The following is a 57,671-nucleotide window of genomic DNA, read 5'->3' as shown; positions in this document are numbered from 1 at the left end:
CGCCTGGACCGACGAACCCACCGGCTGCATGTGCGGCGCCGGCATGCGGTGCGAGTGCAACAGCTCGGCCGATATCGATGCAGGAATTGAACAGCCGGATATGGGTGGGATGCTCAAGGAGACCCCGCCCAGCGAGAACTAGTATCGGCCGCGCTTAGCCGTCTTCTTCCGCCGATTGTAGGGCGAGCGGTTGATAGGCTTCAGTGAGATACCCTCACGCTGCGCCTTGCTCGCGATAGAACCAGGTGGGCGCTCCATCTTGACGCTGATGACACCCGTAGGGGTGTTTGCCTTCGCCAGCGAGCGAAGCTGCTTCACCTCCTTATCCGTCCAGGGCTGCCGAGAGCGGCGCTTGTACTTCGGGTTGGCTTTGCGCGGTCCCTTCTTGCCGATGGGCGAGCCGGGCCGCTTCCAGGATGCTTGTGCCATGTTCGGTCCTCCTGGTTATCAAGGCACGAATCGGCATCTTTGTTCCGGAACAAGCTCAACTGGCGGGCGTTACGCACGCGGTGGGAGAGATACGCAAGAGGAGTGTCGGCGACGACCTTGGCGCCGGGAAAGACGCTGAAAACCTTTCCAGTTAGCGGCGGCTGCTGAGAAAAATCCTCCTGTGGGACGGGCCGCGATGTCGGAACCAAGCCGGGTCGTTCGCGGTTCAGCTGGTTGAACGAGATCTTTTCGGATTCCGAGTGGCCGGACAGAGCGCGACGGACAGGTGACCGCTGCTTTAGCGCCAAGCTCCTTGTCAGTCGTCGCTGGAGTCGACGCGAGACGTATCAGCATCAGCCTTGTAGCCCTTGACGATGTCCTCGTTGTCGACCTCCTCGCTCGATTGTACGCTCGGCGCAAAATCCGGCGTGCTCAAGAAAAACTGCCGAGCTCTTCGGCACCGCCGGGAAGCTTTTCGACATTACAACTGGAAGGTTCGAGCGTCCAAGATGGTGGAGCAGCAGCAATACCGGTCGATAAGCAGAAGCATATGTCGATCCGACTTCGCCCCGATGGCGACACTCTCAGGATCGTCTACGCTCTCTACGACGTTGACGGCAATCTCATCGGACGGCGAGTCGTTACCGGGAATCTTGAAACGGGCACGCAGAAGTGGAGCCGTTGAGAAGCGTCAATCCACCCGGATTCACTCTAAGTCCTAAGCTCCCGCTGATAAACCCACCTTGTTGGCATCCAGGATCTTTCGGGAAATTACGAGCTATACGCGTGCGTTGCACCCATCGTGGCGTTCACCCAATAAATCGGGGCAATTGTTGTTTTCGAGCTGAAGTAGCGTCATCGGCAAAGTTGGCACTTTGGCGCTACCTTCATCGAGGTGACCAAGGAGGAGCTTGAGAACGTCGCGGATAGATCGGCCATCGGATCAAGTACGCGTCTCGAATCCGGTTATCAGTATCGGAGTTCCCCCGGTATCGCCCCCGCGCGGCATCTGGACTCGCAGCGGACGGCGCTCGCCGGGTTGTTCGCTGCGAACGAGAGCAAGGGCGCTTGCGGAGAAATGCCAGCACCATGATCTCGTCGGAAGTGAGCTTGGCGTACTGGCGCTTGAACTTCCGCGCGATCTTGGCTTCGATCATCTTCACGAGGTCGCCAGACATGTAGGCGTTCAGAACTTCCGGGTGCACGTAGCACTTGCGGCAGATCGCTGGTGTGTTGCCCAATTGCTTCGAGACCCTCTCGATCGCTGCGACGACGTTGCGCTTCGCCTCGGCCTGGCTGTCCTATTTCTTGAATTCGGCTAGGGCCAACGACGGCGACACGGTCGCGCAGCGCGGGCAGCGCGGCGGCGAACTGGATAATGTGCTCGTACTTGTTCTGGTCGCGCAGCTCGCGCCATTTCGCGTGGTAGCGGTACTGCTTGCGCCCTCGCGCATCGAGCCCGGTCGCCTGGATATGGCTTTTGGGCGAGGGGCAGATCCATACAGATTCGTAGGCGGGCGGGATGCCGATGGACTTGATGCGCCGGATGATGGCGGGATCAAGACACGGGTTGGTTCCTGTCTGGGTTTGGCGGACGCGATGTGTAAATTCGGTGACCGTGCACATCGGCCCTCTGACGGGAACTGGCCCGGTTCCTTTGACAAGGCATGCGCAGTCGATGAGGGCATGGGCTCAACTTCAGACAATCGCCACAAAGTTTCATCACACGCTACTCCACAGTCAGTCATCACGTAGGCCGCGATGTTCCAGTTCTCACTCGATGTATTGCGCCAGCGCTATGTCGTCGAGAAAAGGCCGCTCGAGGCCAGCGTCGAGCAGATCTTGCGGGCCGACACCCGCGCGGGAGCTCGCGCCATCCTGGCTTCAATCGATAAACGGCGTTTCGAAAACAGGTCCGAAGGGCAGCGCCTCCGCAAGATGCTCCGCTTCGAGACTTCTCTCTGGGAAAGCGGCCAACATGCTGTGGCAGGCGTGGACGAGGCCGGAATGAGCCCTCTCGCCGGACCGGTCTCCGCTGGCGCCGTGATTCTGAAGCCCGGCACGCGGATAGTCGGAATCGACGACTCGAAAAAACTCGACGCCGCGGCCCGCGAAGAACTCGCGAAGGAGATCAAGGAAAAGGCGGAGAGTTGGTGTGTGGCGTTCGTCGAAGTCGAGGAGATCGATGCGATTAACATCTATTGGGCAGGCATCCAGGCTATGCAGCGTGCCGTCCGGGGGCTCGGGTTAACGCCGCAGCACTTGCTGATCGATGCGAAGCGGTTGAAGGAAATCGACATCCCGCAGCAAGCTATCATCAAAGGCGACGCCAAGTCCGCCAGCATCGCCGCCGCCTCCATCCTCGCGAAAGTCGAGCGCGACACCGTCATGCGGGCGCTCGACGTGCGTCACCCCGGCTACGGATTTGCGGATCACAAGGGCTACCCGGTGCCGGCTCATTACGAGGCCCTTGCTCAGCTTGGTGCATGCGCAGCCCACCGGAAGTCGTTCGGACCTGTACGCAAGGCTCTCGGGTTGCCGCCGCTACCTCCATGGCCTTCAGCATCCGAACGCGAAGCCGGCTGAATTCCGGGTCGTACGCTCGGAGTTATTTCCGCGACCAACTCTTTTCGCGAACGACACCCTTGGCCTTCTTGTCCGACCGCAGGCCAAGATAGACCGGCTGACGCAGCTCGCCCTTGCTCGTCCACTCCGCAAACTTCACTTCCGCAACCAGCGAAGGGCGCACCCAGGTCGTGACTTGCTCATCCTTCACCTTGGCAGGAAAGGGCGACTTGGCTGCCTTGAGCCTCATGAGCTTGCCGTGAAGCTCTTCAAGGACCTGGTGGCTGAAACCGGTGCCGACGTGGCCGATGTACCGCCATGCATCATCTTCCCGTACCGCCAGCACGAGCGCGCCGAAAAAGGGCCGCGTTCGCCGCGGCGCCGTGAACCCGGCGATCGCGACCTCCTGCCGCCGCGCGGTCTTCACTTTCAGCCAGTCGGCGGTCCGGCGCCCAGACGCGTACGGGCTGTCGGCGCGCTTGGCCATAATGCCTTCGAGATGTCTCCGCTCGGCCTCGGCGAAGAATTGCGTTCCCTTGGCCTTGCGATGGTTGCTGAATGCGATCAGCTTGTGGCGCGGCAGGATGGCGTTTAGTCGCTTCTTGCGCTCGAGGAGCGGCAGCGCGCGCAGGTCCTCGCCATCCGCGAACATGAGGTCGAACGCGCAGTACAAGAGCTTGGCCTTGTGGCGCAGGGCGTTCTGAAGCAACTGGAAATGGGATACCCCGTCCTTCCCGATCGCGACGAGCTCGCCGTCGATTACGGCGTCGCCCTTCACGCCCTCCAGCGCTTTCGCGACCTCCAAATAGGAGTGGCTGATGATCTTCCCGTTGCGGCTGTAGAGCGCCACCCGACCGCGCCGGATTTCCGCGACCATCCGGAAGCCATCGAACTTGTCCTCGAAGACCCAATTGGGATCGTCGAACGGTGAATCGGTGAGCGTGGCCAGCATGGGCTGCAGGCGATGAGGCAGGGTCGATTTTCGGGCCATGGCCGGGTCTTTCTACAGAGCGGGCAAGGCTCGAAGCGAGGAGGACGGAAGCCGAATCCGCGCGACATCGCCCGCCGCGACCGGTCCGCCGGCCCGAACCAGGCCAAGCACCCCTGATTTGAATGGAGGGCCGGTTTCCGCCGACGAAAGCACCTGCCGTTTCAGGCCGGGCCGGAAGCGGTCAATGAGGATACAGGGCATCCGGAGACCGGTCAGCTCGACGATGGCCGTAGGCCCCAGTTCGATGAGGGTGCCGAGGGGCATCCGCTCCAAATCCAGGCCGACGGTGGTGATGTTCTCACCGAGATCTCCTGCTGCGACTGAGAAGCCAGCTTTGCCGAGGTTCGCGAACAGCTCGGACGGGATCAGGTGGACCTGCCGGAGATTGGGCAGGCGGGGTCTGCGGCGAGCCAGATAGCGATGCCGGACGAAAGGGCCGGCGTGGGCGTCGCCTTCGACGCCGTGGCCTGCCACCAAGACTATGCGCTCCTGGACCCGTTTGCTGAAGCGGTGCCCGCGATCGGCGGCGACCGCCACCACCTTTCCCTCGAGCGAGAGATGATTCGCCTGCGGCATCAGGCTGCCCGGGCGAGCGAGCGCCGCTTCTGGCGGAGGTAACGCGTGATCTCCGGCAGCGTCATCGCGTTCAGCACCCGGGCCGCGGGCACGCCGCCCTTGCGCGCCATCTCGACACCCCAGTGCATGTGGTCGAGTTCCGGAATCGAGTGCGCGTCCGGATTGATGCTCATCATGCAGCCGAACTCAAGGGCCGCCTGGTGCCAACGCCAATCGAGGTCGAGCCGCCACGGGTGTGCATTGATCTCGACGACAACGTCATGCTTGGCGCATGCTCGAAGCACCTTCTCGATGTCGATTTCGTAGCCTGGCCGGCGCTGGAGCTGCCGACCGGTCATGTGGCCGATGATCGTGGTGTGAGGATTGGCGATAGCGCGCAGCAGGCGCTGCGTCTGCGCCTTGCGGTCCAGTTTGAAGCGGCCGTGAATGCTCGCGACCACGAAGTCGAAGCGCTCCAGCACGTCGTCCGGATAGTCCAAGGAACCGTCGGCCAGAATGTCGGACTCGATGCCTTTCAGAATCCGGAAATCCTTGCCGAACCGCTTGTTCAACCGGTCGGCTTCTCGGTGCTGCTGCGCGATCTCCTCGACCGAGAGACCGCCCGCATAGTGCGCGGACTTTGAATGGTCCGCGACCCCGAAATACTCGAAACCGCGCTGGCGCGTGGCTTTGGCCATGGTCTCCAGGGTCTCGGTCCCGTCTGAGGCGTCGGTGTGGCAGTGAAGGATTCCACGAAGGTCCTGATCGGTGACGAGCTTCGGCAGCTTGCCCTTCAGGGCAAGCTCGATCTCGCCGCGCCCCTCCCGGAGTTCGGGATCGATGAAAGGCAGGCCGAGAGCACGATAGATTTCGGCCTCCTCCCCGGAGATCAGGGTGCGCTCCTTGTGCAAGCCGTCCGCTTCCAACATCATCTCTTTCTCGGCGGCCAGCGATTGAAGTTGCTCGATGTGAGCGGAAGAGCCGGTGGCGAACAGAAGGGAGGCGCCGAAGTGATTGCGGTCGGACACGTGAACCTGCAATCCGTCCGCCGCCAGCGCCTTTGAAGTCTTCGCCGCCTTTGCAACTTCTGCGACCATCGCGAAATCGCCGACGAGCTCGCAGCCACGACGGAAATCGCCGGCGATCGTCACGCGCTTGAGTTCGGGGCGAGACTTGCGGATCGATTCCTTCGCATGCGCCAGCAGGGCGGCGGCACGGTGCAGGTGGAGGCGGCCTTCTCCGCTTTTGGCGATGGCCAGGTTCTGCAGAATCTTGGCCTGCAGCGCGGCGCCGAGCCCTTTCGCCCTCTTGATTCGGTCGTCCTTAGCGGCGGCCTCCAGTTCGGCGAGGGAAGCGATGCCCAGATCTTTGTAGAGCCGCAACACCTTCTCCGGACGAAGGCCGGGCACGGCGAGCATCTCGAGCACACCAGCAGGTATCTCCTTCCGCAGCTTTTCGAGGCTCGGATGGCTGCCCGTCTTGTGGAGCTTGATGATGATGTCGGCGATCGCATCACCGACCCCGGGGATCTCCGTCAGCCGATCTTCGGCGATGAGCACGTCCAGAGGAACGGCAATTGCCGCCAGGCTATCGGCGGCTCTCGAATAGGCCTTCGACCGATAGGGGTTGCCGCCTCGCAGGGCGGTGCGCTGCGCGTACTCTCGCAGGAGACCTGCCACAGCGCGAGCGTCGAGCGAAGGCATTCAGCGAGCCTCCCGCTCCACGCTTTGCGGCGGCGCCGCAGCAAGGCGGTAGCCCGAGCGGTCACTTGGTCGCCCATCGAGAGAGCTCTCGAGCTTCCGAGCTGCGCGAAAGTCCTCGAGATGCTGGGTATTGGGGCCGTACGCGGCCTCCTTCTTGAGGAGATTGTAGATCCGCCCCGCGACCAGCTGCAGATGCTTCATCCTCCCCCGTGGCATCGATCTCGCCATGCAAAGAGCTCGGACAGCGTAGGCTCGGAAATAGTCGAATGCGTCTGACATGGTCCAGGTAAACGCCGGCTTTCGCCTTTAGTTCGGTCGGGATCGACGGGGTACAGACTGGGAACCCCGCGAATCCTAGCGGCGTTGCACTGGCATCATTCGCAAGAGGAGGAGCCAGTGGCAGCAGCGAAGAAGACGAAGACGGCGCGGGGACGCAAACAGGACCGAGCGCGGGTGGCCAAGGGCCAGGACTATGAAGTCAGGTACGAAGCGAAGAAGACCGGCCGCTCGGCATCCGCCGTGAAGAAGGCCGTCAAGAAAGTCGGCAACTCCCGGAAGCGCGTCGAGAAGCGTCTGGGCCGATAGCGCCGACAAGATCGCCGGCCGAGAAGCGAGTAAAGGCGGTCCGCCTCTGCACGCTGGGCTCGACCTCGCGGATGTAGATCTCGGCCCTGAGGAACGCGATCTCGTCGTCCAGGCCGGCCTCGTCGACATCGACTTCGGCCTACCGTCGCTGCCGTCGTTCCAACGATACCCGCGGCGCTTCAGGGAAAAAGCGGTCTGCTCCGCCCAAACGCGCATCGTCGGCTTGCGGGCGGTCTCGAGCAGCAGCGTGAGCAGGCGCGCCGGTGGTCGGCAGCGTGAAGTCCAGGACTTTCAGAAGAGCGTGGCAATCGGGTGAAGGTGTTTCGCGTCCCCCGAAGCCGCCGACAGACGGTTCGACGAGCACGATCCGGAAGGCGTCGCGTGCTCGATCCAGCGGTCAAATGCATCCGCCATGGACTTCGCGATTGCAGCAGCCTCGAGCATTCTGGCGACGATGTAGGGATGAGAGAGGGTTTGTCCTTCCGGGATCGGCACGGCACCGTCTTCATACGCGGCCTCCGCGAACCGCCGCTCAAGGAAGATTTCGCGCGGGATCTGCCGCATAGAGAGCAGGACCCGCTTGTTGCGAACGCCGCGGCTGGCAATCTGGACGTCGACCATCGCGTCGCGAAGGAAGCGGGACTTCTTGGACCGTCTGCTCTCCTTGGCCGCGCGCATGACCTCTTGGCTCCAGGCATGTTGATCGCCGTGACAGATACGGAAAACGCGGGTACCGACGGTTTGCTCCCTGGACCCCGGCAAAGCCGCGACGGGCTGGCTCTGTCGGCGAGGCGGCTGATCTCCGGAACAGCCTCCGATCCAGCGCCAAACTAGGGTCTGCAAGAGCGAGGCTGTATCTTTCCGCAATCCGTTTCCGCGCAGGACTTCGAGGCCGGGCGCCTTTCTAGGGCGGGCAGCGCGGCAGCCTCATCCGGTCCGGTGGCCGCGGCTAGGGCTTTTAGCCAGGAACAGTGAGATCATCCTGCGGTTGACTCCGGAGGACAACACCCCGGAGGTCAACATGGCCAGGGAAGAGCGCGAGACGTTCAGTCTCATCGGAAGCGACAAGGTCGAGGGCACGAACGTGTACGGAGCGAACGGAGAGAAGGTCGGCTACATCGAGCGCGTCATGATCGACAAGGTCAGCGGCAAGGTATCGTACGCGGTGCTCAGCTTCGGCGGTCTGCTCGGCATCGGTGACGATCACTATCCGCTGCCCTGGCAGGCGCTGAAATACGACACCAACCTCGGCGGCTACGTCACGGGCATCACTCAGGACCAGCTCCGCGGCGCCCCCAAATATGCCGACGAGAGCAGTTGGAATTGGAGCGACCCCGCGACCACGCGCTCCGTGAACGCCTACTACGGTGTGCCGGTGGCCTGAGGCCTGAAAGTGGGTGGTGCCGTACGTGTTCTGGTCGTGGAGGATGAAGCGCTGATCTGCAGCTTCATCGAGGACGCCTTGCTCGACGGCGGTTTTGAGGCCTGCCCGGTCCATTCGGGGGAAGCGGCCCTAACCACCTTTCGCGACGGCCGCGAGGGATGTCGGGCGCCGCTCACGGTCAACCTGGGTGACGGCATTAGCGGATGGGAGCTGGCGAGGCAGATCAGGGAAATCACGCCAGACTTCCCCGTGCTCTACATGACGAGCGCCAGCGCGACGGACTGGGAATCGCAAGGCGTCGACCGCAGCGTCCTGATCGAGAAGCCCTTTGCGCCAGCGCAATTGACGGCCGCCATCTCGCAGCTGCTCGCTGGCGCGACATCGCCGGGAGGATCCCCTGGACACCGCGGTTTGCAGGGCGAAAGCGGGTCCCGGTGTCAGGCTTCGCCGGAGCCGGAGAAGAGGACCGTCGGCGGGGTTGATCGCGGGGGCGGTGAGGGTCGTCCGTAGCTCGGTCCCGGTCTGCTCTTGAGCTCGTACCTTTGAGCCAGATCGAGAAGCCGCCGCTTGGTGAACGGGTCGGCCTTCTCCGCCAGATCGCGCGCCCGCTGCGCGAAGCCGCTGTAGAACTCTTCCATGACGCCACCCCACAACATCGCCGAACGCCGATCTTCGATGGTCGGTGAGGCTCAGGTCAAGAGATCGCTTGTCCCCGCCTGGCAAACGGCACTACGCTGATCGAGGCGGGAAAGCCAAATATCGCTGCTGCATCCAATCCCGAAGCCGTGCCCGCACTGTCGGCGGCCGATGAAGCTTGTGCGCGACGAGAGGGCCAGAGGCGGGGAGCGCTACGTCTGCCCCGATTGCGATGATGATCCGCTGCACGATCCCGCCGCCCGGAACTGGGTGGAAGGCCCGCTGCGGCCGCCGGCGAAATAGTGAGCCGGGAAAAATGGGCCCGACCCCGGTCCGGGCCTCGCAGGGCCGGGACTGGCAAGTTCGTCGTGGGCGCACCACCTCGTTTGTCGATGGCAAACGTGGGGAGGCGCGATGTCGACGGTCGCAAAGCTGCTCGCGCGGAAACAGGCGCTCCTGGAACGCCTGGAGAACGAACCAGGCCCCAACGAGCGCGAGGAAATCCAGGCGCTACTCGCCCAGATCGAGACGGCGCTGAATCTGCTCGAGCTGGGCGATGGGGCCGGTCCGAGCGACGAGTGAATGAATTCGCCGCCCGTCCACAAGTCGACCTGAAGCGGGCGAAGGGCGACGACCTCTTCGGTGAGCGCGACGTCCCGCGGAATACCTCGGCGTCGCAGTCCGCGCGAGTTGACGTGGCTCAAAGCGAATAGCCGGCCCGGGCGTACACTTGAATACGTACCGATCGGCATGAGCGCGCTCAGGTGCTGTTACCACGTTGTTTCGGATCAGAATCGACGCGGGTCCCGTGCTGTTGAAATAATGCCGCGCGGTTCGGAGTGGCACAATGCGACGCGTTCGAAATAGTTCGTTTCGACAGGTCGTTGAAGCCGACATTGCGCGGACGATCTGCTTCCTTCAATTGCTCTCCGCGGGAATTATTCCGGACATAATCGCAATTCCGCTGCTGAGGAGTTCAGTCGTCAGCAACAGCCTGGATCCGGCACAGCCCGGCTTTGGCGCTATGGTCGTCACCGTTGATAAGAGGTAGCGACGGGATCCAGAGCCCTCAAACGTTGTAATTGCATGGCGCGTGCGGCAATGCCGCACTAGGCTCTCGAGAACCGAGCCGCGTGGCGTCTCGGCCATCCGGCTTCGATCCTTCGCGCAAGTCGAGATAAATATAATGTGTCGCTCGCCGGAGGCACTCGCCCGCGGGCCCCGCCGTCATTGCGTGCCGGCGTCGTTATCACTGTCCCGCGTTCGGGTGCCTTGTTGACCGGTCGTTCGACTGCAGTCGCCTCAAGGCCCGCGGACATTGCATGCCCGCGTCGCTATCACTGCCCCATCGGCGGCTGCGTTTTTGATCTTGTCACCTGCGGCTTGATTTCAATTGTTCCGGGTTGCTCAGCGTTCTCATCATCGAGAGCTAAGGGACGCCGTCCCTCGCGCGCGCCAGGGTAAAGCGCCGGCCGATGCCGGCGCCAACCCGAGCGGTCTCCCCGGTCTTCCGCGCTCTGCTCATTTGCCGACTTTGGACAATGTAGGACGCGCTTGTGCAGACCCGCTTCTATCGAGCGGCCCCAATTGGGGCGGGCGATCCCCCTCCGCTCGGGTCGCCCTGGCGCTTGCTACCCCCGGTCTCGCCGACGGGCAGGGGCGCAGGCGCGGAGTGCGCCTTGCACCCATCAAGCCAAAAAGGAGATCGATCATGTCGGCCAAGTCAATCGGAATACCTGATGGAACGGAGGTTCGCATTCCGCTCAGCAAGCTCAAGAAGTCGCCGAAGAATGCCCGCAAGACGCCGCACAGCGCGGCGACGATCGAGGCCTTGGCGGCAAGCATTGCGGCCAAGGGCATCCTGCAGAATCTGGTCGTCGAGCCGGAGGTCGATGGCGACGGGGCACCGACGGGCTTCTTCTGCGTGACCATCGGCGAGGGCAGGCGGCTCGCCCAGCTGTTGCGGGTCCAGCGCAAGGAGATCAGGAAGAGCGAGCCGATCCGCTGCATTGTCGATACCGCGAACGATGCCCACGAGATCAGCCTGGACGAGAATGTCACCCGGGAGAAGATGCATCCGGCCGACGAGTTCGAGGCGTTCCGGAAGCTTTCGGACGAGCGCGGGCTCGGTGCGGAGGAGATCGCGGCGCGCTTCGGGGTGACGGCGCATGTGGTGCGGCAGCGCTTGCGGCTGGGGGCGGTGTCGCCCAAATTGATGCAGCTCTATCGCGATGGCGATCTGGCTCTTGAACAGCTGATGGCGTTTGCCATCACGGATGATCATGCCCGGCAGGAAGCGGTCTATGAGCGCCTGCCCTTTACCCCTGATGCCTCGGCCATCCGCCGTCTGCTCACCGAAACCCACGTTCCGGCCACTGATCGCCGAGCGCGTTTTGTTGGCCTCGAGGCCTATACGGAGGCGGGCGGCACGGTCCTGCGCGACCTCTTCACCGAGGATCGCGGCGGCTATCTGGAGGACGTCGCGCTGCTCGATCTCTTGGTGACGGCAAGGCTCAATCGTGAAGCGGATGCTCTGCGGGCGGCCGAGGGATGGAAGTGGACGGAGGCCCATCTCGACTTCCCGCATGCCCATGGCATGCGCCGCGTCTATCCGTATCCGGTCGAGTTGTTGGCGGAGGATCAGGCCGCCCTTTTGGCGGTCCAGAGCGAGTTCGACCGGCTCACCGAGCAGCACCAGACCGCTGAGGAGCTGCCTGACGAGGTTGACGCGCGGTTCGGTGAACTGGAGGCCGAGATCGAGCGGTTGGAGGCCAAACGGCTGGCCTATGATGCGGCCGACGTCGCGCGCGGCGGCGCGTTTGTGACGCTCAATCACGATGGCACGGTGCGGATCGAGCGCGGCTTTATCCGTCCCGGAGACGAGAAGTCCGAGGCTGAAGCCGGACCGGAAGGCGATGCCGAGGCGCGGGATGAGGACGACCAGGACGGCGAGGAGGGAACGCCGGATGGCGAAGATGACGAGGGCGCAAACGATGAGGAGGACGAGGACCAGAAGCTGTCCGACGCTCTGGTTCGCGACCTGACCGCGCACCGGACCTTGGGGCTGCGGCTCAATTTGAGTGAGCAGCCGGATGTCGCCATCGTGGCGGTCACCCATGCGCTCGCCGCCCAAATCTTCTATCTCGGGGCGGCCGCGCACGTGGTCGGCATCCAGCCGGTGAAGACCGATCTGGCTGCGCACGCGGATGGGATCGAGGACACGCCGGCCGGCAAAGCATGGTCGGATCGCCATGCCGATTGGGCACGGCAGATGCCTAAAGACGTCGGCGCATTGTGGGACTTCGTGGCCGAGCTCGACCACGACAGCCGCATGGCGCTGTTCGCGCACTGCGTCGCACTTACCGTCAATGCGGTCAAATTGCCGCTTGACCGCAGGCCGCGCGCCTTGGCGGCGGCCCGCCGTTTGGCCGAGGCCGTGGCCCTCGACATGACGGCCTACTGGCGGCCGACGGTGCGGACTTATCTCGGCCGCGTCACCAAGGCTGGCATACTGGGAGCGGTCCGCGAAGCCATCGGCGAGGAGGCGGCCGGGCGCCTGACGGACATGAAGAAGGCCGATATGGCGCAGGCTGCTGAACAGCTTTTGGCCTCAACTGCCTGGCTGCCGTCGCTGCTGCGGACGGCCGTGCCGCATGGGCAAGCTGGTCTGCAAAGCGAGGTGCAGGACAGCGGACCCCAAGCGGAAGCTGCGGAGTGAAACCAGCGCCGGGCCGCGCGGGCGGCCCCCGCGCGCTGCAAAATCGCGGCCGCGCACCTGACGGTGCGCGGCCGATTTCGTGGACGGAAAGCGGCGGTTGCCCGCCTAAGTGCCCCCTCCGATCCGGGGACGACTAGGCAGATCAACGGCTGCTTGCGGTCGCCAGGACGGTTGAATCGAGGCTCCTTCGATCCTGAGCAGCGGGGCGTAGATCAGGGCGGGGAAGCTCGAATCTTGCTCTTAATCGCGCCCGTCGAGACGCGTTTCGGGACGGACAATTCCAGCGGTGCGATCGGTTCCTTGCATGCAAATGTGGGCGGGTTCGCTTGCGTTGATCCGGCTGCGTCGTCACCGCGATTGATGCGCGGAGATCGGCTTCTCTTCGACCGATCCAGCCGTCGTCTGATGCTGTGAACGGCCGATGGTCGCCATGAAGATCTCCGTCAATTCGGTCATCGGCTCGCGTCCAATGCAGCCACGATTGGGCTGATCAAGCCCGGGGGACGGCAAGAGCCTCGATCGCCTTCCCGCAACGGCTGCGCCTGCTTTTTTCCCCTGCCGCGAAGGGGCGGCATTCCTCGCGGGAAGACAAAAAAGCAGGCTTGTCGCCGTCCTGCGCTGGCGCTGCGGGCCATACGGCTGCGGGCCGATCGCTCCCCGGGCAAGGGATCGCCATCGAGGCTGCGATGGACGCGGCCCGAGCAAAACAGACGGAGATCATCATGGCGACCATCGGCATGTTCACCGCTTCCGAAGCCGGCTACACCGGCTCGATCAAGACGCTGACGCTCAACATCAAGGCCAAGCTCGTCGCAGCCGAAAAGGACAACGACAAGGCTCCCGAATACCGCATCTTTGCGGGCGCGACCGAGTTCGGCGCTGCCTGGAAGAAGACCGCCCGCGACAGCGAGCGCGAATATCTCTCGGTCAAGCTCGACGATCCGAGCTTCCCGGCCCCGATCTACGCCTCGCTGGTCAAGGTCGAAGGTGACGAGGGCTTCAGCCTGATCTGGTCGCGCCGCAGCGGCGATTGATCGTCCGGAACCAACGGCCCCGCCTCCTCGGAGGCGGGGCTTTTGGCGTTGCTGCGCCGCTTCGGGAAGCGGGCGAAGCATTATGCCTTTGGAAAAGGGCTTCCCTGTCCGCCAAAAACGCGATCGATCCGACAGATTTTGGACGAAGTTTTGGCTCAGCGAACGGGATTTCGCGTTGGATTTGCCTTCGGATTTCGGTTTGGGATGGGGCAATTTCGCGTGTCTCACGAGGCGCAATGGCGTGTTGGCCTGTGTATCGAGAGCTTAGATTGCCTTCGTTTCTCGAGCGAAAGTGTTCATATTCATGCCGCTGAGATCAAACGCGCGGTGAATTGACGTGGCGATTTGAGCAAAGCTAGGCCAACCAGACATGCGTATGGAGCAGGGTAGGATGTAGGGCAAGATAAAAGCACTGGCGCTACAGAGCGCCTAAGCCGTTGTCTGCACATCCACGATTTGACGCTTCTCGGATCTTCATTGTCGACAGGTTCGCCCCAACGCTATGGCTCTCTTGCGCAATTGCGTCTGCGACTTGGCGAGCGCTCGTCGGCTTCACATATCGGCAGCTTTCCCAACTGCGGACGCATGCCATGCGAGAGAATGACGACGAGTTCGACGTGAAGCTCGGGCGGATTGGCAACCGCAAAGCCGGAAGGGCGGCCAGCTATCTTCGGCGCGTGCGCCAGGAAGCGTCGAAGGCTGGCGCAAGCGCTCGGGCAGGTTCGTCGTTTACTGGCGGCCGCATCGGTCGCGGCCAAGCGCAAGGTGCGGTGCTGGCCGGGCGCGGACGAAGCAAAGGCCAGCGCCGTGTCGTAATCAAGGCGCGGATCGTGCGGATCAAGTCAGGTGACCTAGGTGCCGTGCGGGCCCACCTCCGTTACGTTCAACGCGATGGTGTCACGCGCGAGGGCGAACCAGGGGAGCTTTACGACGCCAGCAGTGACCGGGCCGATGGCAAGAGCTTTACGGAACGCAGCGCGGGCGACCGCCACCAGTTCCGGTTTATCGTGGCGCCGGAAGACAGCGCCGAGCTGGCGGACCTGAAACCCTTCGTCCGCGACCTCATGGGGCAGATGGAGCAGGACCTCGGCACCAGGCTCGACTGGGTTGCTGCTGATCATTTCAACACCGGCCACCCCCATACGCACATCGTCTTGCGCGGCAATGACGGCAATGGACACGACCTCGTCATCGCCCGCGACTACATCGCTCATGGCTTTCGAGCGCGGGCAGCTGAGCTCATTACACGAGAGCTAGGCCCTGAAACGGAGATCGAGGTCGCGCGCAAGCTTCAGCAGGAGATCACGGCCGAACGGTTCACTCGGCTTGACCGGAGCATCCTGCGAGATGCTCCGAACGGAGTTCTTGAGCTGGGTGCGCTCTCTGGACGGGAACCGGCTTGGCAAACGGCGCGGATCGGACGACTGCGAACCCTGGAGCGCACGGGCTTGGCAGAGGAGAGTGAGCCCGGCCGCTGGCGGATCGATGCCGAACTCGAAGCAAAGCTCAGGCGCATGGGTGAGCGCGGCGATATCATCAAGACCATGCATCGCGAACTTGCTGCGGCCGGAGTTGCGCGGGCCAGCGGCAACTATGCGATCTTCGACTCGGAGCAGACGGAAAATCGCATCGTCGGTCGCGTCATTGGCGAAGGCTTCTCGGACGAGCTCAGCGAGCGCCGTTATGTGGTGATCGATGGCATCGATGGGCGATCCCATTACGCCGAGATCGGGATTCTCGCCGTCAATGAGGAGCCCCCGATGCGAAACAGCATCGTCGAGCTCAGGTCCCGCCCGGCAGAGCCGCGGGACGTCGATCGCACGATTGCCGGGATCGCGGCCGGACAGCAAGGTGTCTACAGCGACCACCTGCACCATCGCTTCGATCCGCAAGCCTCGGTCGAGTATGTCGCTTCCCATGCGCGCCGGCTGGAGGCGCTGCGCGGCGAGAGGCTGGTGGATCGACTGCCAGACGGCACTTGGAAGGTTGGCGAGGACTATCTTGATAAAGTGCTCCGCTACGAGACGCTCAACCGTTCACGCAATCCGGTCCGGGTCAGCGTCCTCTCATGGCAGAGACTAGACGACCTGCCGCAGGCGTTGGGGGCAACGTGGCTCGATCGCCAGCTTCTCGCCAGAACGCCCGAGACGCTCGGACCGGTCGGGATGGGCGCGGAGGTCGAGACGGCGCTGCGGACGAGGCGACAATGGTTGCTCGAGCAGGGGCTCGCCCGCGATGAGGACGGGCAGGTGCGCTATGCGCGCGATTTGGTGCGGACGCTGGAACGACGGGAGCTCGCCAAGGTGGCCTTGGATATCTCCGCCCGCACCGGGCTCGAGCGTGCAGAGGTCAAAAGCGGTGACAGCATCAGTGGCGTCTACCGGCGCATGCTGACGCTGAACAGCGGCCGCTTCGCTCTCATCGAGCGCTCCCACGATTTCGCACTGGTACCCTGGAGACCAGTGCTGGAGAGGGCGCGCGGACAACTGGTCACCGGCAGTGTGGGCGGAGAGGGCATCTCCTGGTCGATCGGGATCAAGCGTGGGCTCGGACGCTGAAGGGCGCAGGGCTACGCGGGAGCGAATTGGAGTTTCTCTCCGAAGCCGTTCGCGCTAAATCTCTCGAGTTTCATGCAAGATGCTGACATCATTGCTGGTTACTTGCGAAAATAGTATAACCAGCCGGTGCGTGCGAAGCGGCTGTCGTCCAGTGATGCGGGGGCATCGCGCCGTCTTGCCCGGGCCAACATCGGCTCGTCTATGTTCGCCTGTCCTCAAGATCTGACGAGGGAGTAGCTCGTGCTGCGGCCTCCACCCTGGTCCTTCGTGAGAATGCCCTGATCGACGAGGCCCTGAATGTCGCGTAGCGCAGTATCGGGCGAGCATTTTTCGATCTTCGCCCATTTGCTGGACGTCAGCTTGCCCTCGAAACCGTCCAACAGATGGTTGAGCATGTCGCGCTGCCGATCGTTGATTTGGGCCGCGGCATGCCGTTTCCAGAAGTCTGCCTTTTCGAGAACGGCTGCGAGAATGGTCTCTGCTCCGGTGAAGGCACGGTCGAGACAGTCCAGGAACCACTCGAGCCACCGCGTGACGTTGAGATCACCCTTTTGCGTGCTCTCCAGCATGTCATAGTAGGTCTTACGCTCCAGGCGTATCTGGGCAGACATGCTATAGAAGCGCTGCGGAATTCCTTCGGAGCGCGCAAGCGACATATCGGCGATGGCGCGCGCGATGCGTCCATTGCCGTCCTCGAAAGGGTGGATAGTCACGAACCAGAGATGCGCGATCGCGGCCTTGATTACGGGATCGATCTTCTCTTCGGAGTTGTACCAATCGAGAAACGCGATCATCTCGGCTTCGAGTTTGTCAGCGGCTGGCGCCTCGTAGTGCACGCGCTCGCGTCCATAATCGCCGGAGACAACCTGCATTGGTCCCGCCGACGCGTCGCGCCAGGTTCCCACAGCAATCTTCTTCATGTTGCTGCGGCCGGTTGGAAAGAGCGAGGCGTGCCATCCGAACAACCTCTCCGCCGTGAGCTCGCCTTTGAATTTTTGAGTGGCGTCGAGCATCATCTCGACAACACCCTCGACATTGCGGTCTGCCGAGGGCAAGGCACCCGCATCCATGCCGAGGCGCCGCGCGAGCGAAGAGCGCACCGCGTGCTTGTCGAGCTGTTCCCCCTCGATTTCGCTGGACTTGAGGACTTCCTCCGTCAGGGTGGTAAGAACAGCTTCCTCCTGCTGGGGGAAGCCCAGGGCCTGCATCCGGCCGATGAGCCGCCCCTGGCGCAGGCGAACGGCCGCAAGCTGCTTTGCGAGGGCATCCGTATCCCAGGAAAAGTGAGGCCAATCAGGCAGTTGGTGGATATATTGCGACATTCTCCGCATCCTTTGCGGTGAATATGGCGGCTTTTCCCCGCATTCGCAAGGTTAATTACCGCAAAATATGCGGAGAATAGGGGGCTTAATCTCCGCATCGGACCGGACCAACCATCTCAAGCTGAATTGGTTGGAGCGCTGCCTGACGTCCTGCCCTTGCGCTTCGATCGAGGCCAAGCTCGCGGCGGATGAAAGCTGTGCTGCCTGCAGACCTCGCCCGATGGCTGCACGCGAGCTCGTGCGCGCTTATACTCATTTCATGAAGTGAGTATAACGCGCCGCTCTCCTGACATTCCGTCGATGCGCGCCGCCGAACATTGCGCTCGAGAGAAGCCGCCGATTCGCTCTCTCAAGCGGGACGGGCTTGGCGCTGAGTAGATCGCAGTCGGCTGGATAATTGAATCAGCTTGATCAAGCCGCTCACGGTCTATTGAGCCATTTCCTCAACCACGCCGAGATTGGCGCATCAACGATCTTGCACTGACGGGCTGGATCGACACGGATCTCGTTGCCGCGACCGCTTTTTATTCAGGTTGAATGCGAAGGCGTCTCCCGCTTTTCATCTCGCCGCGCTCGTTCGCGAGAGCTCAAGTGGGAGCAGAAAATGTTTCCGGCGAAAATCTATGTCGGCCAAATCACCGCCGTCCTCGGCATCGTTGTCGTCTCGACCTGGGGCGCGACACAATGGACTGCCGCAGCTCTCGGCTATCAGCAGCGCCTCGGTGAGCCTTGGTTCTTGATCGTCGGCTATCCCGTCTATCTGCCTTGGCGATTGTTCGAATGGTGGTTCGCTTATGAGGTCTACGCGCCCGAGATATTCGAGGAAGGCGGAGCGATCGCCGCCGCCGGCGGCATCGCGGGCGCGCTGTTTGCGATCGTCAATTCGGTGTGGCGCGCGCGCCAAAGCCAATTGGTGACGACTTACGGTTCGGCGCGGTGGGCGACCCCAAAGGAAATCAAGACCGCTGGCCTGTTCGCGTCCAAGGGCGTGTTCCTGGGGCGACTTGAGAACAACTATCTGCGCCACGACGGACCGGAACACGTCATGTGCTTTGCGCCCACCCGGTCGGGCAAGGGCGTGGGGCTGGTGTTGCCCACATTGCTGTCCTGGACCTCGTCTGCTGTGGTGCACGACATCAAGGGCGAAAACTGGGAATTGACTTCCGGCTGGCGTTCGACCTTCTCGCATTGCCTCCTGTTCAATCCGACCGATTCCAGAAGCGCGCGCTACAATCCGCTGCTTGAGGTGCGCAAAGGGGCCGCCGAGGTCCGCGACGTCCAGAACATCGCCGACATCCTGGTCGATCCCGAAGGGGCGCTCGAACGCCGAACCCATTGGGAAAAGACCAGCCATTCGCTGCTGGTCGGCGTCATCCTTCACGTCCTTTATGCGGAAGAGAAGAAGACGCTCACCCGTGTTACCGAGATCCTGGCCGACCCTGCGCAGTCGTTCGAGAAGACGCTCAGGATCATGCTGGCGACCAATCATCTCGGCACCGAGGCCGAGCCGAAGGTGCACCCGGTCGTCGCCGCGACCGCGCGAGAGCTGCTCAACAAGTCCGAAAACGAACGCTCGGGCGTCCTGTCGACCGCCGTGAGCTTCCTCGGCCTCTATCGCGATCCCATCGTTAGCCGAAACACCGAGCACTGTGATTGGCGCATCGCAGATCTCGTGAGTGCCGACAAGCCGGTCACGCTCTACCTTGTCGTTCCGCCGTCGGACATCAGCCGCACCAAGCCGCTGATCCGGCTGATCCTCAACCAGATCGGACGCCGGCTGACCGAGACGCTGAACACCAAGGCGGGCGATCTCAAGCACCGCCAGCTCCTGATGATGCTGGACGAGTTTCCTGCTCTCGGCCGGCTCGACTTCTTTGAGAGCGCGCTTGCGTTCATGGCCGGGTATGGCATCCGCGCCTACCTGATCGCCCAGTCGCTCAACCAGATCGCCAAGGCTTACGGCGAGAACAACGCGATCCTGGACAATTGTCACGTCCGCATTGCCTTCGCCGCCAATGACGAGCGCACGGCGAAACGGATCTCGGACGCGCTCGGCACCGCGACCGAGCTACGCGCACAGCGCAACTATGCCGGCCACCGGCTGGCTCCATGGCTCGGCCACGTCATGGTCAGCCGTCAGGAGACCGCGCGTCCATTGCTGACGCCAGGCGAAGTGATGCAGTTGCCGCCCGACCAGGCGATCGTGCTGGTTTCAGGCCTTGCGCCAGTCCGGGCGATCAAGCTGCGGCACTATGAGGACGCAAACTTCGTCAGTCGATTGCGCAGGCCGCCATCCTTGGCGGGCGATCAGTATGCCGACCGGCCGCCAGCCCGCACTGACGATTGGCGCGGCGAGGTTCGCACCACCGACCTTCGCCTAGCGACCCTGCCGTATCGCGAACTGATGCAGACGGGCGGCGAGGAGGGCGGTCTCAAGCAGCAATTGCCGTTGTTCGACGAGGCTGCACCGGCTGCGACCGATGTTCGCTCCATCGAGGAGCGATTGCTCGACGACGAGTCGGACGTCGCCGCCGATCGCAGCCAGATGCAGCAGGCATCAAACGCATCCAGCACCGTCCGCCGCGCCCACGCCGTCACTCGTGACGATGACGATCTTCTTCCCTCGTTCTGAAAGAGCATCCCGATGAAACCCAAACTATCGGCCTATGTCTCCGACAGCGTCGCGCAGCGGCTTGAGCTCGCGGCCAAGCGCCCCGGAGCCAACAAATCAGCCATTGTCGATGCTGCGCTGGATCGTTTCCTCAACCCCGAGCGGGACACGAGCGGCGATGCGGCGCTGATCCGAAGGCTCGACCGGATGAGCCGGCAACTCGAGCGAGCCGACCGCGATGTGAGCGTCCTCGCGGAGACCATCGCGCTGTTCATCCGCTACTACCTGACCATCACCCCGCCGCTGCCTTCGCAGGATCAGGACGCAGCGCGCGCGCTCGGACGCGAGCGGTTCGAGATGTTTGTCGCCCAGGTCGGCAAACGCGTCGCCTCCGGTGGCCGTCTGGTCGCTGACGTCATGGACCGCGTCAGCGCCTCGAAGCCGGATCTCTTCATGCGGAACCTCGAGGAGGGCGCCTCTCCGGGCGCTGCCCAAGCTAACGAGACTGGATCCCGCGCGCCGAACGCGGCGGGTGAGCCGCCGGAGCGTTCTCCGGCAGGGCGAGAGGAGGTCGGCAATGTCTGATCTCCTCTCGCCAGAGACCCGCGAACGACGCCGCGGCATGCTGCGGACCGCGATGGGACCAGCAATCGCGCTTGCGCTGGAAGAGCCTGATGTCGTCGAGGTCATGGTCAATCCCGATGGGAGGCTCTGGCTTGACCGGCACGGGACGGGACGCGCCGACACCGGCGTCGTGCTGACGCCGCAGGAATCGGAACGGATCATTCGGCTTGTAGCGAGTCACGTGCGGGCGGAAGCGAGCGGCTCGTCTCCCATCGTCTCGGCGGAACTCCCCGAAACCGGTGAACGCTTCGAAGGCGTCTTGCCACCCGTCTCGCTCGCGCCATGCTTTGCGATCCGCAAACCCGCAACCACCACGTTCCGCCTGTCCGACTACGTCAAGGCGCAGATCGCCTCGCCTTTGATGGCAAAAGTGCTGACTTCAGCGGTGACCGAGGCGCGCAGCATCCTGATCGCCGGCGGCACCGGCTCGGGCAAGACGACGCTCGCCAATGCGCTTCTTGCGGAGATCGCTGGCCTCCAAGAGCGGGTGGTCATCATTGAGGATACCCGCGAGCTGCGCTGCGGTGCCAGGGATGCCGTGACGCTCCGGACCAAGCCGGGCGTGGCAAGCCTGGCCGATCTGGTTCGCTCCACGCTGCGCTTGCGGCCCGACCGCATCATCGTCGGCGAGGTCAGAGGGGCCGAAGCCCTCGACATGCTGAAAGCTTGGAATACTGGCCACCCCGGCGGGATCGCCACCGTCCACGCCAACTCGGCACGAGCAGCGCTCTACCGGATCGAACAACTCATTCAGGAAGCGGTCGCAACCGTGCCGCGCCGGCTCATCGCCGAGGCGATCGACTTGATCGTCTTCATCAAGGGGCGGGGCCCCGCGCGGCGCGTCGAGACCGTCGCCGAGCTCAAGGGCCTCGATCCGTCAGGTGACTACCTGCTCGAGACCCCGCCCGGACTTCCAAACACCTCCCATCGCCCCTGACCTTAAGGAGACTGCAATATGCCCATTTGTCTGGGTCTAAACGTGCGTTCGCGCCTTCGTGGCTTCTGTTCGGTCAGCGGTTTGCCTTTGACCACACTCGGTGCGGCTTCGGCCTGCATGCTCCTCAGTGTCACGGCGGCACACGCCGCCGGTTCAGGCATGCCGTGGGAAGCGCCGCTCGAGCGCGTCCTGGAATCCGTCCAAGGGCCCGTCGCCAAGATTGTTGCCGTCATCATCATTACGGTAACAGGCATTTCTCTGGCCTTCGGCGACACCTCCGGTGGATTCCGCAAGATGGTCCAGGTCGTGTTCGGCCTGTCGATCGCCTTCGCCGCAAGCTCCTTCTTCTTGTCGTTCTTCTCGTTCGGTGGCGGAGCACTGATCTAATGCGCCCCGATGGTTTTGAACTCGTGCTCCACCGCTCATTGACGGAGCCCATCCTGATCGGCGGCGCCCCGCGTGCCGCGGCGATCCTGATCGGGACACTCTCAGCCGTGCTGGCGCTCGGCTTGCGGCTTTGGCTCGCCGGCCTCGTGCTCTGGGTCATCGGCCACAGCGCGGCCGTTTGGCTAGCCAAACGCGACCCGGCTTTCGTCGAGGTCGCGATCCGTCACACCAAGCACAAAGGGCGGCTCGCATGCTGAACTTGAGAGAATTCCGCGGCAATGCCTATCGGCTGGCCGATTGGCTGCCATGGGCGTGCCTGGTCGCTCCCGGCGTCATCCTCAACAAGGACGGCAGCTTTCAGCGGACGATACGCTACCGCGGACCGGACCTCGACAGTGCGACCGAGGCCGAGCTGATGAGCGTGGCGTCGCGCGTCAACAATGTCCTGAAGCGCTTCAGTTCCGGCTGGGCTCTGTTCTTTGATGCCACGCGCATCCCGGCCTCCGAATACCCGCGATCCGAGTTTCCGGACCCGGTGTCCTGGCTGATCGATGAGGAACGGCGCGCCGGTTTCGAAGGGCCCGCTGGTGTCGCATGGAAGGATCCATCACGGCCCGGCGGGCAGCATTTTGAAAGCGTGCTGCATCTGACCTTGGTGTACCTGCCGCCGGCGGAAAGGGTTTCGCGCCTCGAAGGTTTATTCCTCGAACGTCCCAAGACGAAGGGGCGCGTGACCAGAAAAGGGCAACGCATTCGGCCCGGGCAATCGATTAAAGCGGCTGCGGAAGGTGACACCGACGACAGCGAGATCGACACCCAACAGAGATATGATAGCGACGAGAAAGGCTATCGCGATCATCTCCAGAGGTTCATCCAGGAAACCGACCGGACGATCGATCTGCTCTCGTCGGTCTTGCCCGAGATCTGGCCCCTCGATGATGCGGAGACGCTCACCTATCTCCATAGCTGCGTCTCGACCAAGCGCCACCCGGTGCGCGTTCCCAAGACCCCGGCCTATCTCGATTGTTTCCTGAGCGATGAGCCGCTTACCGGCGGATTATCTCCGGCAATCGGGCGCAGCCATCTGCGCATGTTGACCGTCCTCGGGTTTCCGCACGTCACCTTTCCCGGCCTGCTTGACGAGCTGAACCGGCTTGGCGTTGCCTACCGCTGGGCCACCCGGTTCATTCCGCTCGATCGCACGCAGGCAAACGCGACGCTGTCACGTTACCGGCGGCAATGGTTTGCCAAGCGGAAGTCCCTCGCAGCGATCCTCAAAGAGGTCATGTTCAATGAGCAGGCGGCACTGCTCGACAACGACGCCAGCAACAAGGCTCTCGACGCCGATGCTGCGCTCTCCGAGCTTGGCGACGACCTGGTTGCTTTTGGTTACATCACGACGACGGTTACCGTCAGCGACGAGGACTCGCATCAAGCGGACGAAAAGATCCGCGCGGTTGAGCGGGTGATCAATAGCCGGGGCTTCACGGCGATCCGCGAGAGCGTCAATGCGGTTGAGGCCTGGCTGGGTGGTCTGCCGGGGCAGGCTTATGCCAACATCCGCCAACCCATCGTTCATACGCTGAACCTGGCCCACATGTGCCCATTGTCGGCGGTATGGGCCGGACCCGAACGGTGCGAACACCTCGACGGTCCGCCACTTCTGATCGCCAAGACCAAGGGCGCGACCCCGTTCCGGCTGTCGCTCCACGCCGGCGACGTCGGCCATACGATCATCGTCGGTCCCACGGGCGCGGGCAAGTCGGTCCTGCTGTCGATGCTCGCCCTTCAATTCCGGCGCTATCCGAACGCCCAATTGATCACCTTTGACAAGGGGCGGTCGGCTCGGGCGACCACACTCGCGTTATCAGGAGCCTGGTACGAGCTGGGCGCCAAGGGTGGCATTGCCTTCCAGCCGCTGAAGGATGTTGCGGAGGAGGGATCGCGGCTCTGGGCACTTGACTGGCTTTGCGGCGTGCTCGCCCATGAGCGCGTGACCGTAACGCCCGACGTCAAGGAGACGTTGTGGTCGGCGCTGAGAAGCCTCGGCTCTGCGCCCGTTTCCCAGAGGACAATGACCGGGCTCGTCGCGTTGCTTGCCCGCGACGCCCTGCGGCAGGCGCTGCAGCCTTACACGCTCGAAGGACCGTACGGCCGCTTCCTGGACGCAGACGCCGACCGCCTTTCCGGCGCAGACGTGCTGACGTTCGAGATGGAAGAGCTGATGGCGTTGCCAGGCCTGGTGGCGCCGGTCCTGACCTATCTCTTCCACACCCTGGAAGACCGCTTCGACGGCCGGCCCACCTTGCTGGTGCTGGACGAAGCCTGGGTGTTTCTGGACGATCCGCTGTTCGCAAGCCGTATCCGCGAATGGCTGAAGACGCTGCGCAAAAAGAACGTGGCCGTCATTTTCGCAACCCAGTCGCTCGCCGATATCGCCGACAGCCAGATTGCGCCTGCGATCATCGAGTCCTGTCCAAGCAGGATTTTCCTGCCGAATCCCCGTGCATTGGAGCCGACCCAGACCGAACCCTATCGCCGGTTCGGCTTGAACGACACACAAATTCGCCTGATCGCGGAAGCATTCCCCAAACGTGACTACTATTTGCAGTCCCGTGCCGGAAATCGCCTGTTTGAGCTCGGCTTAGGACCAGTCGCGCTCGCGTTCGTCGGAGCCTCCGCACCAGAAGATCAGCGCGCCATTGACGCCGTCCTTGCCCGCACCGGGCCTCACCATTTCGCCGAGCGCTACCTCGCCGAACGCGGTCTGAACTGGGCCGCCAATCTCATCAGCACCTTCGCACAGGCCCATAAGGCCTGACCTCAACCTCAATCCCTGGAGTCTTCCATGCTCGAAAGTACAGGTCGCATGTTCATGGGAACAACCTCAAGAGTTATTCTGACAACGCTACTATCGTTCGTGATTGCGGTGAATGGATCGCGGCGGCTCGGCGCGTTCGATATCGTCTTCGATCCAACGAATTACGGTCAGAATCTTCTGACGGCCGCGCGCGCGCTCGAGCAGATCAACAACCAGATCAGGAGCCTCGAAAACCAGGCGCAGTCGCTGCTGAATCAGTCCAAACATCTTGCGAGCCTGCCTACAAGCGTAGCTGGCCAGCTCACATCGACGATCGCTCAGATGAACGGCCTGATTGCTCAGGCGAAGAACCTCTCGTTTGATGTTCAGAAGACCCAGCAGGATTTTGAACGGCTTTATCCTCGCCAATACGCGGCAGCCGTTTCCTCTGACAAGCTGGTCTTGGATGCGACGTCGCGATGGGACAATAGCTACGATGGTCTGAAGCAGTCGCTCACCATCCAGTCGGCTATCGTCAGTTCTTTGGATCAGGACGGCCAAACGCTTCGAACGCTGATGGCGAATTCGTCTGCTGCGGTTGGCTCACTGCAGGCCCAACAGTCCGGCAACGAGCTGCTTGGCCTCCAGATCAAGCAGTCTTTGCAGACCCAGGCGCTCATGGCAACGCAGGCGCGCGCTGAGACGTTGCGCGCCGCCGAGCAGCAAGCGTCGTCAACCGCCGCGAAGGAGCGATTCAATCGCTTCATAGGCGATGGCCATGCCTACACCGCCGGCAAGTAGGTGAGGGCGCCATGGCTGATCTCTCCGTCATTGACCGCTTTACCGAGGCCTTCTCGCGCTACATCGACTCTGGATTTGGTCTCCTGTCCGGCGATGTCTCATTCCTGAGTTCAACATTGATCGGCATCGACCTGACGCTTGCCGGGCTTGCCTGGAGCATGCGCGCGGACGACCACATCATGGTCACGCTTGCCAAGAAGGTGCTTTATGTCGGCGCGTTCGCATTCATCATCGGCAACTTCAAGAACCTTGCCGATATCGTTTTCGCGTCGTTCTCGACCATCGGCTTAAAGGCAGCCGGCGGGAGCTTAAGCGCGGCCGACCTGGCCCGACCAGGTTTTGTTGCCTCCGCCGGATTTACAGCCGCTCATCCTCTCCTGGAGGAGACCGGGCAATTCTCGGGCTTTGATGTCCTGACTAACCTGCCAACGATCCTGATCCTGCTGTTTTGCTGGATCCTGATCGTGCTCGCGTTCTTCGTCCTCTCGGTGCAGCTCTTCGTCACCCTGATCGAATTCAAGCTGACGACGCTTGCAAGCTTCATTCTCGTGCCGTTCGCCCTGTGGGGAAAAACCGCATTCCTGGCGGAAAAGACGCTCGGCAACGTGGTGGCCTCGGGGGTGAAGGTGATGGTGCTCGCGATCATCATCGGCATCGGCTCGACCATCTTCGGCCAGCTCGCGAGCACGCTGACCCGGCCGGTCGACATCGCGTCGGCCATGAGCTTGTTGCTGGCGGCCCTTTCGCTGTTTGGGCTTGGCATCTTCGGGCCAGGAATCGCATCGGGATTGGTCTCCGGCGCGCCTCAGCTCGGCGCCGGCGCGGCTGCAGGAACGGTGGCGGGTGCGGCAGCTGTCGTGATCGGCGGCGGAGCGGTGGCCGCGGGTGGTCTTCGGGTTGCGGCAGGCGGTTCAATGACTGCGGTTCGATCCGCAGCGTCGCTCACGGGAGTATCTTCGGCTGCGGGCACGTCAGCCCGAGCCGCAACCGCGGATCAGCTCTCGAGTGCGGGCACTGGCAGCGCAACGAACGGAGCGGCTGCTACAGGCGCAGGTCGTGGGGCCGCTTCGTCAGGACGGGGATACGCGAGGGAAGCAGCGCAAGTCGCCGCTCACACCCTGAAGGAGGGTGACAAAGGTGGGCATTCTTCGGGTCCGAAGCTGGGGGAAGAATAGGATATGGCAAGTCATCCCTTTCAGCGCGTGTCGGTTCGCTATGGCGAGACGCCAGAGCCGGTCACGCCCTACCAGAAAGCGGCCCAGGTCTGGGACGAGCGGCTAGGCTCCGCCCGCGTGCAGGCGAGCAACTGGCGGCTCGCAGCGCTGGCGGCGATCGGCCTGTCCAGTGTCCTTGGGTTGACGATCTTTACCCAGATCGCCCGCTCGGGCGTCGTTCCCTACGTGGTCGAGGTCGATCGGCTCGGCGAAGTCCGCGCAGTCGGGCCGGCGCTCGAAGCCTATCAGCCGTCAGACGCGCAGATCGCGCATTTCCTTGCGCGGTTCGTCGAGAACGTCCGCTCCCTGTCGATCGATCCGATCATTGTCCGGGCGAACTGGCTGCGCGCCTACGACTTCGTCACCGACCGAGGCGCGCAAGCGCTGAACGACTACGCGCGAGAGGCCGACCCCTTCACAAAAATTGGGTCCAAGACGGTGACGACCGAAGTCACCTCGGTGGTGCGTGCGTCCGGCGACAGCTTCGAGATCCGCTGGAAGGAGAACACCTACGAGAACGGGGCGATCGCAAAGACAGAGCGCTTTACCGGTCTCGTCACCACCGTTCTCAAACCGCCCACAGATGCCGAAACGCTGCGAAAGAACCCTCTCGGCCTCTACGTCCATTCCCTCAACTGGTCGCGCGACCTCATTGGAGACGCCAAATGAATTCCAAAGCTCTCACCCAGCTCGCGTCGGCCAGCGTCCTTGCATTATCTCTTGGGCTTGCCGGATGCGCCACCAAACTCAATGTCGAAGCGCCCTATGATGAGATGACCTTTGAGAAGGCGCTTTCAGACGCCGATCCTCCGGCGCCGGTACAGGTCGTCGAGACGCCCAAGATCCTGCCATTGCCGGGCCAGTTGAAGCCGTTTCCGACAAAGAGCGCCAAGGAGGAAAAGCTGCCGCCGGAGCAGGCGATCGCCAAGGCCAACAAGGCGGCACGGATGGAGCCGACACGCGCAGGCTATATCAACGCCATCCAAGTCTACCCGTGGACGGAAGGTGCGCTCTACCGGCTTTATGCCAGCCCGGAGAAGGTCTCGACCATCGCGCTGCAACCGGGCGAGGAGCTGATCGACGTCTCCACCGGCGATACGGTTCGCTGGGTGGTCGGAGATACCTCGAGCGGGCAGGGAAGCGCTCGGCGGGTGCACATCCTGGTCAAGCCAACGCTTCCAGATATCCAGACCAACCTCGTGGTCCTAACTGACCGTCGTGCCTATCACCTCGAGCTCGTCTCGACCAAACAGACCTACATGGCCTCGATCTCATGGACCTATCCGACGGATACGCTGGTCGCCCTCCACAAGCAGAACGTCGTCGCCCAGGAAAGCGAGGAACGCATCGCCGATCGCGGGGTGCGGCTCGACAGCCTGAACTTCCGCTATCGGATCGAGGGAGACGATCCGCCGTGGCGGCCGCTACGCGCCTTCGACGACGGCCGCAAGGTCTACATCCAGATGCCCTCCGGCCTGTCGCAAGGGGAGGCGCCGCCCTTGTTCGTTGCCGGCGCTGATGGCCGGCCAAACCTCGTCAACTATCGGGTCCGCGGTTCCTACTACATCGTCGATCGTATGTTCGGTGCCGCCGAGCTTCGTCTTGGTGAGAGTCCGCAGCGCATCGTCAGGATCATCCGTATCGACGCGCGCCCCGTGTCGCAGGCCTTCAGCACCGGGAGCGCCTCATGACGACAGGATTGGATCAGGAGCCGGAGCCGCTTGAACTGCGGGCGCGGCCGCGGCCCGTTCGGCGCCTCAACCGGCGGGCCCTCATGATCGGCTGCGCCGTCGCGGCGCTGTTCGTTGGCGGGGCGATACTCATTGCGCTCCGTCCGCACTCGTTCAAGCAGGTGGAGCGGACCGAGCTTTACAACACGGACCGCAAGCAGACCGCCGAGGGCTTGAGCAAGCTGCCGAAATCCTATGAGGAACTGCCGCCGTCGACCCCGCGGCTTGGGCCACCATCTCCGGGAGACATCGGTCGGGCTTTTGCCGAAAACGAGAAGAAGGCCGGCGCGACATCGGACACGGGCTTCCGCACCAACCCAGAGGAGGACGCCGAGCGAGCTGAGCGGATCCGCCAGACACGGGTCGCTCAACAGGCAAAGGAGTCCGGCTTGTTCGTCCGGCTGTCCGAGAAACAGGAAAAGCGCAGGCAGACAAGCACTACCGAGGCAACGGCTGCTGCCCCATCAGCATTCCGGCCTCCAACATCCGATACAGGGCCATCTGCTGCGGAGCTCGCAAAGACGGCGCAGGCAATGATCGACCGCTCCAGTGAGATTATTCCCTCGTCGCAAGCGCGCAAGCTTGCCTTCGTGGGAGCGAAAGCCGACACCGAGACCACCAATCCCCATGCGCTCAAGCCGGCGCCATCGACCTACGCCGTGATGGCCGGATCGATCATTCCGGCGAGCCTCGTCACGGGACTGAATTCGGATTTGCCCGGGGCTACCATCGGCCAGGTTACCGAGAACGTCTACGACACGGTAACGGGCGAGCATCTCTTGATCCCGCAGGGGACAAGGATCGTGGGCAAGTACGATAGCGTCGTCGCATTCGGCCAAAAGCGTGCGCTGGTCATATGGAGCCGGCTCATCCTGCCGAATGGCAATTCGATCGTGATCGAGAACCTTCCGGCCACGGACGTCGCTGGCTATGCTGGCCTTGAGGACGAGGTGGACTTCCACACCTGGCAGTTGCTCAAGGGCGTGGCCCTGGCGACCCTGATCGGGGTGGGGACTCAACTATCGATTGGCAATGACGAAAGCGATCTCGTGAAGGCCCTGCGGGAGAGCACGCAGCAGACGACAAACCGGGCTGGGCAGCGCCTGGTGGAGCGTGAGCTCGACGTGCAGCCGACGATCACGGTGCGACCGGGATGGCCGCTGCGGGTGATTGTTTCGAAGGATCTGGTGCTGAAGCCGTACCAGGACGTTCAGACCTCGGCGAAGGACAGGTAAGCGATGAAGCTTGCGAAGCTGCCTGATCGGACACCGGTCAAGATGACCATTGTGCTCACCCCGGGTTTGGCGCAGCGGTTGCGCGAATATGCTGTTTTCTATGCGGAAATCTACGGCAACAAGGAAGAAGTAACTGAGCTGATACCGTTTATGCTGGAAGCGTTTTTAGATGGCGATGCGGATTTCAAGCGAACCAGCCGGGGAGGCGGCGCGAAGGACCCGACGCTTGGTCCGTCCCGACGTCTCAATGCTCCATCTGCCCAGAAAGAGCCGTCGGAAGGCTCCAGCAAGAGCAAGGAATCATCCTACGTGCCCGCAAATGCGGTGGAAGCGAACCAGAGATTTCCGTCATCTAGACCGGAGTAATTGGTTCGCTTGACATCTGGCTGATGGCTTCCTTGACCAGACTGATACAACACTCGAGTCTCTGCAGGAGTGTACTGAGGTCTGAAAGGGTTGCTTCCTCCATCCGAAGGTTTTCGATAGTTACGGCTCGTCGAACTAGAGCGTCGAGTGCCTCGAGGTCGGTCGATTGATCTGGGATGCTGCCTGAAGCATGTGACCATAGCAAACGCGCAATTACCGTTCCGTCCGGACTGATTCCTACGGTTGATGAAGCTCTGGTCAGCACCGTTTGCTCTACGAGCTGGACAGGCATTTCGACCGTGGAAACGTATTCGCTCGCTCCGATCGCGCGGTAGCCAAATCGATAAGCGTCCTCTGCAACTTCCACGAACGGAAATAGCTGTATTGTTTCACGATCATTCATATGGATTATCGCCTCTGCAATCTCCTCTGCAATCTCTTTGTTGAGTATACTCAATTGATGAGTATCCTCAACAAGAAGCATGCCGTCTTTCATGGACGGAATGCGAGACATTGTTGCGAAGAACCTTCGCCGGCTTCGGCACGAAAAGGGATGGAGTCAGGAAGAGCTCTCATTTCGAGCGAAGGTAGATCGAAGTTATATCAGCCAGCTGGAGACCAGCACCTACAGCGCTTCGGTTACCATGCTTGGCAAGCTTGCAAAGGCCCTGGGCGTGGACGCGGGCGACCTACTGAAGCGATAATATTGAGCCGCATAGCCGAACCTGCGGCGCTGAAGCGGTTCCACAGAGCTGGAACGCGTCAAGAAGTCTCCGAACTTGCCCGGAAATACTCCCGTTTTGCGCAAACAGTTTCCGGAGACGACTTCGATCACAACCGCCGCCGATGAAGGGGGACTGACAAAGTTTTGAGAGAAAGCTTGGCAGTAGAGGCGGAGTTGATGCTCTGGCCTGGAGCGACCGGCCATTCTGTCGCCAACCGGGCGATTTCGCTCCTGCTGTCACCCAATTTTTTCTAAGCGGCTTTTCCCTCAATCATCGGCGGGTCTTCTATTGCCTCGATCTCCGGCATAGCCTGACCCATGATGCCGTGAAGGTCCCCGACCATGCCGACAGTTGACTCGATCATCGCGCTGACCTGGGCCTCTCGTTTGGCCCAGGCCTTCACCATGAACTTTCGCTCCTTATCGATATCCTCTCGCATGTCTTTGAAGCGCTCGACGATGGCCTCGATGCGCTGCTTGAACCGGGAACCGGTCAAATACTGATATACTTGATCAGCCTTGGACTGCTGGCCGGCTTGTGTTGTGCGTGCGCTGGCGACCTCTAAGAGACCTTGGCGCAGAGTCATGGCAACCGGCACTGCGCAGCGCGGATGGGCCACGTAGACCCCGTCGATCAGGTCGAAGGATTCCACGCCTTTGGGCAGCGCGGTGGAGATAATGAGCGCCACGTCGGCTTTGGCCGCGCGCTTGTTATCGCGGAGCTTTGGTAACCAAGCATCCGACCAGTTTTTCGTGTTTTTAAGCTCCCAAAGGATCACGCCCGCGGACGCACCGACTTGCCCGTTGACGGTGTGGACTATGTCGCCGCCTGTCTCGCCTTTGGCAACCGGTTCGATCAGGTCGAGGGGGAACTTGCCGCGCAAAAGATTTTCGAGTTCAAGCTCGAAAGCCTCACCCTGCGTCTGTTGTGAGCCTTGTTCGAGCTTGCGTTTCAGTTCTTCAACGGTGCGCCCTAGCGAGTCGATCTGCGCGTCCTTTTGTGAGACCTGCGACCTTAACTCATCAGTCACGTCTTGGCGTGCTTTCGCGATAAGCTCAGCTTGGCTCGCTTGCACGCGCTTCTCAATGGTGACCTCAAGCTCGCGCGCTTTTTCGTCTAATTCTCGCTGTTTGCGAAGAGCTTCGGCCTGGGCTCGCTGAGCCTCGACCAGCTTAGCGTTGCGTGCTTCAAGGAGCTGCTCGCTTTCCGCGAGCCGCTGCTTCATGGCGGCGAGGTCACCTGCGACTTGCTCCCGAGCCTTCTTGGCCTCGGCCGCAACAACCTGCTTGCGCTCGACCTCAAGACGCTGATTAATACGCTCGTCAAGGCTTTCTCTTGCCTTGGCTAGTTCATCCTGCTGCTGTCGGAGTTCGTCAGCCTTGCGGGCAAACTCGGCTTCCCGCGCAACGAGTTTCTCCTGAAATCCGCGTCGCTGAGCCTCAAGCAGAGGGGCAGCAATCGACTCCGTTAGCGCAATTTGATGGCTGCACCTGGGGCAAATGATGCGAGGCTCGTGGACGTGCCCGGTCATGTAGATTCCTGTTCACTGTCTGTTCTATTCTGCGCCATCCGCCCACTGAGGTCAACCTGACATCCAATGAATCCCCAGAAAGCCAAGGCTGAGTGGTCGTACAAGCTTAAGTAGTGTGGACTGCTACAAGGCACGCAGGATAGGAAGTAGGCGATTCGTGATTAAAAATGAAAACCCAGCAATAGAATTGCATCGCCCTTGTGGGGGAACGTTCCGTGGAATGGAAGAAGCATTGTTATCGCGTCGGAGCCCAAGAGTTCGAAGCCGATGCGGTACCGACGCCCGGGCCTGATTACGACCAGTTTGTTGCAGACGCTCGAAAGGCGATCGAGCCTTGGCTGTCGGCAGTATTTCAGGCCGAACATCTTAACCTTCTGATCGGCAGCGGATTTACGACCGCAATCGCCTATGCCGCTGGCGGTAGCGCCACTGGGATGTCCAAGGTGACGTTGGGCAGCGCTTACGATGCAAAAATTGACGAGCATGCGGCAGCAGCGGCCAAGAAAATGGGCCGAGGCTCGGCGAATATCGAAGATCAGTTTCGAAGCGCACTTGCAGTCTATGAGGGCTTGTTGGTCACCGACGAAGGCGCTGCAACGACGTTGAAGAAGCAGCTGGACAGTCAACTTTTGACATTCCTAAAATCGTTACTTGAGAGTGAGCGACAGATTGCTGCCGCGACGATTCCCGAAAAGTTGTGGCTTGCGGAGACGCTTCTGCAATCGTTTCTGTTGAGCTGCGCCAGCAGAACGGCATCCCGAGAGCGCCTCCATGTTTTCACGACAAATTATGATCGTGTCATAGAGCACGGCTGCGACCTCGCTGGCCTGCGGATCATTGACCGTTTTGTCGGCGCTCTGAATCCGCTATTCCGTTCGTCACGGGTTGAAGTCGACATTCATTACAATCCTCCCGGCATCCGAGGTGAACCCCGATTTATGGAGGGCGTCGTTCGACTCACAAAGCTCCACGGCTCTCTAGATTGGAGCTACGATTCCGATCTAGGCACAATCCGGCGTCTGGGAATTCCTTTTGCTGCTCCCAGCGACCACACCGATCTGCCGAAGGAGCCGATTGATACCGTGATGATCTACCCGAACCCAGCGAAGGATGTGGAGACGACAGCGTACCCTTATGCTGAACTCTTTCGCGACATGGCGGCGGCGACCTGTCGACCAAATTCGGTCATTGTTACTTATGGCTATGGTTTTGGCGACGATCACGTGAACCGCATCCTGTTCGATATGCTGACTATTCCTTCAACACACATTGTCATCATCGCTTTCGGCATCGACGACCGCCTCAAAGCGTTCTGTGCGCGAGCGCGGGAAGCACAAGTATCGCTTCTGCTGGGTCCACACTTTGCGTCTCTTGAAGTATTGGTTCAGAATTATTTTCCGAAGCCGGCGCTCGACTACATAACGGGACGGCTCACAGACGTTCTTCGACATCGTCCGGCCGCACCGACAAGTCCAGGGACAGCGATGCCGCCTCCTGCGGGAGCGGCGTAACCATGACAACTACGCCAGTTCAACGCTTAGCGGAGCTCGTGGTCGGCACGGTCGAATCGGTCGCGCCGAATGAAGTCCATGTACTGCTCGACCTTGAAGCGCCACATGCTACTGCGCTGAACACCGGGACACCTCAGCCGTTCCCAAGGCTAAACGGGTATGTCCTATTGCCGAACGAGGCCGGCGCTACGGTCGGTTATGTTTCTTGGATGGGTATCGAACGGTCGCCCTATCCAAAAAGGTCGGGTCTTAGGGATTTTGGACTGATCGACTTGCCATTTCCACTCCGAAAGATGTGCGTCACGCCAATAGGCACGCTTACGTCGAAGAGAGATGCCAAATCGGGCAACGTAGGATTTGAATTGCGAAGAGGCGTTGTGTCATTTCCCTCTGTTGGCGATCAGGTCTTGGTTCCAACCGCTGAACAGATTGCGGCAATCGTCGGTGCTGGCGACAAGGACCGGCGAGTACGAATCGGTGTGTCGCCCTTAGCATCGAACGCGGCCATTGTGGTCGATCCCGACAAACTATTCGGTCGCCACCTCGCGGTTCTTGGTAACACAGGAAGTGGAAAGTCCTGCAGTGTGGCGGGACTTATCCGATGGTCATTGGACGCAAGCCAAAACGCCATAGCCACGGCAGGAAAGTCGAGCAAACCCAATACGCGATTCATTGTTCTTGATCCCAACGGAGAGTACTCGCGCGCATTTTCGGATCTTGGCGACGGGGTCCGCCTATTCAAGGTTCCGCCCGTGTCGAATGGCGAGCGGCCGCTAGACGTTCCGGCGTGGATGTGGAACGGGCATGAATGGACGGCTGTCGCTCAGGCGCAGCCTGGCGCGCAACGACCACTCTTGCTTCAAGGCTTGCGCGAATTGAAGAGCGGGCGGACGGAAGGGATTCCGAGGGAAGCAGTTATTCGCCGTTACTTAGTCTCGTACATGCATCGCGTTAATCGTTTCCTCGGTGCGGGAACATCCGCTTTCGCGGAAACGGCAAAGGCGAGGTTCGATTGCGCTCGAGCGATTCAAGCGATCTACCAGGATTTAGTCGTTCTTTCAGATTCTGTCGGGGAGCCGCTTAAGGCCCAAATGTTGGAGGTAGTTCGAGTTGCAAAGAGCGTCGTCACTGCGCGAAAGGATGGCAACTATTTCAACGATTTTCTGGCCTCAGATTTAGAAAGTATCAGAGATGCGTTGCAGAACGCAGCAGCGGATCTGCCTGACATAACTACCGTCGCTCCCATCAGTGAGGATGCTCCGCTGCATTTTGATGTCACCTTACTTGCGGATCACCTTGAGCGCATTGCTAGCGATCAGGGAGGCGCACTTGCAGGATTTATATCGACATTAGGCATTCGCATCCGTGGCATGCTCGCAGACCAACGACTCGGAGCTGTTATTGGGCGCGACCCACCAACGATGTTCGAGTCATGGCTCAATGATTATATTGGCGCTAACGAGGGCGCAAACGGTCCAGTCGCAATCATCGATCTATCTTTAGTGCCAGCTGAAATCGTGCACGTCATTGTCGCGGTCTTGGCTCGCCTTGTATTCGAATCGCTTCAGCGTTACCGGCGGTTGAACTCGGACGGGAAGGCCCTACCGACCGTACTTGTTCTGGAAGAGGCCCACACCTTCATTAAGAAAGGTAGCGAAGGACCTGTTGCGAGCTCAGATCATCTTTGCCGTGAAACGTTCGAGCGCATTGCCCGCGAGGGCCGCAAGTTCGGACTTGGGATGGTGCTTTCATCGCAACGGCCGTCCGAGCTATCGGCTACTGTGTTGGCCCAATGTAATACGTTCCTTTTGCATCGGCTTGTCAACGATAGCGATCAAAATCTTGTTTCGCGGCTCGTGCCGGATAATGTTGGGGGTCTCCTAAGAGAGTTGCCAAGTTTGGCATCGCGCCAAGCGATCCTGTTGGGATGGGCCACTCCTATTCCAGTTCTAGTCGAGATCGACGAGCTACCTGAAGAGCATCGGCCGCATTCCGCCGACCCCGACTTTTGGGATGTCTGGACTCTCGCAAAGCCCAGAGCAATCGATTGGAGTTCTGTCATTGATCAATGGACGCGTTCGCCGGAGCCGCCTGGAGCCTTTGATCAGGAGACCGAGGGGGGCGCTGCATGAGCTCACCGTCTAGCGCGGGGCATTCCGGCTGCCGGTTCCATAGACTCTCGACAGTTTTCGATGCCTAATCGGCCATGTTTTTCGAGCCGATGAGCGATGCGGTTCGACGGCCAGCCCTTCCTTCGTTATCGTCCGGACAAATGTTGAGCGGACGACGCCTTTGGACCCTGATTTCCGCTCACCAGACTCTGTCGAATCATCGCGGCTTCGAGGACCGGTGAGGGTTGACGACAGCCTCGTCCTTTAGCCCGCGAGAACAGTGGTGAGGGGAGCTCCACCATGTGCGCGAGCATGGGGCGCGTCGGTGAGGTTCCAGCTGAGAACGCCTTAATCGTCCAATCCATTGATCCTTCTTTGGTCTATAGCATTGTGATATTGAGTTCTCTCGCAAAAGTTGTAGTTCTAAGCTGTGGGGGGAACAGGCGGCAATCACTTTCGCGACCCCGAAGCTCGGAGAAGCTGGGGGGATCGTGGGAGATCGGGAGGAGCTCAGGACTGCGTTTTGCGGTTTGCTTGAGGCGAAAGGTCTAACCCGTCCTGACGCTCGACCACTCTATGCTTATCGGTTTGCACGTACTGACTACGATCACGTTTGCAGCGTCCTGAAGCGGTTTGGTCCGTCGGCAGTTTTCGACCGGCATGGCGCCGCGCTCGTGGTTGCCTATGTGGCTGAATGGTTCCGGCGTGAGCGGAGCGGAGGCCATTGGGATTGGATTCGGCCGCTAAGGAGCATCGGCTACGAGTATGGACCCCATGCTCGCATTCAATATCGGGACATTGAAAACCTGGTGAGTTCTGGTTTGGCCGCGTGGCGTCGACCAGAACCGAGGGGCAGCGAACGGCTCCTCGCCATTGTTAGAGAGGCTGGTTTTCCGGTGGCCTCTGTTCGAGAAGATCCGCGAATTGCGTCGTGGCTCAAGAACGCGGTGAGGTGCGCGGAAAAAGGTTTCTCGGTTCGGGATTCAGTCGGTACGGAAGCGTGGCGCGTGTCAGATCGGTTGGCGCAAGCGCTTTTCGAGCCGGCCACTGAACTGTGCGACAAGATCATAGAGCTGCGCGCTTGCCTGCCCGGGCAGCAGGAGCGGGGGAGCGACCCAGTCGACTACCTCGATCAGACGAGACCGAACTGGCGCGACGAGCTTCCCTTCGACGTGGAATGCGAAGACATCCGCACAATGGTGGAGGAAATCGTGCGGCTGCGCGAAGATCCCGGAGCCGCCCTCGATGTAGTTCGCACTCTCGTTCTATCCGACGATGGATGGCGTCCCCGCGCGTCACTTGGATTGTCCGGCAATGTTGACCTGAAGCGACTACCTCCCAGCGTTAGTGAAGCCGTGCGAAATGGTCGTCGAGTTCGAATCTTTCCGCGGCCACCGTTCTGCGACGAGCTCGTCGCCGTAGCGGCCATCGAAACGGTCGAGGCTGATGACGAACCGGTGCACGAACTTCGGCGGTTCGTCGCGACATTTGAAGCTCCGCTTGCTTTGGCGAACGAAGCGCGACTTCTCGTGCAATCCGGGAATAGTACGATCGGCGAGTTCATTGCGCCTGGCGGAGACTCGCTGCTCCAGCCGATCATTGCCCTTCAGATCGAGCAAGTGAACGAGGACGGCGCTCCCAAGAGCCTGCGAGTCTTGGGAGGTTCGCCGGCCCAAACGGGCCGGCCTGTGCTCGCTCTTGCAATCCAAGAAGAATATTTCCATTCGGTTTCATTTTCTGATGGCTTTACAGATCTTGGACGCTGCGTTGAATCAGACCATCGCGTGGTCAGTTTCCAGGGAACCGCTAGCGCCGTACTTGGAGGAACGCGTTGGACATGGCGGACCGCCGCCGAGCGCGAAGTCGACGGTCGCTTGGTTCTCGTCGGAGGTCTCGTGCCGAGCGTGCGAGAGCCGGTCTTTCTTGGCGTTCCGCAAGTGTGGATCGAGCGCGAAAACCATTTGGCGACGCCGCGCCGCAAGTCGCTTCATTGGCGCCCGCGCGGAAGAGGGATTTGGCATCCGATCGACAAGGGCAAACCTTGGGGCGATGTCGACCTGGCTGTAATAGAAGACGACGAGCTGCGCTACGCGATAGGCGCATCTATCGTTCCGCCAAATTTCCAAATCGAAGTGGACCGCCGAAAGCGCGAGCTCCGTATTGCAGATGTGCAGACTCGAATCGTTGCGGCTCACGCCGAGGATAAGCTGAACATTCGATTGGACGGCGAGCGCGCCGTCATCGCTCTCGGAGTCCCCACAAAGGCAGCAACAATAACACTTAACCTCAGGTGGGATGCCGAACTCCAATTGACGTTTGCAGACCCGAGCTATGACCTGCGAATAGTCGATGAGAACGATCTCCTCATACGGTCAAGGACGACATTATCAGTCGATGCTCTAAAGGGGCTTCGGCTGATAGCAGCCCGGGAGGTTTCTCTGTGCATGGAATTGCGCGCAAACAATATTCAGCGGATTTCAGTCTGCAGGACCGTCTCGGGAGAAGTGCCGCTTTCAGCATTTGCCGACACCATCACTCAGTTGCTCGGTAGTTCGGAAAGCCTGGATGCTAGAGTCCGTCTGTCCGCGCTGGGCGCGAGCGATCACATAGTAGATGTTCGGTGGTATGATGACGAGATCGATCCCTTCAATGCGCCACCCGCAAATGCATTCGCCGCGCTCGGTGTCCTGCACCGGCTTGATGTCCGTGCATTTTGTCTAACGCGCCCCGCGGCCGGCATAGTTGACGTCGTGGCTCCCGCGAGCCAGGCGGTCATGCGATCGGAGCTCGCCAGCAAACTGCCGCCCGGGCCCTGGTTGATATTTGGACGGCGGCGACAAGGAGCCAAGATTAGGCCGAGGATCGTCCCATCGCTAGGAACAGGGGCCAAGGCAGAGGCGGAGAGTACGGCCTTGGAACGAGCGATCGAAATCGAGGCATCAGATGTGCGCCTGATTGAGCTTCTGCAAGCCTATTTGAAGCCCGATCAGCTTTCCCAGCGTGAGCGTCGAACGATCATGGACCTTCTTGTGCTCTCAAGGAAGGAGGGGCTCCCGATTTCCTCCGTAGACGCATTGAGGTTGCTCGGGCGTTGCCCCAAGCTCGCCGTCTCGCTGCTCGCGTCTTGCGAGTCGTTGGCAGAACGCGCCGCTTTGCTCGATCTTCAGCGTGAGTTACCATTTTTGTGGTGCTCCACTTCCGTTGCGGATTGGCTCGAAGCGTTTTCGCTCCGCCTAAAGCAGATAGGTGAAAAGCTTGCTGCTATCGGAATCGAAAGTGCAGCGGCGATCAGAAGCGTAGGTAGTGCCCTTGACGATATCGTCAATCTGAGGCCCGAGTTGTCGGGACATGCAAAATTTGTCTTTCTCGCTTGCGTCGCTACGGAAATGGCCAAGCTGAGAAGGACGATCGATGGAACAACGATCCATTTCCGTCAGTCCCCTCGTCGCGACGGAATTCGGCGCGAAGTGGATCGGCTGATCGGCCGGCACGATGACGATACATCGCCCCCGCAAAACATGTTCACTCCAAAAAGCCTGCTCTCAAGGCGACCGTACTTTGAGCCTTACAATTCGAATTTTGCCGAGGTTATCGCGGCGCCGCTGCTTGTCGCCGATCATGCAAGCGGAAAGACGACGCTAGAGCGAGACGAATTGCGGCGTAGTCGCGACGCGTGGCTATACGATCCGGAGTATTTCGAAGCCGTTTTTCCAATGGGGTTGGATGAAGTGCTTCATGATTCTGTGAGTGCTGGGAAGAAGGTGCGGGCATGATTGATCTCGATCGCATGATGACGCGGTTGCCGGAGCAGGCAGCTGACGCCATCATCGGAATGTTGCGTCCACGCTCTCGCACCCTAGCGAGTTACTTGCGTAGTGTCTGGGGGGCGCCGGCCGGAAGCCCCGGTTCCCTGATTGCCGAGCCGTTCGTGGAAGGTGCTTTCCCTTGGCTGCCATTGAAGGGAGGATGGTCAGGACTCGACCAAGGGATATTCGATCGCCGAACGATCGACGTGCTCAATTCCGTATCATATCCGCCATATGCTCACCAGGCGGAGGCTTGGAAGCGTCTGACGTCCGCCGATCCAAGCTCAGTGATTGTGTCCAGCGGCACGGGTTCGGGTAAGACCGAATGCTTTCTCGCGCCGATTCTCGATCGGCTCATTAGGCTGTCCGATCGGGGGCAAAGGCAGCTGGAAGGCGTGCGCGCTCTGTTGCTTTATCCGCTCAACGCGTTGATCAGCAGCCAAGAGGAGCGGCTGGAACGCTGGTTCGCACCCTTTGGAGGCAGCCTGCGATATTGCCTCTACAACGGCGAAACGCCTGAAACGGCCCGAGCCTCGGTGAGAGCCGAACGGCCGTGGCGAGTAGGCGACCGCACCGCCCTGCGCGCCTCGCCGCCACCAGTGCTCGTGACAAATGCCACGATGCTGGAATACATGCTGATCCGTCAAGTTGATGTGCCGATCCTTGCGCTGTCTCGTGGCACGCTGGACTTCATCGTGCTCGACGAGGCTCACTCGTACATGGGAGCCCAGGCCGCGGAGATTGCGCTTCTTCTGCGCCGCGTTGCGCTCGCATTTGGCCGTACGCCAGATCAGATTCGCTATGTGGCAACCTCCGCTACCATAGGCGGAGCCAATGCGAGGGCGGAGCTCCATGATTTCCTCTGCAATCTCTCTGGTGCACCACGTGACGCGGTGGGTGTTGTTGAAGGTTATCGCGCGCCCCTTCCGTCGATGCCGGCCGCTCAAGATGGTGGTCATCTTCCGATAAGCGACCTCTCCGACCTTGATCCGCTGGAGAGCGGCCGAATACTGGCCAAATCGAAGAGATTGCGAGCTGTGCGAGAAGAACTTCGGTCCGGCCAAATCTATTCCTGGCGTGGTTGGGCTCGCGAAGCGGCGGCGCTCGGTGTTGGACAGGGCGATGCGACAAAATTTCTCGTGGAAGCGGCCAGGGCGAGGGATCCCCAGGCCGAGCCGGCGATGGCTGCCATCGGCGGGGATTCCATTCTTCCAAACCGAGTTCACCTGTTTCATCGAACGGTGAATGGGCTCTGGACGTGCATAAATCCCAACTGCTCCAAGAGTCCTGCACAGGGAGCGGACGGCTCCGATTGGAACTATGGAGCGATTTTCTCGGAGGCTCGCGAACATTGTCCGTATTGCGAGTCAATCGTGTTGGAGTGGGTCTGTTGCCAGCTGTGTGGCGACGGAGCGTTGCGAGCCGAGGAGCTTGATGGTGGTTCCCGAATTGCAGCATGGAGCGAAGGTGACGACGAGGATGACTTCGAGCAGACGCTTGAGCGAGAAGACCCAAGCGAAGACGCAGAGGACGATGAAGCGGCGACGATAGATGCACCGACGCTTGTCTCACGCCGCTATCTGACCTATCCGCCGAAACCCGGGTCACGTCGACTGGACCTGGATTTGAAAACGGGAAGATTGGACGAGCATGCAAATGTAGCCTTCGCGGCAAGTCGGGACATCCTGGAATGCCCGTGTTGCACGCGCGCGCCAAATCGGTTTGATCCGAACCGCGGTGCATTGCGGCCAGTCGCTGCTGGCGCGCCGTTCCTGATGGCTCAGATCACTCCAGGCTTTCTTGCGGACTTGTCGCCGGAGCTTGATGCGTCAGATCCGCTTCCGTTCAATGGGCGCCGCCTGATCACCTTTACGGATGCCCGCCAAGGTACCGCGAGGCATGCGGCCAACGTGCAGGTCGCGTCTGAGCGGATGTTTGTACGATCATTCATTTACCAGTTCGTCCAGGAAGCTCCTCCGATTGACCAACAAGAGCTTGAGGCCCTGAATACAAGGATCGCGAGGCTCAGGGAGTTTCCAGACGATCCCGAATTCACCCGACTGGCAGAGGAGTCCGAGCGCCAACGATCGGCCATGCTGGACGGCGGCGCGAAGCGCTGGCGAGAGCTCGTCCAGCGGTTGGCTGGGCACACCACGGTCAATGCGTTCCTGAGAGACTTGTGGACCACAACAAACCGAGACGAGCGCTTCCAAGATCCAGAGGTGTTGGCGGAATTCCTGCTGTATCGAGAAGCGATGAGACGGCCAGTCCGCGCTAACTCGGCGGAGACGCTCGGATTATTCCGGTTTGAACTACCTGGGATTGACCGCGCGGAGCCGCGAGTTCCTCCGGCCGCGCAGCGCATTGGCATGACAGATGAAGATTGGCGCGACCTACTTCGTCTCTTGGTCACGCATTTCCTGCGGACAAACGTCGCGCTCGACTTTCCGCGGTGGTGGTTGAGTTGGATAGACCGACGCCAGAGCCATATCGAGGTCAAACCGTGGAGCCCTGGGGAGAGATCGAGCCGATATGTGCGTCTTTGGCCAAACGCGCAGGGCCCGCGGCTAACGCGAGTAGTACGGCTTCTATTTCAGGCGTTGCAACTCGATCCTGACAGCCGCACGGACAAGGACAGCGTGGACGAAGTACTCACGGCTGCTTGGCGAGCGCTCTTTCGTTTCTTGACTGCTTCGGACAACGGATTCCGTTTGCGGCTGGGAGACCTCGCTGTTGCTCGAGTCGACAGGGCATTCTGGTGTCCGACAACGAGAAGAGTGCTGGACACGACAATTCGGGGACGAAGCCCCTATGACATCGACGGGATCCACCCCGTCGCGATGCCCATTACAATGCCGCGCCTGCCATACACTTGGCGTCGGGATTCGGTCGGGCAGATCGTGACCGAAGATCGGATCGATAACTGGCTTTCAACTGATCCGATCATTGTGTCGCTGCGGAGCCTCGGAAGATGGGGCGACCAGCAGGATCGTGCTGCGAAATTCTCTCCTTGGATACGCGCGGCGGAACACTCCGCACAACAGCCGAGCACGACACTTCGCCGATACGAGAGAGAGTTCAAAGCTGGTAGGATCAACGTCCTTGGCTGTTCCACCACCATGGAAATGGGTGTCGATATCGGCAGCATCGAGGCGGTGCTAAATACGAATGCTCCGCCAGAAATCGCGAATTACCGCCAGCGCGTCGGTCGGGCAGGGCGGCAGCGTCAGCCGATAGCAGTAGGACTTACGCTCTGCAAAAATCGTCCACTCGACCAAATGACGATTTCGAATCCAATGGAGTATCTCCAACGTCAGGTGCGAACGCCTCGGGTAAGTCTTGACAGCCCGACCATCGCAACGCGTCACGCTGCTGCACTTCTCTTGTCGGAGTATCTTTCAAGTCTTGGATCGGAATTGCACAAGCTGACCAATCAGGCATTTTTTGGTCTCGCGGCGGAGGCGAACTCACCGACTGATCCACCACCGGCCTCGTCCTTCGTGGCTTGGCTCGATACCGTCCCATCGGTTCCGACGCTGTTGGATGAGCTGACATCGTTGCTGGCCGGTACTCCCATCCGGCCGGGTTGGGATCTCGTTGAGGCGCTGAGAGGTCGTATGGATCGGATCCACTCAGAGATCCAGGCAGAATGGCAAGCGCTGGCGCCTGCCATCCCGGAGGGCGTGGCTAAAGATGTCGAACTCGCGGCAATTAACAGGGCGCGAGAAGTTCAGAGACTTCGTTTGGAGAGAGGCTATCTACTAGGTGAGTTGGCCGGCAGAGGCTTCCTTCCATCCTATGGCTTCCCAACCGACGTCGTTCAATTCGTAACCGAGACAGCCAGCGAGAGAGCGGCACGAGCGCGCCGAGTTGAGGAGGGTGGAGCGCCGCAAGAGCAGAGCTTCGGTCGAGGTTATCCGTCGCGGTCACGCGAAGTGGGTATCTATGAATACGCGCCGGGCCGTGGGATCGTTGTAGACGGTGTTGTTCGCGAGTCTGGAGGCGTCACTCTCAACTGGCAAAGGCCCATATCAGAAGATGGCCTTCGCGAGATACAAAGCTTGAGAACGATGTGGTCCTGTAGGACCTGCGGCGCCCTGAGCTCAAAACCGTCCGCTGTTGGTGAAACGCCCTGCATCGAGTGCGGATCGAGTAACTTCACACCGATCAGGTATCTAAGTCCTGGAGGGTTTTCGGTAGATGTCCGGTTCAAGGTGCACGATGATCCATCTGATCTGGGCGGGTCGCGGGTTATAGACCCGTGGGTTTCGGCCCGAGAGGCGCCGTGGCGCTCACTGCCAGACCCTGACATCGGCCGCGTGCGTGCAAGCGCGGACGGAACGGTGTTCTGGTTCAATCCCGGGGATCACGGACACGGGTATGCAGTCTGTCTTCATTGCGGCCGTTCTGAAGCCGAGACAGTGGCGTCTGGCGGGTCTGGCCTAACAGGCCACAGGCCTCTCAGAGGTGCGCCAATGGCGGCCGATGGTCAAACCTGTACTGGCGCTCCGGAATACTCGCCCTATGCGGTCGTACGAAATCTCAATTTGGGGCATGAAATACGCACGGACGTCTGCGAGATCCAGCTCTATGACTGTCGTTCGAGGGACGTTGCGTTGACGATCGCTCTCGCGCTACGTGAAGCCGTGGCTAAGAAGTTGGGCATTGACGCTGACGAAATGGGCTTTGCGGCGCCGGCAGCGCCAAACAGCCGCGGCGTGGATTCTTATAGCGCAGTGATATTCGACAGGGCCAGCGGAGGAGCGGGTTTCTCGACCGTGATCGCACGCGACCCTGTGGGTTATTTGAGGGAGGCGCTTACTTTCCTCGACTGCTCGGCAATAGGTCGATGTGGAGATCGAGATGCGGTGCGGGTTTGTCCGCGTTGCGTTCTCGCGCCGGATGCGCAACACACAGTCGAAGGCACGGATCGTTTGAGTGCCTATGCATTGCTGGCACAGCTACTCTCACGCATTTCACTTCCGGAGCAGCATCGCCTGTTTGGGGTGCGGACGGTGTACGAGTCGGCTGCCCTTGCGGATGCGCTGAACGATTTGATCGCAACAAACCCAGCGGCCGAACTAACCCTGATGTTGCATGGTGACCCAAGTGCGTGGGATTTCGAACGATGGCCAGCCGCCTCCGTCGTAGAGCGGTGGGGTGCCCGTGGGCGCAGTGCATCGGTCGAAGTGAATGGGGCGATCTTGCGGCAAGCGGATGCGGTTACTCGCCGAAGAGTTGTTCTTTGGCTCGAAAGGGCGAGAGCCTCACTCCGGAATATGTCGCCGGGCAATGAGGATTTGCTTGCGGTGGCCACCGAGGTCGGACGAGAAATCACCGCCTGGCGATCGCTTGATCGGTCAGCTTATTCCATCGACTTGAATTGGGCGAGCACCACTGAGGCTCCCGTCGTCCGAGGCAACCTAGAAGCGGCGCCCGAAAGCACGGGGAATATTGATCCACACACGTTGCTTGTCGAAAGAATACGTGAAGCGATCTTCGAAGTCGGCGCTGAACTTGATGGGCCCGTGGACGGCTTTGGAAAGCGGCTCAAGGCTCTCATCGCGGGGCGGAACGATACTCTCGCGGCGGTGCTCTCAGAGCCTTGCATCGAACTGCGGTACTCAGATCGGTATCTTTTCAGTCCTCTCGTAGTAAGGCTTGTTTCCGAGCTGTTGAAAGGCTTTTCCGATCAGAACACCGAGATCGTCATAGACACTCTGCTGCAACGCCGTGACCAACGTCGCCCAAAGATGGGAACGACGGTCAAAGATGATTGGGCAGACATGGATTCTCGCACAGTTATTTTTGAACATCTGCTTAAGGGGGTGTCCCCTAAAGCAAGGCTAGGACTGCACCAGGATCTCGCTCACCGTCGTCGGCTCAATTTCCGAACCGCTCGAGGAGAAGGGACGATTTTCTTCGATCAGGGCGTCGGATCTTGGAGTCCGGTGGGGACAGTTGCCTTCAATCCAATGACTGCAATTGCGGACCAACTTCAGGCAATTCAGGCACCATTTCTTGTTAAGAACGGAGGAAATGGCACATTTTTGGCGTGCAGGCTGGATTGACGAATTGGGAACGAAATGAGAACAGTGGTAGCCTGACATCTGGTGGTGCTCGATTCGCCGAGTTGGGGTTGGAAGTGAAGGTCGCGGGATTATTCGCCGGTGTTGGGGGACTGGAGCGGGGCCTTGCTGCGGCAGGGCATGAGCCAAGCCTGCTTTGCGAAATTTGGGAGCCCGCTCGTGCCGTCCTCGCGGCGAGGATGCCTGACGTTCCCTGTAAGCGGGACGTTCGAGACCTCAAGACCCTTCCGAGGGAAGTCGACCTGATAGCAGGCGGATTTCCCTGCCAGGATCTTAGCCAGGCAGGCCAAACTCTGGGTATTGGAGGCTCTCGGTCAGGACTAGTGGGTGAAATCTTTCGTCTGCTCGACCGAAGGCGCGTGCCATGGGTCGTGCTTGAGAATGTTTCATTCATGTTGCAACTCGACAAAGGAAGCGGCATGCGTACCCTGGTCGAAGCATTTGAGGAGCGCGGCTATCGCTGGGCTTACCGCGTCGTGAATAGTCTCTCGTTCTTGCCACAACGGCGGGAGCGTGTGCTTTTCGTCGCGACTACGACTGACGTCGATCCTGCTTCGGTCATTCTGACGGACGAAGCTGAGCCGAATGTGCTCCCAACCAATCTCGATAGATATGCTCACGGTTTCTATTGGACCGAAGGAATACGTGGACTCGGGTGGGCCCCTGATTCGATTCCTACATTGAAGAATGGCTCGACCGTTGGGATCGCTTCTCCACCCGCGATCTTGCTGCCTTCAGGGGATGTCATTACGCCTGACATTCGGGATGCAGAGCGCCTTCAAGGTTTTCCGGAGAATTGGACCCGTCCGGCAGAGCAGGTTTCTCGTGCTTCGCTTCGCTGGTCGCTCGTCGGGAACGCCGTCACAGTGCCGGTTGCAGCGTGGTTGGGCAAACGCCTAGCTCGACCCGGCAAGTATCACGCCGATCGAGATGGCGCACTTCCTGCGAGTGGCAGGTGGCCAACGGCGGCACGCTATGACGGGAACGGCCGATATGCAGTTCGAATCAATTCCTATCCGAAATGGGAAGCGCGACCCGCATTAACGCAGTTCCTCCGTCACGATGGAAAACTCCTTTCGGCGCGTGCCACGCGGGGGTTCCTTTCGAGGACCGAGCGAGCAAAGCTGCGCTTTGCGGACGGCTTTCAAGATCGACTTCGCGAGCATCTCTTTCGGATGGACAACCTTGAGAACGCCAAGTTCGCTGTTGCTGCCGAATGAAAGCGGCGCGCCCCGATCCCGAAACATCCGCACGAATGGCGCGGATAAGGCAACGGGGTACAAAGATCGAGACGATCGTCGCGACCATGTTGCGCGATCTAGGGGCTCACTATCGCAAGAACGTTAAGAAGCTCCCTGGCAGTCCTGATTTTGCAAACCGCTCGAAACGCTGGGCTGTCTTCGTAAATGGATGCTTTTGGCATCATCATAAGGGTTGCCTGAAAGCGACAATCCCCAAGTCAAACCGGAATTTTTGGATTGCCAAATTCCGTGACAATCGACGCAGAGACGCTCGGTGCGTAACTCGTCTCCGCCGCGAGGGTTATCGCGTCATCATCATCTGGGAATGCCAAGAGAACCGGATCCGAGACAAGCTAGCTAAGATCCTTGAACCGCGTAGCGTAGATACCTGACAGCCGAGCGATCATGTTTTCATAATTGTAGATGTCGCCCTGGGGTGGCGCGGGAGGCCCCTGGATGAGTTTAACAGCACTCCCATCGTTCGCCATGTTTATCACGACGATCGAGATCGCGTCGTAGCCAACGTCGCCCACCTTTGAACGACGCGGAAGCTGCTTGATTTTATCAATTGCGAGCTGGGCGTCTCGCGGCTGTTTGTGCTGACTCCACTCTGCATCGGACGATCTGTTCTTCTTGTTCAAATCCGGGCTGAGATAACTCTCTGCGACATTCACCATGGTAAAGGCGACTGCGATTGCTTGGTCACTTGCTCCGTGAACCGTGAGGTGCGACGAGTTTAGTTCATCGTACAGGCGAGGAAGAGCGCGTTGATGCGCCGTCATACAGGCTTTGGCTTCGAGCGCCATCAGTACTGAACCGACCGGCGCGCGAGCGAGTTGCGGAAGTTTGTTAAAGGCGCTTTGCTCCTCTCGCGTAAGTTCAATTTTGTAATTCCTTCCCATCCTTTCCAATGTCTCAGCGGTGGTAGGGCCGCCCGGCGTACAGAGCACTAAGTCGAGGTTCTTCTTCCGGTCGTGAACGAAGTCCCGCATTTCGTGGTTGATGCCGAAGCAGACTGCGCCCGCTTCCACGTGACGCCTCAGAAGCGGAGTCGACGCCATCAAATCGAAGACCACCCCCCAACAGGCAATCTTTGAGTGATGGTCACTGCGCGAATGATACTGCCAGTTATTCTGATAGCGGTCGCGAATGTTGGCCGATGACAATGTTCGCGCCAGTATTGTAGGCCCATTCATTCGCGCCTCGATTTTTCGGTCCAATTTCTCACGTTTATCTGATTCCCTGTTCCCGCGGCCCTTCGACGGCCCTCCAGCGACGAGAAGCATGGTCTTGGCGAGCCGGACCGATCTCGGTTGTTCGACCACTGATCAAGAGTCCGGTGTCTAAGAGAAGCCAAACTGATGCTCACGTTCCGTTTTGGGGCTGACTCTTCAGTGAACGCTCCAGTGGAAGGAGGCCGGGAGCCCGAGCGGTGGAGCTAGTGTGACTTTCGTAGGGCATAGGAGACTAACGCGCTGGTTGCTATGGCAGGTGGGGTGGTAGGCTAGTTGCGATTCTCGCTGGGGAAAAGGGGGGCGCGATATGGCTGTCGCATCGTTCAAGACCAATCCTTACGGGCTGCATGAACTGTTGAAGAAGTGCGAAGGCGGACTTCTTCAGTTGCCTGACTTTCAGAGGAGTTGGGTTTGGGACGAAGACCGAATAAAGAGCTTGATCTCCTCGGTCTCGCGCGGTTTTCCAATTGGGGCATTGATGACGCTGGAAACGGGAGGGGTGGTTGATTTCAAGCCCCGACCCATCGAAGGCGCGCCGGATAATGCAGTCACTACCCGGCCTGAGGCACTCTTGCTTGATGGCCAGCAGCGAATGACCTCACTTTACCAAGTGTCGCTTCGGGGCAAGGTGGTGGAGACCATCACGCCGAAGAAGAAGAGGGTCAAACGGTTATTCTATATCGATATCGTCAAGGCGCTCGACCCAACCGTGGAACGGGATGAAGCCATTGTGTCCGTCGGAGAAGATCGGCTCCTGGCGGAGGACTTTGGCCGCAAGATTGTGCTCGACCTGACCACGAGAGAGAAGGAATTCGAGCGGCTGATGTACCCAGTATCAATGATCTTCAACTGGGACGAATGGCAAAAGCAGTTCATCGAACACTTCATGAAAGACGGCGAGTTTCCGAAGAAGTGGGACGTGCTTCGCCAATTCAAAGAAAATGTTCTTGATAACTTCATCCATTACCAGGTGCCAGTAATCGCCTTGGGGGCGGGCACTTCAAAGGAAGCTGTCTGCGTTGTGTTCGAGAAAGTGAACACGGGCGGGAAGGCTCTGGATGCCTTCGAACTAGTGACTGCGATGTATGCCGCCGATGGTTATGAGCTGCGTCGCGATTGGTATGGAAAAGACGGGGAATTCGGCCGGCAGCATCGCTTCAAGGAGATGTTGAGGCCAGCCGGTCAGGACTCGGGCATCATTGCGGCGGTTTCGAATACGGACTTCCTGCATGCTGTCTCCCTATTTCACGCACGAGAGCGGAGGCGCGAAGCGGAAGCAGCTGGTAAGCAAGGCAAAGAATTGCCGGCTGTCTCGGGCAATCGCAACGCGCTGCTAAATCTTCCACTTGATGCCTACAAGAAATACCAAGCGCAGGTCGAAGAGGGCTTTGTGCGGGCTGCCAAGTTCTTGCACATGCTGCACATCTATCGCGTATTCGACTTGCCTTATCAAACTCAGATCATCCCGTTGGCCGCGATCCTAGCCGATATAGGAGCCGCTTGGGAGCACGAAGCCAATCGGGCTAAGTTGTCACAATGGTATTGGAATGGGGTTTTCGGTGAGCTTTACGGATCTGCTGTCGAATCCCGCATCGCCAGGGACTTCCTGGAGGTGCCCGCGTGGCTGAAGGGCGGGGCGCTACCGTCTACCATTCGTGACTCGACTTTCAGGGCTGAACGGCTCAAGACCATGCGTATGCGCATCTCCGCTGCCTACAAAGGCGTCAACGCGTTGCTAATGAAAACCGGCGCGGAGGACATTCGCTCTGGCCAAAAATTTGATCACATAGTCTTCTTTGGCGAGAACGTTGATATTCACCACATCTTCCCGAAGAAATGGTGCGAAGATCGAAAGATCAAGCCGGCCGTGTACGACTCCATCATCAACAAGACGCCGCTTGCATATCGAACCAATCGGATCATCGGTGGGGCAGCGCCGTCTATTTACCTTTCGAAACTTGAACAGGGCGATAAGGAGACGCCGCCTATTTCAATGCAAAACCTCGATGGCTATTTGCGCTCGCACTTGATTGATCCAAGCCTGCTCAGAGCCGACCAGTTTGAAGCGTTCATGATAGATCGGCAGGAGCGTCTGTTGGCTCTGATCGAGAAGGCGACCGGGCAATCAGCTTATCGAGGGGAAACCGAGGACGAGGAGGCTGAGACCGATTCGGAAACCGCCGAGGCCGAACTGACGATCGCGGCTTAACGCGGCCGAGCCGCTTTGCGCGGTGCTCTGGCGTCAAGGACTGCCGTAAATCGGCGCAACTTGAACCAGGGCCTTGCCGGAAGGCGATCGATCAATACGATGCAAGTTGTCGTAGGTATTGTGCTATGGCAGCCGGAACACATTAGTCACTGGACAGCTCGCGACTGGTAAGGCTTGGTCGCAAAGCTTTTCAGTCGGGCTGGAAGCGGTGTCTCCTTCCAGAGAACGATTGGTTAGAGGGTGGGAGCCGGTCTTGGTCCAAGGCGCAGGCCTGACGCTTTGTTTTCGAGAACTCGATGCGCCACGGGTGAAAAACCGTGGTTGACCTGCGAGAGCTAGGGTTTGGATGATTCTTGAGGCGGCTGAGGCGCAGTTTGTAGCTTATGATGCTGGTCGGGCTTCGCAAAGCGGACGGGCATCCGATAAATACTGAGCCGCCGTCTACCTGTCAGATAGCTAGCTTCGTCTGCATTGACGAATGCTGCTTGTTATTTGTCTGGCCGCTTGCTGTTTAATTCTGGTGATCGTCGCGGTGATGGTACTGGTGGTCGTTGCGATGGTTATGTTGAGTGTCAACAGAATTGCGATTGTGAAAAAGAATTCCAACCCACACGCACCCACAGGCTAGGACATTGTGTCCTTTGAGCTTTCCGCAGCGGGTGGAATTTATCCCCGGAAAAGTGACTTTGTTTTCCGGGTAAAGACCGTCGTTAAGGCGAATCGCCGCTTCACCTTTCAGGGAATCGCGGATAAGTGCGGAAGGTGGACGACGCCTCCTACAGCGCCGTCCACCGCCTGGTGGTGAGTCTGGGACTCCCCTCCGCAACGAGAGCGTTTCTGACGCATCTCCAGGCATCCTGTCAATCGGATAGCGCGCGAAGCACCGCTTCACGCGGCGGAGAAGCTCGGCCATGTCGGACAAACTGCAGGTGCATTTCTGGATGTTGAGTGCGAACGCCGAAGGTCAGTTGGCCATCGGCGCGCTCATCGTCATCGTGTTGGTGATCGCCGCTCTCATGTTCTGGCGACGGCGCGGCTAGTTTTATGCCGGTTCCCCCGCTATCTTTGCGTGCATAACGCGGGGAGGGCTGGCGTATGTTGGAGAATATCTCAAAGTATTGGGCGTTGCTGACGGTCGCTGCATTCGCGGTCGTTTCCGTGTTCAACATTGGCTACTTCTACATCATCGGTCTTCACTTCATTGGAGTAATGGATCTCACTAATGTCATTTATTCTGTCGGATTGGTTCTCGGCTTTCTTCTGCCGCCGCTGTTCGCACTCCCGGTAGGCGCGATCGAGGACTTCCGAAAGGCTGCCAAGCAGCCCGACGCGCTTAGCCGTTACTTCAAACCTATCAAATGGGCGTCCTGGGCGGTGATCGCGTTCTTCTGTGTGGCGCTGTTCTTCACACACAACTTTCTCTCCACGATGACGCTCTTTTCGATCACCTTCGGGGCCGCTGCCGTGTTTGGCAGTTTGGTCGCCTACATTGCCTGGCAAAGCGGCGCGAGCCGGTCTTGGGTCGTTTTGGCCGGCCCTCTGAGTGCTTCGGCGCTGGCTATCTTCTGGATTGGCGGCAACATCGCGGACCATGAGGCACGCTTCAGTAAGACCACATACAGGATCACGACCAAGGACGCGGAGTATTCAGAGGCACGTCTCGTGCGCTCGTCATCGACGGGATTTATCGTCTCCCACGACAAGCGCTTCATGTTCGTGCCGTCAGGTGAGGTGAAGTCGATTGCGCAGATGAACCCCTACGTCGAATAGGGAGGCGTCGCCATCTTCGCTTTCGGCTGGCTGTCGTTCGCCGGTTCTGCCTTGGGCGCGGTATGTTGAGCAGGGGCTTTCACCTCGTTGCTACTCACCCAACCGCTAAAAGCCCGCCCGAGCGGTGCTTGAACCCCCCGGCGAGCCGAAAGATGTGCGAGCCATCGTAGCGCACCTGCAAAATGCGCCCGTCCTTGAGAAGGACGAGCTTCTCATCGCGCTATTGCTTCTAAAGCGCGGACCGACGCAGTATCCGTCTTGACTACGCATGCTCCGGCCAACCGCACCTGAGTTTCGCGGACAGCACCGTTTTCCTCGGTCCAGGTAATTGGGCGGCCGCTGAATAAGGTAGCTCCGGAAACTCGGCGGTGACCGAGCAGGGACTTTCTGCAGCCTCATCTCGATGGCGTACCGGAAAACGACTTATAGGCGGGAAATGCACCTTAAACCTTTGCCCAATTACAGCAAACGAGTCCGCCCTCCGAGCGCGCCATAATTCGCAAGTCGAGGGCGGTGCTCACGGTGCTGGTGAATACGAGTGTGCCAGAGCTGTCGAAAGCGGAACGCAAGCTCACTGTGTGACTTGCTCGTCGCCTTCAAGATTTCACCCCCCATCCTAAGTAATGATGAGTTTCACCGGAGAGCTCGCCGCAATGGCGATGCCATTCTCAGGGCGGCACTCCGGACAAGTGTCGCCGATCGATTCCAGCACTTCCCGAATCTCGGCCTCGGCCTGTCCCGCAGACAGTCCTGCCGGCGGATATTGTCTCGCGATTTCCAGCGCTCTGTCGCGGGCGTGAGGATCGGCACGATCTTTCATCCAGCCATGCTCCTCGCATTCACGGACGGCACCTGCGTCTTGCAGTAGGGAGATCGCCCAACCACGCAATGTTCGGATTCCCGGCCGTCTTTCTCTCGTCTTCAGCATGAAAATCGCTCCTGCCCGGACGAATCCTCTCGCCCGTTGCTCGTTCCGCGCGGTTAGCACGGGGCAGGGATTCCATTTTGCGGGAGGCTAAGCTTGTCCACGTGTTCCGCAGGAGAACCTACGCTGTGGTCGCTGGATCTTCCTTCTCGCCAGTGGCGACGACCTTTAGCTTCCCATCGGGAAGTGCCCGTTGCAGCGCTTTGGCCTCATCCCAGGGCGCCCGCAGCCAAGTGTCGTATTCTTCGGCGGTCGTCAGAATCGCGGGCATTGCCTTTGGGTGGACGCGTTTCACCTCCGCGTTTGGCTCGCAGGTCAGGAAACCGAATACATCGGCGGTCACTGGGCCTTCCTTAACCTTCCGCACGGATGTCCAATTTGTCCAGATGCCTGCAAAAGCGGAGAGGGGTCGAGACTCGTCAAGCGCGAACCACACCGGCACCTTCTTCCCGTCCACGGTGTCGTACTCGGAAAACGAAGTCAGCGGGACCAGGCAGCGATTGTCCGGCCCGAGCCATCTCTTCCAATGTTTACTGCTGGTGTTGCGGATATTGGTCGTGCCGCTGTCCGGCTCCATCCGCAGCAACTCCTTGAAGTCGACCGTTTTGCCCTTATCCTGAAGCTTCTCGGCTCGCTTCTTCGCCGCCTTCATCAGCGCTTCCGAGGAAGACGGCATACCCCAGCGCGCCATGGCGACTTCGCGCCCGTCGGGCACGTTGCGGACGATCGGGGCTGGGTAGTCCGGGAAAATTCCTGGCATGCTAGGTAAGTTGCCGACGCTGCTGTTGAGTGCGCCAAACAAGCGACGGATCGCGTCCACGTTCTTCGTCATCGAGTAGAGATTACACACGTTCAGGTCTCCGGAGGTGCCTGGCGAGGACGGCCTGTCAGTTGCAGAAGGGTAGCCCCGGGCCGTCGGCCGGCCTTAGCACACTTACTGCAACGAAGCCGGCTTGCGAGGTCGTGGACCGACGTGGTGGGGGGATGCCGCAGCGCAGCCAGATCGACGTCCCTTTTGGTCTTGCACCGCGAGCACTCGATCTCGAGCCAGGAGTATCCGCCGTTCACGGCCTGGTCGATCGTGGGGGATGGATCGACTGGTCCTCCATCGGCCCACATCTTCTCGTTCCAAGATTCGCAGAGCAGCTTGTCCGCCTGCTTGATGAGAGCTTCGCCCTTGGCGCGGGCCTCAGCCGACTGCGAGCCGAGGATCGCGGTCATTGCACGGGCTTTGCCGAGCTCCTTGCCGAGTGCCTTTCGGTCGCTTCCTGACAAGGGCGTTGGATGGTGCTTCGGGGCCATGCGCCGTGCCTAGTCGAACGTTGGCCAGCAGCCATCCTCTTCATGACGCCCCGTACGGTGCGTACAGGTATTGCCCAATAGCCGCTGGCCGACCTCTTTCCAGATCGTTTCTGCACCGTAGAGACGGGTGGCGTCGGTCCTCTGGATCTCGACTAACCTGCCGCATCGGCGGCATCCCACCCGTAAGAGATGTTGAGGAATTTGGCTTAGCCGCAGCGCTCCGGCAGAGGGGACCGCCGGCCTTACTTCGGCGCAAGCGTCCTCCAGAAGCGCCCGCCAGTATTCCGGCGGCAAATCGGCGTCAGGAGCTAATCCTGCGGTCGGCATCGGATGCGGGCGGGCAGCAGCGGCCATTTTTTCCATCTGCTTCGGGTTGGGCATCCGCCAGCTCGCGGGTCGGTCGGACATACCCAATTAGAACATAAAGGGAACAAAAGAGTCGATACCCCTCCCGTAGAAATCATGCGGTGGGCTTCGTGGGTTGTCGGAACCCGGTGCTCCCATCCGTCTTGAGTCAAGTACCCGAAGACCGGAGTTCCGCGTACATGGCACCGCGCGCCAATTGGAAAGGCTTTCTGCGATTGTCTCTGGTGACCTGCCCGGTTGCGCTCTATCCCGCTACCTCGGAGAGCGAGAAGATTTCCTTCAATCAGCTAAACCGACAGACCGGCCATCGCATCAAGTATCTGAAGGTCGATGCGGACACCGGCGATGAGGTGCCGAACGAGGACAGCGCTGGGCGTTGCTTGATAAGGTGAGCTCGACAAGCATCGAGATGGGCTCCGGATGGGCGGCCTCTCGCGCTCGTCAATTGCGCGATCCGACGGTGGGAGCTCCGATCCTCGTTCCGAGAGGACGCTACGACGCTACGACCACGCGATCGAATTCAGACAGGTCTGCTTTGCGCAGCTATCGAGACATAGCTGCCGCAAGCCCTTCACCGCCGCCTGTGAACCATCAGCGAAGTTACAGCACAAGCCAATAAGGTCCGCTTAGTAGGGCGGAGCGGACTCGATTTGCTCTGTGTGAGGTCTTCGCATTTTGACCCTTAGCGGCCCATGAGGTGGCGCTACACACGGCTCGACCTGTGGATCGACGATCCTGCGCTAAAAGGTGCGTCATCATCATCTGGCCAAGTAATAGGAACGGTCCTAAGACGCGCCCGTTTCCCACGCATGAAGAAACCCTTAGCGCCCCGCCCAAAAGCTGCGCCAGGACTGACGCCCGCTCTCGAACGGAATATCCAGGCGCTGGTCGAACGAAGGAAGCGGGAGCAAGCCAAGGCGTCCATTCAGCAGAAGGTAGCCGATGCGATAACTTCGTTCACCGGCAGTATGCTATTTGCTTACCTACACCTATTCGCTTTTGGATTTTGGATAGCTGCAAATATCCGGTGGCTCCCAGGAATTTCACCATGGGATGAAAGCTTTGTAGTGCTCGCTATGATCGCTTCTGTAGAGGCAATCTTTCTTTCGACCTTTGTGCTGATCTCTCAGAATCGTATGGCTGCGGAAGCAGATAGAAGGGCTGAGTTGGATCTGCAGATCAGTCTCCTCACTGAACATGAGATTACAAAGATGGTCGCGCTCCTCAATGAAATAGCCAACAAAAATGGGATCGATCCCCGCCAGGACGAAGAGCTTCAGGAAGCTGCCTCAGACATCGCACCGGAGCGAGTTCTCGATAAGATTGAAGAGACGAGGGCCTAGCTGAGTGCGACAACGTTCCTGCTGCGAGAAGCCAGAAGCCCAATCTTTACATCACGCCTATCGATGTCGTCTTCTGGCCCTTAGCCGACGGTTGCTTGGAGTGCCGCGATGTCCGCTGCCGGGAGGGAAGCGGACCAAGGCCGAGCGGGGCGCCGTGGTCGGCTTTTGTCCCCTTCTGCGAAGTTGCGCTCGGTCTCAAGGAGGTTCCGCTTGTCGCGGCAGTGCGAACCAGATTTGCTCAACCTGAGTTCTTCCCGTTTTGACCCATAGCTGAGCTTTCAGAGGCTAGATTCAGGTTTTCGAACCGTAACGCTCTCGCCGATCTCGAAGCTCATCAAATCCTCGCCGACCTCAAGCGGCCCCTCATAGATTTCACGGGTTGCCGCGATCAGCGCTTCGATAGTCGGGGCGGCCACGGTCTGACTGGCGAGCATGACGAGGTGGGTGAAGGCGGCGAGCTTCGGCCGTGTTTGCGCAAATACGCGTCCGGCTTCCTGCGGCGAGGTGTGATGATTGATGATGCGCTGGATGTCGGCTTGGCCCAGCAGTTCCGGCGGAGCCATCGCAACCTCGTGCACCAGCAGATCGGCTCCCTCGCCGTAGCGGAGCAAGTTCACGTTGTAGCGAGTGTCGCCGGAGATCACCGCGACCCGGCCTTGATACTCAATGCGAAAGCCATAGGCCGGCTTGATCGCGTCGCCATGATCAACGGTGAAGGCGATGACGCGCAGGTCGCCGGCTTGATAGACGACGCCGTCTTCACCAAATTCTTCTACTGTGACTGCCACATGCTCGCGGGCGAGCTTTTCGTCCTCGACACGAATCTCGATGTCGTGCGCATAGGCTGCTTGCAGATGATGCATGAGCCTCGCTGTGCCGACCGGGCCGATCACGTTGAACGGTCGGCGACGGTTGCCGAAATGCGAGCTTAGCCAGCCGGTCAGCCAGAGATCTGGAATGCCGACCGTGTGATCGGAATGAAAATGCGTGAGCAACAGCGCATCGATCCGGCCGATCGGAACACCGAGCTGAAACAATCGCATAGTGGCGCCTCGGCCGGCATCGATCAGCACAGTGTGGCTGCCCGCTTCGATCAGCGTGCTTGGGCCAAAACGATCAGGACGGGGGATTGGTGTCCCCGTCCCGAGGAGCGTCACGCGAAAATCTGATGTCACTGTTACTGGACCTTGATGCCGGCGTCGGCGACGACCTTGTGCCAATGCGAAACCTGATCGCCGACCAGCCGGCCGAATTGTTCGGGCGTGCCGCCCGCCGGTTCGGCGCCGATCTTTGCAAGCGCCTCGCGCGCTGACGGCTTCTCC

Annotated in this window: 46 protein-coding genes and 2 pseudogenes; 33 read left to right on the top strand and 15 right to left on the bottom strand. The window is 60.2% G+C overall.

Features of this window, described 5'->3' with window-relative positions:
• Positions 1-138 precede the first annotated feature (138 nt).
• Together J6500_RS04915 and J6500_RS32145 are read right to left on the bottom strand one after the other, a co-directional pair.
• The gene (locus J6500_RS04915; RefSeq protein WP_225711550.1) at positions 139-429 is read right to left on the bottom strand and encodes a hypothetical protein; all 291 of its coding nucleotides are present in this window, start codon (positions 427-429) and stop codon (positions 139-141) included.
• Positions 430-1,398: 969 nt separating this feature from the next.
• Positions 1,399-2,055 (bottom strand): DNA topoisomerase IB-related protein, encoded by a 657-nt coding sequence (locus J6500_RS32145; RefSeq protein WP_376707755.1) that lies wholly within the window; start codon positions 2,053-2,055, stop codon positions 1,399-1,401.
• Positions 2,056-2,190: 135 nt separating this feature from the next.
• On the opposite strand from J6500_RS32145, the gene rnhB reads away from it, so the two are divergent.
• Positions 2,191-3,015, top strand: a complete 825-nt coding sequence (rnhB, locus tag J6500_RS04905) for a ribonuclease HII (protein ID WP_225711548.1) — start codon at positions 2,191-2,193, stop codon at positions 3,013-3,015.
• Positions 3,016-3,037: 22 nt separating this feature from the next.
• Here rnhB and ligD read toward each other — a convergent pair whose 3' ends face one another.
• From ligD to J6500_RS04890, 3 genes are read right to left on the bottom strand one after another with little or no spacing between them, the layout of a single operon-like run.
• Positions 3,038-3,985: a non-homologous end-joining DNA ligase gene (ligD, locus tag J6500_RS04900; protein WP_225711547.1), complete on the bottom strand. Its 948-nt coding sequence runs from the start codon at positions 3,983-3,985 to the stop codon at positions 3,038-3,040.
• Positions 3,986-3,997: 12 nt separating this feature from the next.
• A complete protein-coding gene (locus J6500_RS04895; RefSeq protein ID WP_225711546.1) occupies positions 3,998-4,561 on the bottom strand; it encodes an MOSC domain-containing protein in 564 nt (187 codons plus the stop codon).
• Entirely contained in the window at positions 4,561-6,243 is a 1,683-nt protein-coding gene (locus J6500_RS04890; protein ID WP_225711545.1) for a DNA polymerase/3'-5' exonuclease PolX, read from the bottom strand. Before J6500_RS04890 ends, J6500_RS04895 begins: the two co-directional genes overlap by 1 nt.
• 396 nt (positions 6,244-6,639) lie before the next feature.
• Here J6500_RS04890 and J6500_RS04885 point away from each other — a divergent pair, with 396 nt between their 5' ends.
• The gene (locus tag J6500_RS04885; protein WP_050631509.1) at positions 6,640-6,828 is read left to right on the top strand and encodes a DUF3606 domain-containing protein; all 189 of its coding nucleotides are present in this window, start codon (positions 6,640-6,642) and stop codon (positions 6,826-6,828) included.
• A gap of 19 nt (positions 6,829-6,847) precedes the next feature.
• On the opposite strand, the pseudogene J6500_RS04880 reads toward J6500_RS04885, so the two are convergent.
• Positions 6,848-7,138 (bottom strand): annotated as a pseudogene (locus tag J6500_RS04880) (3'-5' exonuclease); the annotation flags it as partial.
• Positions 7,120-7,449: a protein-L-isoaspartate O-methyltransferase family protein gene (locus tag J6500_RS04875; RefSeq protein ID WP_225711779.1), complete on the bottom strand. Its 330-nt coding sequence runs from the start codon at positions 7,447-7,449 to the stop codon at positions 7,120-7,122. The gene J6500_RS04875 and the pseudogene J6500_RS04880, both read right to left, overlap by 19 nt.
• Positions 7,450-7,849: 400 nt before the next feature.
• Here J6500_RS04875 and J6500_RS04870 point away from each other — a divergent pair, with 400 nt between their 5' ends.
• From J6500_RS04870 to rlxS, 7 genes are all read left to right on the top strand, one after another.
• Entirely contained in the window at positions 7,850-8,212 is a 363-nt protein-coding gene (locus J6500_RS04870) for a PRC-barrel domain-containing protein (protein WP_225711544.1), read from the top strand.
• 9 nt (positions 8,213-8,221) lie between these two features.
• The gene (locus tag J6500_RS04865; RefSeq protein WP_312018192.1) at positions 8,222-8,722 is read left to right on the top strand and encodes a response regulator transcription factor; all 501 of its coding nucleotides are present in this window, start codon (positions 8,222-8,224) and stop codon (positions 8,720-8,722) included.
• Between the two features lie 32 nt (positions 8,723-8,754).
• A complete protein-coding gene (locus J6500_RS04860; RefSeq protein ID WP_225711795.1) occupies positions 8,755-8,898 on the top strand; it encodes a hypothetical protein in 144 nt (47 codons plus the stop codon).
• Between the two features lie 364 nt (positions 8,899-9,262).
• Positions 9,263-9,430 carry a hypothetical protein gene (locus J6500_RS04855; protein WP_225711543.1) on the top strand — a complete coding sequence of 56 codons (168 nt, stop codon included), beginning with the start codon at positions 9,263-9,265 and terminating at the stop codon, positions 9,428-9,430.
• 1,129 nt (positions 9,431-10,559) lie between these two features.
• The gene (locus J6500_RS04850; RefSeq protein ID WP_225711542.1) at positions 10,560-12,566 is read left to right on the top strand and encodes a ParB/RepB/Spo0J family partition protein; all 2,007 of its coding nucleotides are present in this window, start codon (positions 10,560-10,562) and stop codon (positions 12,564-12,566) included.
• Positions 12,567-13,288: 722 nt separating this feature from the next.
• On the top strand, positions 13,289-13,600 hold the full coding sequence (locus J6500_RS04845; RefSeq protein ID WP_225711778.1) for a DUF736 domain-containing protein: 312 nt from the start codon (positions 13,289-13,291) through the stop codon (positions 13,598-13,600).
• A gap of 590 nt (positions 13,601-14,190) precedes the next feature.
• Complete coding sequence (gene rlxS, locus J6500_RS04840; protein ID WP_225711541.1) at positions 14,191-16,158, top strand: relaxase/mobilization nuclease RlxS; 1,968 nt, start codon at positions 14,191-14,193, stop codon at positions 16,156-16,158.
• Positions 16,159-16,373: 215 nt separating this feature from the next.
• Here rlxS and J6500_RS04835 read toward each other — a convergent pair whose 3' ends face one another.
• Positions 16,374-17,480: a Fic family protein gene (locus J6500_RS04835; protein ID WP_225711540.1), complete on the bottom strand. Its 1,107-nt coding sequence runs from the start codon at positions 17,478-17,480 to the stop codon at positions 16,374-16,376.
• 604 nt (positions 17,481-18,084) lie between these two features.
• Between J6500_RS04835 and J6500_RS04830 the strand changes: the two genes are divergently transcribed.
• The 12 genes from J6500_RS04830 (at position 18,085) to J6500_RS04775 (ending at position 30,185) form a co-directional block, all read left to right on the top strand.
• Complete coding sequence (locus tag J6500_RS04830; RefSeq protein WP_225711539.1) at positions 18,085-20,112, top strand: conjugal transfer protein TraG; 2,028 nt, start codon at positions 18,085-18,087, stop codon at positions 20,110-20,112.
• A gap of 12 nt (positions 20,113-20,124) precedes the next feature.
• Positions 20,125-20,676, top strand: a complete 552-nt coding sequence (locus tag J6500_RS04825; protein WP_225711538.1) for a CopG family transcriptional regulator — start codon at positions 20,125-20,127, stop codon at positions 20,674-20,676.
• Positions 20,669-21,652, top strand: a complete 984-nt coding sequence (trbB, locus tag J6500_RS04820) for a P-type conjugative transfer ATPase TrbB (RefSeq protein WP_225711537.1) — start codon at positions 20,669-20,671, stop codon at positions 21,650-21,652. Before J6500_RS04825 ends, trbB begins: the two co-directional genes overlap by 8 nt.
• 117 nt (positions 21,653-21,769) lie before the next feature.
• The gene (locus tag J6500_RS04815; RefSeq protein WP_130229227.1) at positions 21,770-22,039 is read left to right on the top strand and encodes a TrbC/VirB2 family type IV secretion system protein; all 270 of its coding nucleotides are present in this window, start codon (positions 21,770-21,772) and stop codon (positions 22,037-22,039) included.
• Complete coding sequence (locus tag J6500_RS04810) at positions 22,039-22,296, top strand: VirB3 family type IV secretion system protein (protein WP_171711385.1); 258 nt, start codon at positions 22,039-22,041, stop codon at positions 22,294-22,296. Before J6500_RS04815 ends, J6500_RS04810 begins: the two co-directional genes overlap by 1 nt.
• Entirely contained in the window at positions 22,290-24,860 is a 2,571-nt protein-coding gene (gene trbE, locus J6500_RS04805; protein ID WP_225711535.1) for a conjugal transfer protein TrbE, read from the top strand. Before J6500_RS04810 ends, trbE begins: the two co-directional genes overlap by 7 nt.
• Before the next feature lie 27 nt (positions 24,861-24,887).
• Positions 24,888-25,640, top strand: a complete 753-nt coding sequence (gene trbJ, locus J6500_RS04800; RefSeq protein ID WP_225711534.1) for a P-type conjugative transfer protein TrbJ — start codon at positions 24,888-24,890, stop codon at positions 25,638-25,640.
• 11 nt (positions 25,641-25,651) lie between these two features.
• Positions 25,652-26,815, top strand: a complete 1,164-nt coding sequence (trbL, locus tag J6500_RS04795) for a P-type conjugative transfer protein TrbL (RefSeq protein WP_225711533.1) — start codon at positions 25,652-25,654, stop codon at positions 26,813-26,815.
• A 3-nt stretch (positions 26,816-26,818) separates the two neighbouring features.
• The gene (gene trbF, locus J6500_RS04790; protein ID WP_225711532.1) at positions 26,819-27,523 is read left to right on the top strand and encodes a conjugal transfer protein TrbF; all 705 of its coding nucleotides are present in this window, start codon (positions 26,819-26,821) and stop codon (positions 27,521-27,523) included.
• On the top strand, positions 27,520-28,545 hold the full coding sequence (gene trbG / locus J6500_RS04785; protein WP_225711531.1) for a P-type conjugative transfer protein TrbG: 1,026 nt from the start codon (positions 27,520-27,522) through the stop codon (positions 28,543-28,545). Before trbF ends, trbG begins: the two co-directional genes overlap by 4 nt.
• Positions 28,542-29,819 carry a TraB/TrbI/VirB10 family type IV secretion system protein gene (locus J6500_RS04780; protein WP_225711530.1) on the top strand — a complete coding sequence of 426 codons (1,278 nt, stop codon included), beginning with the start codon at positions 28,542-28,544 and terminating at the stop codon, positions 29,817-29,819. Before trbG ends, J6500_RS04780 begins: the two co-directional genes overlap by 4 nt.
• Positions 29,820-29,822: 3 nt before the next feature.
• Positions 29,823-30,185 carry a DUF2274 domain-containing protein gene (locus J6500_RS04775; protein ID WP_225711529.1) on the top strand — a complete coding sequence of 121 codons (363 nt, stop codon included), beginning with the start codon at positions 29,823-29,825 and terminating at the stop codon, positions 30,183-30,185.
• Here the strand turns inward: J6500_RS04775 and J6500_RS04770 are convergent.
• Positions 30,172-30,681, bottom strand: a complete 510-nt coding sequence (locus tag J6500_RS04770) for a hypothetical protein (protein WP_225711528.1) — start codon at positions 30,679-30,681, stop codon at positions 30,172-30,174. The two genes, J6500_RS04775 and J6500_RS04770, sit on opposite strands and share 14 nt — an antisense overlap.
• Between J6500_RS04770 and J6500_RS04765 the strand changes: the two genes are divergently transcribed.
• Entirely contained in the window at positions 30,668-30,889 is a 222-nt protein-coding gene (locus J6500_RS04765; RefSeq protein ID WP_312010565.1) for a helix-turn-helix domain-containing protein, read from the top strand. The two genes, J6500_RS04770 and J6500_RS04765, sit on opposite strands and share 14 nt — an antisense overlap.
• Positions 30,890-31,160: 271 nt before the next feature.
• Here the strand turns inward: J6500_RS04765 and J6500_RS04760 are convergent, their stop codons facing one another.
• The gene (locus tag J6500_RS04760) at positions 31,161-32,441 is read right to left on the bottom strand and encodes a DUF2130 domain-containing protein (RefSeq protein WP_225711527.1); all 1,281 of its coding nucleotides are present in this window, start codon (positions 32,439-32,441) and stop codon (positions 31,161-31,163) included.
• 215 nt (positions 32,442-32,656) lie between these two features.
• On the opposite strand from J6500_RS04760, the gene J6500_RS04755 reads away from it, so the two are divergent.
• From J6500_RS04755 to J6500_RS04730, 6 genes are all read left to right on the top strand, one after another.
• Entirely contained in the window at positions 32,657-33,952 is a 1,296-nt protein-coding gene (locus J6500_RS04755) for an SIR2 family protein (RefSeq protein WP_225711526.1), read from the top strand.
• Between the two features lie 2 nt (positions 33,953-33,954).
• The gene (locus J6500_RS04750) at positions 33,955-36,084 is read left to right on the top strand and encodes an ATP-binding protein (RefSeq protein WP_225711525.1); all 2,130 of its coding nucleotides are present in this window, start codon (positions 33,955-33,957) and stop codon (positions 36,082-36,084) included.
• A 470-nt stretch (positions 36,085-36,554) separates the two neighbouring features.
• The gene (locus J6500_RS04745) at positions 36,555-39,836 is read left to right on the top strand and encodes an STY4851/ECs_5259 family protein (protein ID WP_225711524.1); all 3,282 of its coding nucleotides are present in this window, start codon (positions 36,555-36,557) and stop codon (positions 39,834-39,836) included.
• Entirely contained in the window at positions 39,833-45,940 is a 6,108-nt protein-coding gene (locus J6500_RS04740) for a DEAD/DEAH box helicase family protein (protein ID WP_225711523.1), read from the top strand. Before J6500_RS04745 ends, J6500_RS04740 begins: the two co-directional genes overlap by 4 nt.
• A complete protein-coding gene (locus tag J6500_RS04735) occupies positions 45,925-47,178 on the top strand; it encodes a DNA cytosine methyltransferase (RefSeq protein WP_312018191.1) in 1,254 nt (417 codons plus the stop codon). The genes J6500_RS04740 and J6500_RS04735 overlap by 16 nt, the downstream gene beginning before the upstream one ends.
• A complete protein-coding gene (locus J6500_RS04730; protein ID WP_225711522.1) occupies positions 47,175-47,591 on the top strand; it encodes a very short patch repair endonuclease in 417 nt (138 codons plus the stop codon). Before J6500_RS04735 ends, J6500_RS04730 begins: the two co-directional genes overlap by 4 nt.
• Here the strand turns inward: J6500_RS04730 and J6500_RS04725 are convergent.
• Complete coding sequence (locus tag J6500_RS04725) at positions 47,553-48,524, bottom strand: hypothetical protein (RefSeq protein WP_225711521.1); 972 nt, start codon at positions 48,522-48,524, stop codon at positions 47,553-47,555. The genes J6500_RS04730 and J6500_RS04725 overlap by 39 nt on opposite strands.
• Before the next feature lie 217 nt (positions 48,525-48,741).
• On the opposite strand from J6500_RS04725, the gene J6500_RS04720 reads away from it, so the two are divergent.
• The 3 genes from J6500_RS04720 to J6500_RS04715 all read left to right on the top strand — a co-directional run bounded on the left by J6500_RS04720 (position 48,742) and on the right by J6500_RS04715 (position 52,413).
• Positions 48,742-50,643 carry a GmrSD restriction endonuclease domain-containing protein gene (locus tag J6500_RS04720; RefSeq protein WP_225711520.1) on the top strand — a complete coding sequence of 634 codons (1,902 nt, stop codon included), beginning with the start codon at positions 48,742-48,744 and terminating at the stop codon, positions 50,641-50,643.
• A gap of 911 nt (positions 50,644-51,554) precedes the next feature.
• Positions 51,555-51,683 carry a hypothetical protein gene (locus J6500_RS31935; RefSeq protein ID WP_283842883.1) on the top strand — a complete coding sequence of 43 codons (129 nt, stop codon included), beginning with the start codon at positions 51,555-51,557 and terminating at the stop codon, positions 51,681-51,683.
• 55 nt (positions 51,684-51,738) lie between these two features.
• Positions 51,739-52,413, top strand: coding sequence for a hypothetical protein (locus tag J6500_RS04715; RefSeq protein ID WP_225711519.1), 675 nt, complete (start codon positions 51,739-51,741; stop codon positions 52,411-52,413).
• 616 nt (positions 52,414-53,029) lie between these two features.
• Here J6500_RS04715 and J6500_RS04710 read toward each other — a convergent pair.
• The 3 genes from J6500_RS04710 to J6500_RS04700 form a co-directional block, all read right to left on the bottom strand.
• Positions 53,030-53,341, bottom strand: a complete 312-nt coding sequence (locus J6500_RS04710; protein WP_225711518.1) for a hypothetical protein — start codon at positions 53,339-53,341, stop codon at positions 53,030-53,032.
• A 118-nt stretch (positions 53,342-53,459) separates the two neighbouring features.
• The gene (locus J6500_RS04705) at positions 53,460-54,188 is read right to left on the bottom strand and encodes an SOS response-associated peptidase (RefSeq protein ID WP_225711517.1); all 729 of its coding nucleotides are present in this window, start codon (positions 54,186-54,188) and stop codon (positions 53,460-53,462) included.
• A gap of 2 nt (positions 54,189-54,190) precedes the next feature.
• Positions 54,191-54,640 carry a hypothetical protein gene (locus tag J6500_RS04700; protein ID WP_225711516.1) on the bottom strand — a complete coding sequence of 150 codons (450 nt, stop codon included), beginning with the start codon at positions 54,638-54,640 and terminating at the stop codon, positions 54,191-54,193.
• 545 nt (positions 54,641-55,185) lie between these two features.
• Here J6500_RS04700 and J6500_RS04690 point away from each other — a divergent pair.
• Positions 55,186-55,371: pseudogene (locus J6500_RS04690) on the top strand (Ku protein); the annotation flags it as partial.
• Positions 55,372-55,815: 444 nt separating this feature from the next.
• Positions 55,816-56,349, top strand: coding sequence for a DUF1003 domain-containing protein (locus tag J6500_RS04685; protein WP_225711514.1), 534 nt, complete (start codon positions 55,816-55,818; stop codon positions 56,347-56,349).
• 278 nt (positions 56,350-56,627) lie between these two features.
• On the opposite strand, the gene J6500_RS04680 is transcribed toward J6500_RS04685, so the two are convergent.
• Positions 56,628-57,506 carry an MBL fold metallo-hydrolase gene (locus J6500_RS04680; RefSeq protein ID WP_225711513.1) on the bottom strand — a complete coding sequence of 293 codons (879 nt, stop codon included), beginning with the start codon at positions 57,504-57,506 and terminating at the stop codon, positions 56,628-56,630.
• Between the last annotated feature and the right edge of the window lie 165 nt (positions 57,507-57,671).

It is taken from the genome of Bradyrhizobium semiaridum (assembly GCF_020329505.1).
Taxonomy (GTDB): Bacteria; Pseudomonadota; Alphaproteobacteria; order Rhizobiales; family Xanthobacteraceae; genus Bradyrhizobium; species Bradyrhizobium semiaridum.
This window is presented reverse-complemented; position numbering and strand designations above follow the sequence as displayed.

Bases quoted from the DNA above. Each gene is read 5' to 3' on its own strand.
- J6500_RS04825 (WP_225711538.1), top strand. From the start codon at position 20,125: ATGAAACCCAAACTATCGGCCTATGTCTCCGACAGCGTCGCGCAGCGG.
- J6500_RS04835 (WP_225711540.1), bottom strand. From the start codon at position 17,480: ATGTCGCAATATATCCACCAACTGCCTGATTGGCCTCACTTTTCCTGG.
- trbB (WP_225711537.1), top strand. From the start codon at position 20,669: ATGTCTGATCTCCTCTCGCCAGAGACCCGCGAACGACGCCGCGGCATG.
- J6500_RS04895 (WP_225711546.1), bottom strand. From the start codon at position 4,561: ATGCCGCAGGCGAATCATCTCTCGCTCGAGGGAAAGGTGGTGGCGGTC.
- J6500_RS04890 (WP_225711545.1), bottom strand. From the start codon at position 6,243: ATGCCTTCGCTCGACGCTCGCGCTGTGGCAGGTCTCCTGCGAGAGTAC.
- J6500_RS04730 (WP_225711522.1), top strand. From the start codon at position 47,175: ATGAAAGCGGCGCGCCCCGATCCCGAAACATCCGCACGAATGGCGCGG.
- J6500_RS04850 (WP_225711542.1), top strand. From the start codon at position 10,560: ATGTCGGCCAAGTCAATCGGAATACCTGATGGAACGGAGGTTCGCATT.
- ligD (WP_225711547.1), bottom strand. From the start codon at position 3,985: ATGGCCCGAAAATCGACCCTGCCTCATCGCCTGCAGCCCATGCTGGCC.
- trbG (WP_225711531.1), top strand. From the start codon at position 27,520: ATGAATTCCAAAGCTCTCACCCAGCTCGCGTCGGCCAGCGTCCTTGCA.
- J6500_RS04765 (WP_312010565.1), top strand. From the start codon at position 30,668: ATGCCGTCTTTCATGGACGGAATGCGAGACATTGTTGCGAAGAACCTT.
- J6500_RS04830 (WP_225711539.1), top strand. From the start codon at position 18,085: ATGTTTCCGGCGAAAATCTATGTCGGCCAAATCACCGCCGTCCTCGGC.
- J6500_RS04815 (WP_130229227.1), top strand. From the start codon at position 21,770: ATGCTCCTCAGTGTCACGGCGGCACACGCCGCCGGTTCAGGCATGCCG.
- J6500_RS04700 (WP_225711516.1), bottom strand. From the start codon at position 54,640: ATGGCCCCGAAGCACCATCCAACGCCCTTGTCAGGAAGCGACCGAAAG.
- J6500_RS32145 (WP_376707755.1), bottom strand. From the start codon at position 2,055: ATGTGCACGGTCACCGAATTTACACATCGCGTCCGCCAAACCCAGACA.
- J6500_RS04870 (WP_225711544.1), top strand. From the start codon at position 7,850: ATGGCCAGGGAAGAGCGCGAGACGTTCAGTCTCATCGGAAGCGACAAG.
- J6500_RS04855 (WP_225711543.1), top strand. From the start codon at position 9,263: ATGTCGACGGTCGCAAAGCTGCTCGCGCGGAAACAGGCGCTCCTGGAA.
- J6500_RS04710 (WP_225711518.1), bottom strand. From the start codon at position 53,341: ATGCTGAAGACGAGAGAAAGACGGCCGGGAATCCGAACATTGCGTGGT.
- J6500_RS31935 (WP_283842883.1), top strand. From the start codon at position 51,555: ATGTCGGACAAACTGCAGGTGCATTTCTGGATGTTGAGTGCGAACGCC.
- J6500_RS04720 (WP_225711520.1), top strand. From the start codon at position 48,742: ATGGCTGTCGCATCGTTCAAGACCAATCCTTACGGGCTGCATGAACTG.
- rlxS (WP_225711541.1), top strand. From the start codon at position 14,191: ATGCGAGAGAATGACGACGAGTTCGACGTGAAGCTCGGGCGGATTGGC.
- J6500_RS04775 (WP_225711529.1), top strand. From the start codon at position 29,823: ATGAAGCTTGCGAAGCTGCCTGATCGGACACCGGTCAAGATGACCATT.
- J6500_RS04770 (WP_225711528.1), bottom strand. From the start codon at position 30,681: ATGAAAGACGGCATGCTTCTTGTTGAGGATACTCATCAATTGAGTATA.
- J6500_RS04915 (WP_225711550.1), bottom strand. From the start codon at position 429: ATGGCACAAGCATCCTGGAAGCGGCCCGGCTCGCCCATCGGCAAGAAG.
- J6500_RS04760 (WP_225711527.1), bottom strand. From the start codon at position 32,441: ATGACCGGGCACGTCCACGAGCCTCGCATCATTTGCCCCAGGTGCAGC.
- J6500_RS04740 (WP_225711523.1), top strand. From the start codon at position 39,833: ATGATTGATCTCGATCGCATGATGACGCGGTTGCCGGAGCAGGCAGCT.
- J6500_RS04810 (WP_171711385.1), top strand. From the start codon at position 22,039: ATGCGCCCCGATGGTTTTGAACTCGTGCTCCACCGCTCATTGACGGAG.
- trbF (WP_225711532.1), top strand. From the start codon at position 26,819: ATGGCAAGTCATCCCTTTCAGCGCGTGTCGGTTCGCTATGGCGAGACG.
- J6500_RS04715 (WP_225711519.1), top strand. From the start codon at position 51,739: ATGTTGGAGAATATCTCAAAGTATTGGGCGTTGCTGACGGTCGCTGCA.
- trbL (WP_225711533.1), top strand. From the start codon at position 25,652: ATGGCTGATCTCTCCGTCATTGACCGCTTTACCGAGGCCTTCTCGCGC.
- rnhB (WP_225711548.1), top strand. From the start codon at position 2,191: ATGTTCCAGTTCTCACTCGATGTATTGCGCCAGCGCTATGTCGTCGAG.
- trbE (WP_225711535.1), top strand. From the start codon at position 22,290: ATGCTGAACTTGAGAGAATTCCGCGGCAATGCCTATCGGCTGGCCGAT.
- J6500_RS04875 (WP_225711779.1), bottom strand. From the start codon at position 7,449: ATGGTCGACGTCCAGATTGCCAGCCGCGGCGTTCGCAACAAGCGGGTC.
- trbJ (WP_225711534.1), top strand. From the start codon at position 24,888: ATGCTCGAAAGTACAGGTCGCATGTTCATGGGAACAACCTCAAGAGTT.
- J6500_RS04845 (WP_225711778.1), top strand. From the start codon at position 13,289: ATGGCGACCATCGGCATGTTCACCGCTTCCGAAGCCGGCTACACCGGC.
- J6500_RS04780 (WP_225711530.1), top strand. From the start codon at position 28,542: ATGACGACAGGATTGGATCAGGAGCCGGAGCCGCTTGAACTGCGGGCG.
- J6500_RS04685 (WP_225711514.1), top strand. From the start codon at position 55,816: ATGAAGAAACCCTTAGCGCCCCGCCCAAAAGCTGCGCCAGGACTGACG.
- J6500_RS04750 (WP_225711525.1), top strand. From the start codon at position 33,955: ATGACAACTACGCCAGTTCAACGCTTAGCGGAGCTCGTGGTCGGCACG.